A 57,671-nucleotide genomic window follows, 5' to 3' on the forward strand; every position below is an offset into this window, starting at 1 on the left:
CGTATATTACGCTTTCCTCTTTCAGAGTCAACCCCGTTTTTCAGGATTTTTCTCTTCAACCGAACCGGCTGCTTGTGTGAAGTGATTCACATCCGCCGTGTCGATGGAGGCGCATTATAGGGGGTCGACTCAGGAAGACAAGCGGAAATATGCATTTTTCTTCCAACCGCTCACCTTTTGAACATAACGCCTGCTTTTAGCGCTTTTTGATCGCAGCTGGCAGCTCTGCAAGGCTGTTAATCACCCAATCTGCGGCTTTTTCGGCCTCTTCGGTGACTGGCTTACCCGTGCGGACCAACACTTTTGTTCCTACATCTGCTGCCGTTGCCGCCTGCATGTCTTCCAGTTTATCGCCAACCATATAAGAAGCGGCCATATCAATGTGCAGATAATCACGCGCGGAGATCAGCATTCCCGGATGAGGCTTACGGCAGTCGCATACCTGACGGAACTCTTCTACGCTCCCCTGTGGATGATGAGGGCAATAATAGATGCCATCAAGATCGACACCTCTGTCCGCCAGCGACCAGTCCATCCATTCGGTCAGTGTCTCAAACTGTTCTTCGGTAAACTTACCGCGTGCGATGCCAGACTGATTAGTCACCAGTACCAGCAGGTATCCCATTTCTTTAAGTTCACGCATGGCGTCTATGGCGCCATCAATAAACTCAAACGCATCAATTTCATGGACGTAACCGTGATCGACATTAAGCGTGCCGTCGCGATCGAGAAAAATAGCCGGTACGGATTTTGCCACCGCTTTGCTCCTGAATAAGTTAAGTGCCGCTAGTATCGCATGTTTCGCCGGGCATTAAAGTGCTGAAAGCAGAAAGCCCGATTGATTTAGACGTCTGGATGCCTTAACATCCAACAAATTGACGGCATATGTCCGTCTATGGCAGAAGAAAATGCCACGGCTAACCCCAGAGCGATTACCACTACTCAATGATAAAACTTTCAAGTATCTCCAAAGTCTTCCAGCAGGGAAACCGCACAATCCAGGCGTTGAATAACGTCAGCCTGCATATCCCTGCCGGACAAATTTATGGCGTCATTGGCGCATCCGGTGCAGGTAAAAGTACGCTCATCCGCTGCGTAAACTTACTTGAGCGGCCGACCGCAGGCAGCGTGCAGGTTGATGGTCAGGAATTAACGGCCCTGTCAGACGCCGCACTGACCAAAGCGCGCCGTCAGATTGGCATGATTTTCCAGCATTTTAATCTGCTGGCCTCCCGTACCGTATTTGGCAACGTGGCGCTGCCGCTGGAGCTGGACTCAACGCCGCGTGAAGAAATTAACCGCCGCGTTAAAGAGCTGCTCGATTTAGTCGGCCTGAGCGACAAACATGACAGCTATCCGGCTAACCTTTCCGGCGGACAAAAACAGCGCGTGGCCATTGCGCGGGCGCTGGCAAGTAATCCGAAGGTGCTGCTGTGTGATGAAGCCACCAGCGCCCTTGACCCGGCGACCACGCGATCCATTCTGGAATTGCTGAAAGATATCAACCGTCGTCTGGGGCTCACCATTCTGCTGATCACCCATGAGATGGATGTCGTCAAACGCATCTGTGACTGCGTGGCGGTCATCAGCAACGGCGAACTCATTGAGCAGGATAAAGTCAGCGAAGTGTTCTCGCACCCGAAAACGCCGCTGGCCCAGCAGTTTATTCAGTCCACGCTACATCTGGATATCCCGGAAGATTATCTGGTGCGTCTCAAAACGGAACCGACCGCCGACAGCGTGCCGATGCTGCGCATGGAATTTACCGGTCAGTCCGTTGATGCCCCGCTGCTTTCCGAAACCGCGCGCCGCTTTAACGTCAACAACAACATTATCAGCGCGCAGATGGATTATGCCGGTGGCGTCAAGTTCGGCATTATGCTGACGGAAATGCACGGCGCGCAGCAAGATACGCAAGCCGCCATAACCTGGTTGCAGGAACATCATGTAAAAGTAGAGGTACTGGGTTATGTCTGAGCCAATGATGTGGTTACTGTTACGCGGCGTCTGGGAGACGCTGGCGATGACATTTGTTTCCGGTTTCTTCGGTTTTGTGATTGGTCTGCCGGTCGGCGTGCTTTTATACGTTACGCGCCCTGGACAGATTATTGAGAACGCAAAGCTTTACCGCACGCTATCCGCGCTGGTAAACATCTTCCGCTCCATTCCATTCATTATTTTACTGGTGTGGATGATCCCTTTCACCCGTGTCATCGTTGGCACTTCCATCGGTTTGCAGGCGGCGATTGTCCCGCTAACCGTGGGCGCAGCACCTTTTATTGCGCGGATGGTGGAAAACGCGTTGCTGGAAATTCCGGCCGGGCTGATTGAGGCGTCACGCGCGATGGGTGCCACGCCAATGCAAATCGTGCGTAAAGTGCTGCTGCCGGAAGCACGACCGGGGCTGGTCAACGCGGCGACCATTACGCTTATTACGCTGGTCGGTTATTCTGCCATGGGCGGCGCGGTGGGCGCTGGCGGTCTTGGGCAGATTGGCTACCAGTATGGCTATATCGGGTATAACGCCACGGTAATGAATACCGTACTGGTATTACTCGTTGTTCTGGTTTATTTAATTCAGTTCGCAGGCGATCATATCGTTCGGACCGTCACTCATAAATAGCATCACACAACACTAATACGCTAAGTTAAGGAAAAAGTATGACGTTCAAGTTTAAAACCTTTGCGGCAGTCGGTGCGTTAATCGGTTCTCTGGCGCTGGTCGGTTGCGGCCAGGATGAAAAAGATCCGAACCATATTAAAGTCGGCGTGATTGTTGGCGCTGAACAGCAGGTTGCTGAAGTCGCGCAGAAAGTGGCGAAAGAGAAATACGGTCTGGACGTCGAACTGGTTACGTTTAATGACTATGTTCTGCCCAACGAAGCGCTGAGCAAAGGCGATATCGACGCCAATGCCTTCCAGCACAAACCGTACCTGGATCAGCAGATTAAAGATCGCGGCTACAAACTGGCGGCGGCGGGTAACACGTTTGTTTACCCTATCGCGGGCTACTCGAAAAAAATCAAATCGCTGGATGAGCTGCAGAATGGTTCGCAGGTCGCCATTCCTAACGATCCCACCAACCTCGGCCGTTCCCTGCTGCTGCTGCAAAAACAGGGTCTGATCAAACTGAAAGACGGCGTTGGCCTGCTGCCGACCGTACTTGACGTTACGGAAAATCCGAAAAACCTGAAGCTGGTTGAGCTGGAAGCACCGCAGTTGCCTCGATCGCTGGACGATGCGCAAATCACCCTGGCCGTCATCAATACCACCTACGCCAGCCAGATTGGTCTGACCCCGGCAAAAGACGGCATCTTTGTTGAAGACAAAGATTCCCCCTACGTAAACCTGATCGTCACCCGTGAAGATAATAAAGACGCGGAGAACGTGAAGAAATTTGTCCAGGCGTATCAGTCCGATGAAGTTTATCAGGAAGCCAATAAAGTCTTTAACGGCGGCGCGGTTAAAGGCTGGTAATCTTTTCTCTCTGTAATATCATTCAGGACGGGCTCATGCCCGTCTTGTCATTTTTACAAGCACCTGATTCAATAGCTCACCACCTGATTATTCATTGAGGAAATATTATGCGTGCTTTACCGATCTGTTTAGTCGCACTCACGTTAAGCGGCTGCTCCATTTTAAGCAGATCTCCCGTTGAACCCACTCAAAGCACCGCAGTCCCGCCAAAAGCGGAACCCGCAAAACCGAAAGCCGCTTATACTGCGCCGGTAAAAATCTATACTGATGCGGAAGCGCTGGTAGGAAAACCTTTCCGCGATTTGGGTGAAGTTTCAGGCGAATCCTGCCAGGCATCCAATCAGGATTCTCCGCCAAATATCCCGACCGCCCGCAAGCGTATGCAAATCAATGCATCCAAAATGCGTGCCAATGCCGTACTGCTGCATAGCTGTGAAGTCACCAGCGGCACACCGGGTTGCTACCGTCAGGCCGTTTGCGTCGGCTCGGCGCTTAACGTTTCGGCAAAATGAGTGCTTTTCAGTTTGAGCAGATAGGCGTTATCCGCTCACCTTATAAAGAAAAGTTTGCCGTTCCGCGCCAGCCTGGTCTGGTGAAAAGCGCCACCGGCGAGCTTCACCTGCTGGCACCTTACAACCAGGCCGACGCGGTGCGCGGCCTGGAAGCATTTAGCCATCTGTGGGTTATTTTTGTTTTCCACCAGACGATGGAAGGCGGCTGGCGGCCAACCGTGCGTCCTCCCCGGCTTGGCGGCAACGCCAGAATGGGCGTTTTTGCGACCCGCTCCACCTTTCGCCCGAATCCCGTGGGTATGTCGCTGGTCGAACTGAAAGAGATTGTCTGCCAGAAAGAAAACGTCATCCTGAAACTGGGCAGTCTGGATCTGGTTGACGGAACGCCGGTCATTGATATCAAACCCTATCTGCCGTTTGCAGAATCGCTTGCGGACGCGACCGCCAGCTACGCGCAACACGCGCCCGATGCAGAAATGAACGTCAGTTTTAGTGAAGAGGTGGCAAAGCAACTTGCGACGCTGGAAGGGCGTTATCCGCAGTTAAGCACCTTCATCCGCGAAGTTTTAGCTCAGGATCCGCGCCCGGCCTACCGCAAAGGTGAAGAGGCAGGAAAAACGTATGCCGTCTGGCTGCACGATTTTAACGTGCGCTGGCGCGTGACGAACGCCGGTTTTGAAGTCTTTGCGCTTGAACCCCGCTAATTTCGCACCCTTCTCTTTTGACATCCCCTTCTCGCTGGTAAACTAAATCACTTTTTTTGTCTCAGGCTCGCGTTGAGCCTGTTCGATCGTCCAACTGGAACCGTAACAACATGCGTACTAGCCAATATCTGCTCTCCACACTGAAGGAGACACCTGCCGATGCCGAGGTCATCAGCCACCAGCTGATGCTGCGCGCCGGGATGATCCGCAAGCTGGCCTCCGGGTTATATACCTGGCTGCCGACCGGTCTGCGCGTCCTGAAAAAAGTCGAAAATATCGTGCGTGAAGAAATGAACAACGCCGGTGCAATCGAGGTGTCGATGCCAGTCGTTCAGCCAGCCGATCTGTGGCTGGAGAGCGGTCGTTGGGAGCAGTACGGCCCGGAACTGCTGCGTTTCGTTGACCGTGGCGAGCGTCCGTTCGTTCTCGGCCCGACTCACGAAGAAGTGATCACCGATCTGATCCGCAATGAGCTGAACTCTTACAAGCAGCTGCCGCTGAACTTCTTCCAGATCCAGACAAAGTTTCGTGACGAAGTGCGCCCGCGTTTTGGCGTTATGCGCTCGCGTGAATTCCTGATGAAAGACGCTTACTCTTTCCATACCTCGCAGGAATCATTGCAGGAAACTTACGACGCGATGTATGCCGCCTACAGTAAAATCTTCAGCCGTATGGGGCTGGATTTCCGCGCGGTACAGGCTGACACCGGCTCCATCGGCGGTAACGCTTCTCATGAATTCCAGGTGCTGGCGCAGAGCGGTGAAGATGATGTGATCTTCTCTGACTCTTCAGACTTTGCGGCTAACATTGAATTCGCCGAAGCCGTTGCGCCGAAAACGCCGCGCGCTGCCGCGACGCTGGAGATGACGCTGGTTGATACGCCTGACGCCAAAACCATCGCCGAGCTGGTTGAGCAATTCAATCTGCCGATTGAAAAAACCGTCAAAACCCTGCTGGTGAAAGCGGTTGAAGGAAACAGCCACCCGCTGATTGCCCTGCTGGTTCGTGGCGATCACGAGCTGAACGAAGTGAAAGCGGAAAAACTGCCGCAGGTTGCCAGCCCACTGACTTTCGCAACCGAAGAAGAAATCCGCGCGCTGGTGCAGGCAGGTCCTGGCTCTCTTGGCCCGGTCAATATGCCGATTCCGGTGATCGTTGACCGTACCGTGGCAGTAATGAGCGATTTTGCCGCTGGCGCTAACATCGACGGTAAACACTATTTCGGTATTAACTGGGATCGCGATGTTGCAACGCCGGAAGTCGCCGATATCCGTAACGTGGTGGCGGGCGATCCCAGCCCGGACGGTCAGGGGACGCTGCTCATCAAGCGCGGTATCGAAGTTGGCCACATCTTCCAGCTCGGCACCAAATACTCTGAAGCGCTGAAAGCGTCTGTTCAGGGCGAAGATGGTCGTAATCAGATCCTGACTATGGGCTGCTACGGTATCGGGGTAACGCGCGTGGTCGCGGCCGCTATTGAGCAGAACAACGACGATCGCGGTATCGTGTGGCCTGACGCCATCGCGCCGTTCCAGGTGGCGATCCTGCCGATGAACATGCACAAATCCTTCCGCGTGCAGGAACTGGCGGAAAAACTGTACGCTGAACTGCGCGCGCAGGGTATTGAAGTGCTGATGGACGACCGTAAAGAGCGTCCTGGCGTTATGTTCGCGGATATGGAGCTGATCGGTATCCCGCACACCATCGTGCTGGGCGACCGTAACCTCGACAACGACGATATCGAATACAAATACCGTCGTAACGGTGAGAAAGAGCTGATTAAAACCGGTGACATCGTGAACTATCTGGTGAAAGCCATTAAAGGCTAACGCAAAAGCCTGCGCCATCCGCGTTTATCGCTGATGGCGCAGTACCTTTCAATCCTGCACGATTTAATCGTCACACCCTTTTCCCGGTACAAATTTCGCTTTACTATCCGCCATCAGGATTTTTTCCTTCACCCCGGTCGCCGGATCGGTTTTAAGCGAGAAATGCCCTTCCACCATCAGCAGTAACGGCCTGCCCTCTGTGCCTCCGGCCAGGGCATAATCCTGCTCAAGCTGACTATTGCGGCTGACCGCCACCTTTTTCCCGGTCGCACAATCGGTAAATGTCGCAGTCCCTGGCTTATTGCTAAACATCCCGCGCATCGCCATCGGCGTTACGGGCAGGCTGGCGGAGACAGGCTCCAGCGTGTAGTTAAACTGCGAGGTAATGGGATTACCGTCGCGGTCGAGCATTTCCAGCGCTTCACCTTTGGCATGGAAGTAAGATTTTTCGCCCTGATTATCAGTCAGCACCAGCTTATCGGCGGTACGCGCCCACGTCCCGTAAGAAGCAAAAGATGCGTTTTTCTGCGACGTGCCCAGATAGTGCGAATTCATCACCCAGGTGCCGTCTTTTTCCAGAAATAAAGAGGTTTCAATCCCTTCACAATCGGCGCAGGGCAGTACGCCGCGCCAGCTTTGCTGCATTGGTTTCAGCTCTGCGACCTGAGTGGGCTGCAACGCTTCCGCGTCGGTGCGGTGATTACAGCCGATGAGCGCGACGAGCGCCCACGCCGCCACGGCGGCTACTATCGCTTTTTTCACTGCGGGTTCCTTATCATTTTTGTCATCCTCATGATTAATCCGCTGAGCGCCCTGGTTTTCCACGTAGCGCCTTCACCGTAGATTTTTGCGCTTTCGCGGCCAGACGACGCTCTTTAGAGGCGCGAGTAGGCCGCGTCGGTCGGCGGCTTTTTTGCACCACCGTCAGCTCCTGGATCACCGAAACCAGTCGGGCAATGGCTGCCTCCCGGTTCATCTCCTGCGTGCGGTGCTCCTGCGATTTGATAATAATCGTACCGTCATCGGTGATCAGATGATGGCTGGCTGCCAGCAGACGCTCTTTGTAATAATCTGGCAGCCCTGAAGCCCGAATGTCAAAACGCAAATGGATCGCCGTTGAGGTTTTATTCACGTTTTGCCCGCCTGCGCCCTGGGCGCGGATCGCCGTAATAGTGAATTCGTCTTCGCTGATAGCAACGCTGCCGGAGATCCTAATCATGCAGGCTGCTGCCAGGCAGTGAGATTGATTTCCAGATTATTCTCATCATCAGAAAGCCAGATTGCCCCTTCCTGAATCGTGGCCTGTAGCGTCATCGTGCGAGCGGCAAACGCGCTTAGCTGCGCCAGCTGTGCATCGTCAAGATACCAGATGCTGAGATTTTTGAACGAAGCCAGCTTACTCTGGTTCTGCTGCCACCAGATTTCAGCCGCCCGGCTGTTGTAGGTAAACAGCGCCACTTCAGCGGACTGCGAGCAGGCTTTTTTCACCCGCCGCTCGTCCGGCAGGCCCAGCTCGATCCATAAATCAATGCCCAGATGATCGTTGCGCAGCCAGGCTTCCGGCTCATCTTCAGCGCTCAGCCCTCGGGTAAACTGCAATCGCTCATTGGCATATTTGATCCACGCCAGCAGCCGCAGCATCATGCGCTCCTGCGTTTCAGAGGGATGGCGGGCCAGGGTCAGGGTCGCATCAAGATACTGATGACGGTCCATGTCGGCCACATTAACCACCGCTTTATAAATTGTCGCTTTCAGCGCCATGAAACTACTCCTTCACAAATTAGGTCTCATTGTAGCGAAATTGCGATCAAAACGCTGCGGTCAGTTACGTCTGCGAGCGCTCATCCTGCTGATATTGCTTAGGTGACTATGGTATAGTCACCTTGCTAAACAGGGGTTATCTTCGTAGGCTTAAACTTGCATCCACGATGAAGTCAGAGCATTGACAGGAGGGAATGTGGAACAATATTGTGAGTTAATACGCAAGCGGTATGCTGAAATCGCCAGCGGAGATTTAGGGTATATCCCGGACGCGCTGGGTTGCGTGCTTAAAGTGCTCAATGAAATGGCTGCGGATGATGCCCTTTCAGAGTCGGTCAGAGAAAAGGCGGCGTATGCTGCCGCAAACTTACTGGTGAGCGATTATGTCAATGAATGAAACGTATCAACCCATCAATTGCGATGACTATGACAATCTCGAGCTCGCCTGCCAGCATCATCTTTTACTGACGCTGGAACTTAAAGACGGTGAAGTCCTGAAGGCGAAAGCCGCTGATTTAGTCTCGCGCAAAAACGTCGAGTATCTGGTTGTTGAGGCGTCCGGTGCCAACCGTGAACTGCGTCTCGACAAAATTACCAGCTTCAGCCACCCGGATATCGGAACGGTGGTCGTCAGCGAATCCTGATCCCTCCTCTTCGTCGGGTAAGCCTTGCGCTACCCGACGCTTTCCTTGCTAAGTACCAGCGTTACGCCATTATCACCATCGGTCCAGCCTTCGCGGGTAATAAAATAGCCCGCCGCTGCCACCAGCGTTTCGCCATAAAAAAGCAGCGGTGTGGTGTCGCGCAGCCACGGAGCCACGCCCAGTTCCTGCCAGATTTTTTTCAGCTTGCGCCCGCCATTGCGCCCAATGATATGCACCAGCCCGCTGGCCGTAAAGCGCACCGAAACGGCTTCGCCTGGCTGTGGCAAGCGCAGCGTGCCTCCGGCCACCAGCGATAAACGGCCCAGCCCATCCGGCAACGGCAGCGGCTGCCGAAGATCCTGCCAGGCGAAAACGTTGTCCCCCTGCCCCGGTCGTCGCGCGATCCAGTGTAATCTCTGCTGATAACGGCGAATTTCAAATGCGCCCATTCGCAGGCAGGGCGTTGCATCTTCACGCGCCAGGGCGACTTCATCCCACAGCCGCGTCAGCATCTCGCGCGACGGCATCGGCGCACCACAGTGGGCCAGCCAGCGTCGCAGAAGCGCCGCACGATACACCGGGCTTTTATCGACCAGCGGTAAAATCGCCAGCGCGCCCCGATCGTCCATCCGCGTCCGCAGCTCATCGCCAAGTAATTCATCCAGCAACTGTTCCTGTTCAGCGCACAGTTCCGCGCTGCGCGCCGTCGCCTGCGCAAAATGCGCCCAGCGGGCGTTCAGCAGCGGCAAAACTTGCAGGCGCAGGAAATTGCGATCGTAGGCCGCATCCTGATTACTTTCGTCTTCAATCCAGCGCAATGCATGGCGTTCTGCCCAGCGGGTGAGCGTTTCACGCGACTCGGACAGCAGCGGGCGGATCAAGTGCGTTCCGGCGAATGCCGACACGCGCGGCATCGCGGACAGCCCCGCCGGACCGCTACCGCGCTTGAGCGCCAGCAGAAACGTTTCGCTTTGATCGTCAAGATGCTGCGCCGTCAGCAGCACTTCTCCCGGCAGCAGCGCCTCGCGGAATGCCTGATAGCGCGCCTGTCTGGCGTGTGCTTCCGTTCCCAGACCTTCATCAGGGAGCGTCACCCGCACCACGGCCAGCGGCACCTGCCACTGCTGGCAGATCTGCTGACAGTGCGCCACCCAGTCATCGGCGAAAGGGCTGATGCCGTGATGAATATGAATGGCACGCAGAGAAATTTCCGGCGAGTGCGCGCGCCAGCACACCATCTGATGCAGCAAAACCGTGGAATCAAGACCGCCGCTAAAGGCAATCAGAAACTGGCGGTGCGGATGAAGGGAATGAGCAATAGCAGGCGCGTTCATGATCGGTTTGACTCTGAAAATGTTGCCCGGAAAGTTACCGGGCAACAGGGGAATAGGCAAGCGTTACTGCTGATAAAGCTCCAGCGGCAGGCCGTCAGGATCGTTGAAAAAAGTAAAACGCCTGTCGGTGAAAGGATCGATACGGATCGCTTCACAGGCTACACCGTGGGCTTCAAGATGCGCCACCGCCTGGTCGATATCTTCCACGCTGAACGCCAGATGGCGCAGGCCGCAGGCTTCCGGGCGGCTGGGACGGGCGGGCGGAAAGGGAAACGAAAAAAGTTCGATCACATAGTGGCCGTTGAGCGCCAGATCGCCCTTCCACGAATCGCGCTCTGCCCGATAGAACTCTCCCTGGAGCGTAAAACCGAGAATATCGCAGTAAAATGCCTTACTTTTGGCATAGTCGGTGGCGATAATGGCAATATGATGAACTTGTTTTAAACCCAGCATAATTTTCTCCTTAATCTATGCCAGCACGTTACTGCCGCGACATTACCTGTGCAAGCGCTCACACGCTTTTTAAGACTCTCACCCGGTAAACCCCATCTTCATCACGCTTCGCGCCGTGAATATCGGTTTCGAAGCCGGGATAATGGCGGCCTACAGAACAGAGCATCAGCAAAAAGTCGAGTACGGCGCGGCTTTCTTCGGTGATCATTTCACCCGGCATCAGCAGCGGCACGCCCGGCGGATAGGGCAGGATCATATTGGCGGAAACGCGGCCGACCAGTTTCTCCAGTTCGATAGTTTCCACATCGCCTTTAATTTGCTGTTGCCACGCCTGGTGCAGCGTCATCACCATCTCCGGCAGCACGTCAAACGCACGCAGCATCAGGCGGGAAAGATCGTGCTGGCGGATCAGTCGGTGAATGCCCTGCGCCAGATCCTGAATGCGCATATTGCGGTAGAAATCGGGATCTTCAGCATACAGATCGGGGAGCATATTTTTCACCCGCAAATTCAGATCGTAGGCGCGCTTAAACTCGGTCAGGCCGCGCAATAATCCCATCGCCCGGGTTTTATCAATGCCGATACTGAACAGAAACAGCAGGTTATAGGGTCCGGTTTTCTCCACCACCACACCGCGTTCGTCGAGGAATTTCGCCACCAGCGCGGCGGGGATCCCCTCCTCGCTCATATGGCCCTGCTCATCCATCCCCGGCGTCAGAATGGTCACTTTTACCGGATCGAGAAACATATGATCGGCATCGGCGTCGTTAAAGCCGTGCCAGTCCTCATCGGGCGCCACCGGCCAACATTCGGCTTCATCCACCACTTCCGGCTGCCAGATATCAAAGAACCAGCCGTCGGATTCCTCCCGCAGCCGCTGAACCTCTTTACGAAAATGCAGCGCCCGCTCGACGGATCGGTTTATCAGTCTTTTGCCCGGATTGCCGCGCAGCATTGCCGCCGCCGTCTCAATTGACGCGACAATCGGATAGCTCGGCGAGGTGGACGTATGCATCATAAAAGCTTCGTTAAACGTGTCTTCGTCGTAATCACCTTTAATGTGGATCAGCGACGCCTGCGAAAGCGCGGCCAGCATTTTATGCGTCGATTGCGTTTCAAAAATCACTTTCCCCGGCACCCGCTCGCCGCTCATCCCGCTTTTGCCCTGATAAATCGGGTGAAAATGGGTGTAGGGCACCCAGGCAGAGTCAAAGTGGATCGACGGCACATCCAGCGTCTGCTTGATCCAGTTGGTGTTATACAGCAGGCCATCATAGGTGGAGTTTGTGATCACCGCATGTACCGGCCACTGCGCCTGCGGCGTGGCGGCGACCTTCGCGGCCAGGCTGTCACGGGTAAACTCGCGCCGTGGGATACCGCCAAGAATGCCCAGCGCGTTGCGCGTCGGCTTGAGCCACAGCGGCACAACGTCGCTCATCATCAGCAAATGCGCCAGCGATTTATGGCAGTTACGGTCGATCAGCAGCGTGCTGCCGGTCGGCGCGGCGTACATCCCGACAATCTTATTGGAGGTCGAGGTGCCGTTAGTCACCATATAGCTTTGCTCCGCACCAAAAGTGCGGGCGATATATTCTTCAGCCTCAAGATGCGGACCGGTATGATCGAGCAGCGATCCCAGCTCGGTAACGGAGATCGATACATCTGCCTTCAGCGTATTACCGCCGAAAAAATCATAAAACAGGCAGCCGATGGGACTTTTTTGATAGGCCGTTCCCGCCATGTGCCCGGGCGTACAGAAGGTGTATTTGCCCTCTTTGACATAGTTGAACAGCGCTTTGGTAAATGGCGGCGTGATATTATCCAGATACTCACCGGTGTATTGCCGGATGCGGGTAGCGATGTCTTCAGCGACCCCAAGCGAATACTCAAAGAACCACAGCGCCATGCGCATATCGTGGACGCTGACATCCATCGTGGAGTGAGTATTGATGAAGGCATACAGCGGGAGGTATTCATTGAGTTGGTTAATTTCGCTACATAAATCAACGGAATACTCATCCCAGTCGAAAATGACGCCGCAAATGCGCGGGTTGTGCTCAATGAACTTCAGCAGATCGGAACTGTTTTGCGGCCAGATTAATTTAAACCCCTGCGCTTCAAGCGCACTCTCAAGTTCTTTAATCGGCTCATCTTTGTAATAGACCCCGTGCGGCCCCATGATAGCTATGATATTCACGCGTTCCTCCTGAAAAAATCATAGCTAATCATAGTAACAATCCCGCCAGTGCGTCGCACCGGCGGGATTTATTTCTGTTACAGCGCGTTCCACGCATCCTGCCAGGCAATGCCAGCGCCAGGCTCATAGTACGCGGAGGCAACATTACACCATGCGCCCGCAGGCAGCGGTTTGCACTGGTACAGTACACCATTGTTATTGACGATATCACCGGCATTCCACGTCTGGGTGGCGTTCCAGGAAGGATAGGTCACCGCGCCATCCGTATCAGCTTTCGCTTTCGCTTTCACGTTCAGGGTGTAGCTGGCTGTGCTGCTCAGAGTACCGTCGCTCACTTTCAGGTTAACCACGTACTGCGCAGCTTCCGCTTTTTCCGGGGCATTGAAGGTGATAACGGATTTATCCGCACCGGAAACGGTCTGACCATCCTGTGCCATCCAGGTGTAAGACAGTTTGTCGCCGTTGGCATCGGTAGAGCCTGCTGCACTCAGAGAAACCGTGCTACCAGCATCTACCGCCCCCACCGGGCCAGCAATACGGGCGACGGGCGCAACATTAGCTGCCGGAGCCGGGACGTCATCGGGAGTCGGCTGCGGTTGCGGCTGTGCGTTGCCGCTGTCGTCCACGACGTTAACCTTGAAGTAGTGCTGGACGCATTTCGCATAGTCACCCTGTTTGAAGGCGGTATACGGCGTCTGATAACCCACTAACTGGCAGGAGTAGGATTTACCGTCTGCGGTATCCGCGCTCCATGACCAGTCTTCTTCCCAGTAAATCGGCAGTGCGCCCGCGCCGCCCTCGTCGAACTGCTTCATGTTCTTACAGCCCAGCACTTCGTCAGCCGGAACAGGCACTTTCAGATAGTTAGCAAACTCTTTGTAATAGCTGATACGGTTGAGGGACTGCGCCATTTCATCCGCGCCGCCGCATTCCACGCCGCCGTTGATGATCTGGATGGTCACGCCAAAGCCCGGCACCAGGCCATTTGCTTTATCGCGATCGTTCGGCTGCCAGGTTCCGTCAATGACGTGCAGCATGGACGGTTTCGGCGGCTGCGGATAAACAAAGAAGAAGACCGCGCTCGCCAGGTTCATCCAGGTATCGGCCACGATTTCCGGTTTATCCAGCAGCGGACGAACGTCGCCGTACATCGCGTCAGAGAACGGCCCGTAGTTGTAGTTATAGGAAAGCTGCTTCGCACCGCGACCAAAATAGCTGACGAAATCGCCGTCTTTATCTTTACCGCACGGCCAGGTCTGTCCCTGCCATACGTCCGGGTTACATTCCCCGTTATAGCCGCCTTTCTGACCTTCCACCCAGCCGACTTCGCGCAGGTAGACCAGCGCCTGGCGCCATTCAGGAATGTCACGCCAGCTTTCGTGGCCACCGGTTTCCTGGGCGAAGTGGGCGAACATAGTTGCCAGCGTTTTACGGCAGATCGCATCGCTGTCGCGACCGTCGGTGTAGGTGCCGCAGACAGCCGGGAATTTACCAATCGCTTTCAGGAAGTTCAGGTAGGTGTATTCCGGGGCGCGCATCGGGAAGAGGAAATCCCAGTCTTTCTCAGTCAGCATTTTCTCAACGCGCTTCACGTTGTCCGGGTTCGCCGCACGTCCAACAGCAATTTTTTCAACTTCAGCGTTATCCAGGGTCGCAATAGAGGATTTTACCGCTGACATCAGCGGAAAGCTGGTTAACTCTTTTTCTTTCGCCGCCATGTCGCTGGCTTTAATAGTGACCGGCGCGCTGTCACCGAGTAAAGGTGCCGCGTGTGCGGTTGATAAACCCAGCAGGATCCCTGCTGCTACAGCGCTTAAGGCCATAGATTTTCGCAATGCCATTTTCTTCTCCTTGATATATTCACAGCCTGCCCTGGCCGTATGCCTGGCAGAGCTACAGTTTCGGGGAAGAAGGGGCTGACGGGTTAATCATATGCTCTCAACGCGATATCACTTTTTTCCAGGGGAAAAATCACATAAAAAAAGGCCGGAATATCCGGCCTTTAGTGATAAAAATGAGGGAAGTAATCAGGCGTAACCGTAGCTCATCAGACGGTGATAACGACGATTGAGCAAATCTTCTTTACCCAGCACGTCGAGATCCGCTAAATCTTCCAGCAGCTGCGCCTTCAGGGAAGCGGCGATAGCTTCCGGGTTGCGGTGCGCGCCGCCCAGCGGTTCCGGGATGATAGAGTCAATCAGCTTCAGCTCTTTCAGGCGCGGAGCAATGATGCCCATTGCGTCGGCAGCCAGCGGCGCTTTATCGGCGCTTTTCCACAGAATGGAGGCACAGCCTTCCGGGGAGATAACGGAATAGGTGCTGTACTGCAACATATTCACTTTATCGCCCACGCCAATCGCCAGCGCGCCGCCAGAGCCGCCTTCACCGATAACGGTGCAGATAACCGGCACGCTCAGGCGCGACATTTCACGCAGGTTGCGGGCAATGGCTTCTGACTGGCCACGCTCTTCCGCGCCCACGCCAGGGTATGCCCCAGGGGTGTCGATGAAGGTGATGATCGGCATGTTGAAACGCTCGGCCATTTCCATCAGACGCAGCGCTTTGCGATAGCCTTCCGGTGCGGGCATCCCAAAGTTACGGCGGATTTTTTCTTTGGTTTCACGGCCTTTTTGATGACCAATGATCATCACCGGACGTCCATCCAGGCGTGCGATGCCGCCGACGATAGCTTTATCATCAGCGTAAGCGCGATCCCCTGCCAGCTCATCGAATTCATCAAATGCCAGGCGGACATAATCCAGGGTGTAGGGGCGCAGTGGATGTCGCGCCAGTTGGGCTACCTGCCATGCGCCGAGATCGGCAAAGATTTTCCGCGTCAGCTCTACGCTCTTTTCGCGCAGACGATGCACTTCTTCGTCGATATTTATATCCAGTTTCTCATCCTGACGGCTAACCGCAGTCAGAGAATCGATTTTCGCTTCCAGCTCTGCAATCGGCTGTTCAAAATCTAGGAAATTCAGACTCATAGTATTCCTGTATTAGTCAAACTCCAGTTCCACCTGCTCCGAACCAATGAGGCCACGGAGATCGTTAAGTAAACGATCGCTCGGAGAGACGCGCCACGTTGCGCCAAAGCGCAGCCGCGCACGCGCATCCGTCCTCTGATAGTAGAGATGTACTGGAATGGTTCCCGAACGATGGGGTTCCAGAGACTGACGGAGTCGGTTTAAAAGCTGGTCATCAATTTGCCTGTCCGTCAGCGAGATAGCAAGCCCGCGAGCATATTTTTCACGAGCTTCGTCAATATCCATCACTTCGCGGGCCATCATTTTAAGCCCACCGCTGAAGTCATCAAAGCTGACCTGTCCGCTGACGATAAGTATGCGGTCGTTTTCCAGCAACTGCTGGTACTTTTCCAGCGCCTCGGTGAATAACATCACCTCCAGCCGCCCGGAACGGTCATCCAGCGTACAGATGCCGATACGATTACCGCGCTTGGTGACCATAACCCGCGCGGCAATGACGAGCCCCGCCGCCGTGGTGACTTTACCACGTTCGGTCGGATGCATGTCTTTCAGCCTTACGCCTCCGACATAGCGCTCAATTTCTTTCAGATACTGATTAATAGGGTGGCCCGTCAGATACAGACCTAACGTTTCGCGCTCCCCTTCCAGTACCGTATGTTCCGGCCAGGGCTGGCAGCTGGCGTAGGATTGCTCGATCTGCTCCGGCTCTTCCGCCAGCACGCCGAACATGTCTGCCTGCCCAATAGCTTCCGCTTTGGCGTGCTGATCCGCCGCTTTTAACGCATCGCCAAGCGAGTTCATCAGCGCGGCGCGGTGCGGCCCGAGGCGGTCAAATGCCCCGGACATAATCAGTTTTTCCAGCACCCGACGGTTTAACTTTTTCGTGTCGGTACGCGCACAGAGATCGAACAGCTCGCGGAAATAGCCGCCGTTATTACGCGCTTCGAGAATGGCCTCAATTGGCCCTTCGCCTACGCCTTTAATCGCGCCGATACCATACACGATTTCCCCGTCATCGTTGACGTGAAAATGATATTGCCCGGAGTTTATGTCCGGCGGCAGGATTTTCAGCCCCATGCGCCAGCACTCATCCACCAGCCCTACCACTTTCTCGGTGTTATCCATATCCGCCGTCATTACCGCCGCCATAAATTCAGCCGGGTAATGCGCTTTCAGCCACAGGGTCTGATAGGACACCAGGGCATAGGCTGCCGAGTGCGATTTGTTAAATCCGTAACCGGCGAATTTTTCCACCAGGTCGAAGATTTTCATCGCCAGCTCGCCGTCGATGCCGTTTTTCTTCGCCCCGTCTTCAAACGCGCCGCGCTGCTTGGCCATCTCTTCCGGCTTTTTCTTACCCATTGCACGACGCAGCATATCCGCGCCGCCAAGGGTATAACCGGAAAGCACCTGGGCAATCTGCATGACCTGTTCCTGATACAGGATGATGCCGTAGGTGGGTTCCAGTACCGGTTTCAGGCTCTCATGCTGCCACTGCACGTCCGGGTAAGAGATCTCTTCGCGCCCGTGTTTACGGTCAATAAAGTTATCTACCATCCCCGACTGAAGCGGACCGGGACGGAACAGCGCCACCAGCGCGATCATATCTTCAAAGCAGTCCGGTTGCAGACGCTTGATGAGATCTTTCATGCCGCGCGATTCAAGCTGGAACACCGCCGTGGTTTCCGAGCGTTGCAGCATGTCGAAACTTTTTTTATCTTCCAGCGGGATGGCGGCGATATCCAGCGGCGGCTCGCCCTGCTTCTCACGCCGTTTGTTGATCATCTCCAGCGCCCAGTTGATGATGGTGAGCGTGCGCAGGCCAAGGAAGTCAAACTTCACCAGCCCGGCGTATTCCACATCATTTTTATCAAACTGGGTGACGGGATGCTGACCCGCTTCATCGCAGTACAACGGTGCGAAGTCGGTAATTTTGGTCGGCGCGATCACCACGCCGCCCGCATGTTTACCAGCGTTACGCGTGACGCCTTCGAGCTTACGCGCCATGTCGATCAGCGCTTTGACCTCTTCATCAGCCTCGTAGATTTCCGGCAGCTGCGGCTCGGCTTCGAAGGCTTTTGCCAGCGTCATCCCCGGATCGGGCGGCACCAGCTTGGAAATACGATCGACAAAACCATACGGGTGTCCCAGCACGCGGCCCACGTCGCGGATCACCGCTTTCGCCGCCATCGTACCAAAGGTAATGATCTGTGATACCGCGTCGCGCCCGTACATATCCGCGACGTGTTCGATAACCTGATCGCGTTTCTCCATGCAGAAGTCAACGTCGAAGTCGGGCATTGAAACACGTTCCGGGTTGAGGAAACGTTCAAACAGCAGGTCGAGCGCCAGCGGATCGAGATCGGTAATTTTTAGCGCATACGCCACCAGCGAGCCTGCACCGGAGCCTCGCCCCGGACCGACCGGCACGCCGTTATCTTTCGACCACTGGATAAACTCCATCACGATCAGGAAGTAGCCAGGGAATCCCATCTGGTTGATCACCTGAAGCTCGACGTCCAGACGCTCGTCATATTCCGGGCGGCGCTTTTTGCGCTCTTCTTCATCCGGGAACAGGAATTCAAGCCGCTCTTCCAGCCCCTCTTTGGATTTGACGACGAGGAAATCCTCCGTAGTCATATCCCCGGTCGGGAACTGCGGCAGGAAATATTCGCCAAGACGCACGGTCACATTACAGCGACGGGCAATTTCAACGCTGTTCTCCAGCGCTTCCGGGATATCGGCAAACAGCTCGCACATTTCATCTTCGGTGCGCATGTATTGCTGCGTCGAGTAATTACGCGGACGTTTTGGATCGTCGAGCGTAAAGCCGTCGTGGATAGCAACGCGAATTTCATGGGCGTCGAAATCATCCGGGCTGATAAACCGCACATCGTTTGTTGCCACCACCGGCAGCCCACGCGCTTCTGCCAGCTCAATCGCCGCATGAAGATAGCTTTCCTCGTCCTGCCTGCCGGTACGGATCAGTTCCAGATAAAAGCGGTCGGGAAAATGCTCTTCATAGAATGAGACGCACTGATCCACCAGCACGTTATTGCCGCGCATCAGGCTGCGGCCAACGTCGCCAAGACGTCCGCCGGAAATCAGGATCAGTCCTTCGCCAAGCTCCGCCAGCCAGTCACGATCGATCCACGGCCCGAGCGCCCCATAGCCGCGCTGATAGGCGCGTGAGATCAGCAGCGTCAGGTTTTGATAGCCGACGTTATTGGCCGCCAGAACGGTCAGCTGGGTCAGCTCATCGGGGAGCAGTTCGTTCTGGACGTGAAAATCCGCGCCGACAATGGGCTTGATCCCCGCACCGTGTGCCGTTCCGTAGAACTTCACCAGACCACACAGGTTCATAAAATCGGTGATCGCCAGCGCAGGCATACCCAGTGAGGCCGCCTTTTTCACCAGCGGCCCGGTTTTTGCCAGCCCATCGATCATGGAGTAGTCGCTGTGCACCCGCAGGTGTACGAAACGTGGTTCAGCCATTTTCAGATCCCGCGTGACTTAATTACTTGCGTGTTGATTCAGGACACCAGTCCCAGCGCGCGTTTAACAGGCGCAAAGCTACGCCGGTGATGCTCCGTCGCGCCGTGCTCCGCCAGTTTTTCAAGGTGAAAAGCGGTCGGATAGCCTTTGTGCTGCGCAAAGCCATATTGAGGAAACGTCAGATCCAGTGCCGCCATTTCCGCATCGCGAGCAACTTTGGCAATAATTGAGGCGGCGCTGATTTCTGCCACCCGACTGTCACCTTTAACGACGGCAAGTGAAGGCATCGCGAGGACGGGACAGCGGTTGCCGTCGATCAGCACATATTCAGGCATAACGCGCAGCCCGGCGACGGCGCGCTGCATCGCCAGCATCGTGGCATGCAAAATATTCAGCTCGTCGATTTCATACGGTTCGGCACGGCCCAGACTCCAGCTTAGCGCCTTTTCTTTGATCTCTTCACTCAGCGCCAGGCGACGCTTCTCTGAAAGCTTTTTAGAATCGTTAAGACCGGCAATCGGACGCGCCGGATCGAGGATCACCGCGGCCGTAACGACCGCGCCAACCAGCGGGCCGCGACCGACTTCATCCACACCGGCTACCAGGTGGGTATGCGGATAAACAAATTCTGTCATGGTGCTAACTCCAGTACCGCGTCTGCCGCCTGCTCATCGGCGTTACAGCGGATCTGCTGGTGCAGATCGCGGAAAGTCTCATGCATCGCGTGGCTGGTTTTACCATTCGCCAACAGGGGCAGCAGCGCGGCGGCTAACGCCTGCGGCTCACACTCCTCCTGTAGCAGCTCTTTCACCAGCTCACGCCCGGCCAGTAAATTAGGCAGCGAAACATAGTCGGTCTTCACCAGCCTTTTCGCCAGCCAGAAGGTAAAAGGCTTCATGCGATAACCGACGACCATCGGGCATTTTGCCAGCATACACTCCAGCGCCGCCGTGCCGGACGCCAGCAGCGCAGCGTCGCTGGCGATCATCGCCTCACGCGCCATGCCATCCAGCAGATGCACATTCAGATCTGCCGCCACTTCCGCTTTAATGCGCTCGAACTGTTCCCGGCGCTTCACGTTGACCAGCGGGACTACAACGTGCAGATCGGGATAATGCTGACGCAAAATTTGGGCGGTTTTAAGGAAGTCTGCACTGAGCATTTCCACTTCCGCGCCCCGGCTTCCCGGCAACAGCGCCAGACAGTGCACGTCATGCGGGATGCCAAGCACGTCGCGCGCCGCGTTTTTATCCGGGTCCAGCGGCATAGCATCGGCCATCGTATGACCAATGAAGCGGCACGGTACGTTAAATTTATCATAAAACGCTTTTTCGAAAGGCAGGAAAGCCAGCACCATATGGGTGGATCTGCCGATTTTGAAAACGCGTTTCTGCCGCCATGCCCAGACGGACGGGCTGACGTAGTGGATCGTTTTGATCCCCTGATTTTTCAGGTTGCCTTCGAGAGTGATATTAAAGTCAGGCGCATCGATGCCGACGAAAACGTCAGGCTTAAGATCGGTAAGCCGACGGGTAAGATCCGCACGGATATGCAGCAACCGACGCAGGCGACCCAGCACCTCGACGATCCCCATTACCGCCAGCTCTTCCATTTCATACCAGGCTTCACAGCCTTCAGCCTGCATACGCGGGCCTGCGACGCCGACGAAGCGGGCATCAGGTACGCGAGCTTTTAGCGCGCGGATAAGACCGGCACCAAGAATATCGCCGGAGGTTTCTCCGGCGACCAGGGCAATCGTTAACGGGCGCTGTTCAGCCATTAACGAATCAGACCACGCGTTGAACGCGCAAAGAAGTCCGTAAAGGCTTTCACTTCCGGATACTGCCCGGCCAGCTCGGCGATTTCGGGTTTGGCTTCTTCCAGCGTTTTCCCGCTGCGGTACAGGAGTTTGTAGGCGTTACGGATCGCGGTAATCGCTTCCCGGCTAAACCCACGACGCTTCAGCCCTTCGATATTGACACCGAATGGCGTGGCGTGGTTGCCCTGCGCGATGACAAACGGCGGGACGTCCTGCGCAACACCGGAGCAGCCGCCGACCATCACGTGTGCACCAATGATGCAGAACTGATGAACGGCCGTCATGCCACCGATAATCACGAAGTCGTCCAGCGATACGTGTCCTGCCAGCGTTGCGTTGTTGGCAAGGATACAGCGGTCGCCGACTGTACAATCATGCGCCACGTGAGCGTTGATCATCAGCAGGTTATCGCTGCCCACCTTCGTCAGTCCACCGCCCTGTACTGTGCCACGATGAATGGTGACGCTTTCGCGGATGCGGTTGCGATCGCCAATTTCTACGCGCGTCGGCTCACCAGCATATTTAAGATCCTGATTAACCTCCCCGATAGAAGCGAACTGATAAATCTCGTTATCGCGACCAATTTTAGTGTGGCCGTTTACGACAACATGGGATTTCAGTACGGTACCCTCGCCAATTTCGACGTTGGGTCCCACAATACAAAACGGGCCAATATGGGCGTTGGCACCAATAATGGCACCCTCTTCCACAATGGCAGTCGGATGGATAAAGGCGGTATTATCAATCACGTATCAGGCCTCCCGGCTACGCGCACACATCATCGTAGCTTCACAAACAACTTTACCGTCAACCAGCGCCACGCCTTTAAAGCGGGTCAGTCCACGGCGGGTTTTTTCGAAAGTGACTTCCATGATCATTTGATCGCCAGGCACGACCGGACGCTTAAAGCGCGCTTCGTCAATACCTGCGAAATAGTACAGCTCGCCCGGCTCCAGTTTACCCACGCTTTTAAACGCCAGAATACCCGTAGCCTGTGCCATTGCTTCCAGAATCAGCACGCCGGGGAAAATCGGCTTGCCTGGAAAATGGCCCTGAAAAAATGGCTCATTTACGGAGACATTTTTTACTGCGCGCAGAAAACGACCTTCTTCAAAGTCCAGCACGCGATCTACCAGCAAGAACGGAAAGCGATGCGGCAGAAGCTCAAGAATCTCTTCAATATGCAGAGTATGAGTGTCAGTAGTCAAAATACTCTTCCTGTCTAAATATAATGAACAGCAATAATAACACGGCCTGTGGCAATCTGATGAATGCCGACAGGCCGGAATGTTCAGACATCTTCTGATGAAGCGTTAGTCTTGTTGATTGACCTTGCGCTCAATAGCCTTGAGGCGCTTGCTCATATCATCAATATTCATCACCAGAGCGGCGGTTTTACGCCATGTCTTATTGGGCTGCAGCGGGATACCTGAGGAGTAAACGCCCGGTTCAGTAATAGGACGCATGACCATACCCATTCCCGTCACCGTTACCTTATCGCAGATTTCCATGTGCCCGTTGATTACGCTAGCGCCGCCAATCATGCAGTAACGGCCAATTTTCAGGCTGCCTGCCATAATGACGCCGCCCGCAACTGCGGTATTGTCGCCAATCACAACGTTATGTGCAATCTGGCACTGGTTATCAATAATCACGCCATTGCCGATAATAGTGTCATCCAGCGCACCACGATCGATAGTGGTACATGCGCCGATCTCTACGCGATCGCCAATAATAACCCGGCCAAGCTGCGGGATCTTCACCCAGTTACCGCGATCGTTGGCGTAACCAAAGCCGTCGGAACCGATCACCGTACTGGACTGGATCAGGCAATTTTCGCCGATCTCAACTTCATGGTAAATGCTAACGTTAGCCCATAGTCTTGAACCCGCACCGATCTTCGTCTTTTTACCGACGAAGCAACCCGCGCCAATAACCACGTTATCGCCAAGCGTTACGTCGGATTCGATCACCGCATTTGCGCCAATGGAGACGTTGTTACCCAGCGTCGCCGTGGCATCAATGACCGCACTCGGCGCAATATCCTGCGCTGGCTGTGGCGTGGTATCGAGTATTTGCGCCATCCGGGCGTAAATCAGGTAGGGATTTTTCACTACCAGCGCCGCGCTTTTCGCAAACGGAAGATCGTCGGGGGTCATAACGACAGCGGATGCCTGGCAAGCTGCCAGGTGTTCACGGTATTTAGGATTTACCATGAAGGTGATGTGACCTGCCTGGGCAGATTGCATGGACGCAACGGCGGTGATGACGATATCGCCATCACCGTGTAATTCTGCATCCAACTGCTGTGCTAAGTCAGCCAGTCGAATTGAAGGCATTACTTATTTAACCTGTTTCAGCACATCAGCGGTGATGTCTTTAACATCGCTGCTGTTGTAAGCAACGGTATTTGCGTCGACAACCAGATCGATGCTCTGGCTGCTGGCAACGGATTTCACTGCAGTCTGGATGCGAGTGACCAGTTTGCCGCGTTCTTCGTTAGAACGACGCGCGCGATCTTTCTCAAAAGCCTGTGCTTTTTGAGCGAAGGTCTGACGCTGTGACATGACGTCTTTTTCCAGCTTGTTGCGGTCAGCACCAGCTTTCATAGACTGTAAGCGCTGCATTTTGCTCTGCAGGTCGCCTTCCATTTTCTGCAGCTCAGATGCGCGGCCTTTAAACTCATTTTCCAGAGTGTTGGAGACGCCCGTTTTCTGTGCTACCTGTTGGAACAGGCTTCCCATGTTAACAATCGCGATTTTGTCCGCTGCCTGAGCAGAAGTAACCATTGCTAAACCGAGACCTGCCGCTAATAACCACTTTTTCACAATAAACTCCTTACCATCCCATTGATACCCGCAGGTATCGTTCTTTGCGTGACCAGACGACCCCGGAAGGGATCGGCTGAAATCAACGCTACACTGCAATTGCATTCCTTTGCGAGAAGCAATTACCAGGTTTTACCGATGTTAAACTGGAATTGCTCAGATTTGTCTCCATCGTACTTTTTGAATGGTTGGGCGTAGGAGAAGACCAACGGCCCCAATGGGGACATCCATTGTAATGCGATACCGGCGGACATACGGATATTACTCGGATCGCCGTAGTCCGGTATATCTGACGACACAGAAGACGTATCCCAGTTAGTATCCCAGACGGTACCCATATCCCAGAAGAATGAGGTACGGACCGAATTGGCATATTTTTCACTGATGAACGGCGTCGGCGTGATGAACTCAAGGCTGGCAACGGCCATGGCGTTACCGCCCACAGCATCGTTAGACTTACAGATATCACTCGCACCGTTTTCTACTGCGCAATCGTAATCATCGTCATCGTCGTAATCACGGACCGAATGCGGATAGTAAACCGCTTTAGGACCGATAGTATTCGACTGGAAGCCACGCACCGTGCTTGAACCACCCGCGTAGAAGTTCTCATAGAACGGCAGTTCTTTATCACCTAATCCGTCGCCATAACCCACTTTAGTACGGCCCAGAACAACCCATTTGTGGTCGTCATCGATCGGCACGTAGGTCGCGGTATCCAGCGTTGCTTTGTAGTATTCGTTGTCAGAACCCGGAATGGTCACTTTGCCATTCAGGTTGACACGCGTACCTTCCGTCGGGAAGAAGCCACGGTCAAGCTTGTTATAGGTCCAGCCGTAGTTAAAGGTGAAATCATCTGATTTAAAGCTATTGTCCTGGTCAGACGTACTTGGGTTTTCACCCATTGAATTCAGATAACGCCACATTGCCACCTGCGGCTCCATGTTAGACAGGGAGTTATGCACGTAGCCCACGCCGGTACGCAGGGTGTTGTATTCGTTAATCGGGAAGCCGAGCGTTAAATCCGTACCGTAACTTTTGTTGGTATAGCCGGAGAGATCCGCATCGTCCGCTTCGAAGTCGTTATAGAACACACGACCACCGAGGCTAACGCCGTCAACGGTAAAGTACGGGTTGGTAAGCGACAGCTCGGTATAGGTCTGGTAATCGTTTTTGGTACCGTTGATACCCACGGAGTAACCCGTACCTAACCAGTTATCCTGTTGCACGCCTGCCTGGAAGCTAACGCCGCTTTCAGTACCGTAGCCAACGCCGAAGTTAAAGCTACCGGTGTTACGCTCTTTGACTTTATAGACCACATCAACCTGATCCGGACGACCCGGAACACGCTGGGTATCGGTGTCCACCGTTTCGAAATAGCCGAGACGGTTCAGACGCTCTTTACCCTGATCGACGAGATCGCTACCCAGCCACGCCCCTTCCATCTGGCGCATTTCGCGACGCAGAACGGCATCTTTCGAGGTGTCGTTGCCTTCAAAGCGGATCTTACGCACGTAGTAACGATTACCGGCATCAACGTTGACGCGCAGTTTAACCGTCTTGTCTGCATCGTTGATTTCCGGCTGCGACTGCACGCGCGGGTAGGCGTAACCATAGCGACCAAGAAGCTTTTTAATGTCGTCTTCCATTTTGGTCACTTTGGTGCCGTTATAAAGCTCGCCCGGCTCAATTTTTGTCAGGCTTTCAATCTCTGCGGAATGTCCGGCCAGATTGCCGCTGACTTCAACACCCGACAGCTTGTACTGATCGCCTTCGGTGATGTTCACCGTCACGTAGATGCCTTTTTTGTCCGGCGTCAGGCTGACCTGGGTGGAGTCGATATTAAAGCGCGCATAGCCGCGATCGAGATAGTAACTGCGCAGGGTTTCAAGGTCGCCCGCCAGTTTTTGCTTCTGATATTTACGATCGCCAACCACGTTCCACCACGGAACTTCATCACGCAACTGGAAATGCGAGATCAGTTCTTCCGTACTGAAGGCCTGGTTGCCGACAATATTGATTTGCTGAATCTGAGCCGAGACGCCTTCCTGGAATACCAGCTTCAGGTCAACACGGTTGCGTGGCAGCGGGGTAACAACCGCTTTCACGCTGGCACTGTATTTACCCACGCTGTAGTAGAAGTCTTCAAGACCCTTTTCTATGTCGGAGAGGGTGGTGCGATCGAGGGATTCACCCACGCGCACGCCAGAGGCTTCAAGGTTTTGCTTGAGCATGTCATCTTTCACCGATTTGTTACCGGAGAAAGTGATGCTGGCAATCGTTGGACGCTCCTTCACCTGGATTAGCAGCGTGTCCCCATCGCGCAGGACGCGAACGTCCTCAAAGTTGCCGGTGGAAAATAAGCTGCGGATGATCTCACTGATGTCATCGTCATTGACCGTGTCACCAGTATGTACAGGTATACTCAGGAGGGCCGCACCAACAGCGACTCGCTGCAGGCCTTCGAAATGAATGTCCTTCACTACGAACCCTTCAGCACCGTATACGGTGGCGCTGCTGAACAGCAGCGACGCTATAAGCAACTTTTTCATCGCCATCGTTATTATGCGTTCTTCCTAACACTCTCTCTTACAACCGAGAGAAATCATTGAAAAGTGCAAGCCCCATTAACAACACCAGCAAAATCGAGCCAATGCGATAACTAAAGTCTTGAACTCGCTCGGATACCGGGCCGCCTTTTAGCTTTTCAATCGCTAAAAACAGCAGATGACCCCCGTCAAGAACGGGTAGCGGGAACAGGTTGATAATACCCAGATTTACGCTGATGAGCGCGAGGAACATCAGATAGTAAATCAACCCAAACTCCGCCGACATTCCAGCCCCCTGAGCGATTGAGATCGGCCCACTAAGGTTGTTCAGTTTTACGTCACCGGTTATCAATTTTCCCAGCATCCTGACCGTAAGCGACATCAACTGCCACGTTTTATCCGTGGCCTGGGCGATGGCGCTAAACGGCCCATACTGGCGTACTGTTTTGTACTCATCGGGGAGTGGGATAATCTTCGGTACCACTCCCGCAAACCCTTCATCCTTATCACCGGGTTTTGTATCTGGTATTAACGTCAAAGACAAGGGGCTACCCTGCCTTTCTATCTCCAGTGCCAACCCTTTGCCGGGGTTATCGCGCACCAGTGTAACAAAAGTCATCCACTGTGTGAGCGGTTGACCATCGACTTTAACGATCCTGTCGCCTGCTTGCAAACCCGCTTTTTGCGCGGCAGAGCCATTCTGAACTTCTGCCAGCACTGATTCTATCTGCGCTCCGCGCGGACGTATACCCAGAGAAGCAACCGGATCTTCTTTATCGGGTTCAAAATGCCAGTTACGCAAGTCGAGAACTTTTTGCTGCCGACTGTCGCTGCCAAAAGGCGCAACGGTCACGGTAGTTTGTTCTTCGCCGATTTTAGCCACCAGTTCCAGACGCACAGCATCCCAGTCAGGCGTTTCGATGCCGTCAACGGCTTTAAGTTCCGTACCAGGTGCAATTTGTGCTTCTGCGGCGACCGAATTGGGTGTTATCTCACCAATTACCGGGCGAACGCCGGGTACGCCGATAATAAATACCAGCCAGTAAGCAAAGATAGCAAAGATGAAATTGGCGATGGGACCAGCAGCAATCACGGCGGCGCGTTGCCCTGGCGTTTTATTATTGAAAGCGTAATGGCGCATTTCCGGCGCAACCGGTTCAACGCGCTCATCCAACATTTTGACATAGCCGCCCAGCGGGATCAGGGCGATAACAAATTCGGTGCCCTGGCGATCGGTACGCCGCCAGAGCGCCTTGCCAAAACCGATAGAAAAACGTTCAACGCGGACGCCACAACGACGAGCTACCCAGAAATGGCCAAATTCATGCACGGTGATCAGTACACCCAGCGCTACGATGAACGCGGCCAGATTCCAGAGAATGCTCAGCATAAAACCTTCCGTTAAATCGTCCTGAAGACTAATAGCAACAGGCAGGCAAAGACCGGTACCGCTGCCGTCAGGCTATCGATACGATCCAGAATACCCCCGTGCCCTGGGATCAAATGACCGCTGTCCTTAATACCTGCTTCACGCTTAAACATACTTTCCGTCAGATCGCCCAGCACCGACGCCAGCGCGGCGACAACGGAGCAAATCAGCAACGTTGCGGGCGCAACCTCCAGGTTAGCCCACTGCCCGTAGGCCCAGGAGATAATTGCCGCCGTCACCAGACCGCCAAAAAAGCCCTGCCAGGTTTTTCCCGGTGAGACTTTCGGTGCCAGCTTATGTTTGCCAAACAGTTTGCCAAACATATACGCGCCAGAATCCGCGCCCCAGACCAGGATCATAACATAGAGTAGCCACAGCGCGCCGCTATAGGGATTGACCGTGTAGTGCCAGGCGCGCAGCACCACCATTCCCCAGAAAAAAGGAATAATGGTCAACACACCGAAAATCAGGCGCAGCGTTTTTGAATTGCGCCACACTGCGGCGGAACCCGGATAGAATAACACCAGCACCAGCGCGACAATCCACCAGGCCAGCGACGCCCAAAGGGAAAGCTCAATGACCGGTTGATGAATATTATGATGATACTCCGGTAGCATGAACAGCATCAGCGCCAGCAAAAGTCCGCATAAGACCGCCAGCCAGACACGCTGCGTTCTGGAGGTAAAACCACTCAGCTGCCCCCATTCCCACGCGGCCAGCATACACACAACCAGCGTTACGATACCAAAGCCCATCGGGGGCAATAAAAACAGCGCCGCAATGACAACGGGAATCAGTACAAAAGCAGAAATCAGGCGATACTTCAGCAAAAGCTACCCCCATCAGGCATTGTCAACACCGGAGTCTGTGCCGCCGAAGCGACGCTCTCGATTGGCAAAAGCATGCAGCGCACCTTCAAAGTCTTGTTCATCGAAATCAGGCCAAAGAACATCCGTAAAGTAAAGTTCGGCATAGGCAATTTGCCACAGCAAAAAGTTACTGATGCGATGCTCTCCCCCTGTCCTAATTACCAAATCTACAGGAGCCAGCTCATGCATGCAGATTTGCTGACTTAGCATCTCTTCATCAATTTGTTCGGCACGCAGGCGACCTTCCTGAACCTGCACAGCGAGCTGCTGAACTCCCTGAATAATATCCCAGCGTCCGCCATAGTTAGCGGCAATGTTTAACGTTAGTCCGGTATTATTTCCGGTTAACGCTTCGGCTTTGTGGATACGCTCCTGAAGGCGCGCGTTAAACCGGCTGATATCGCCGATGATACGCAAACGGACATTATGACGGTGCAGACTTTTGACTTCGCTGTCCAGCGCCCATACAAATAACTCCATTAACGCGCTCACTTCCTGTGCGGGACGATTCCAGTTTTCACTACTAAAAGCGTACAGCGTTAACGCATCTATGCCGTTATTAGCCGCAAAAGAAACTGCACGCCGGACAGATTTCGCTCCGGCTTTGTGCCCGAAAGCGCGGATCTTTCCCTGTCTCTTCGCCCAGCGACCATTGCCATCCATGATTATCGCAACATGACGACAGCCATGCGCAGGCAAACTTTCGCCGATTGGTTGATTAGCAGACAACATAACGCGTTTTAGTCCATAAAAGGGATTAGCGATGCCCCGGAATTGCGACGCTTTTTCGTAAAAAAGCCGTGTGAAACCACGGCTCACGAGATTGCAAATTAATAATAATCCGCAATCAGGTGGCGCAGACTATATCACTGAAGCACAGCGCTAACAAATACCACAACCGTACGTACGTGGATAATCATCAGCGGGTGTGACGTATCACCTGCTGTTGTGCAATCTCACGCGCCGTTGCATCTACAGCCAGCACATCCTCAATACTCTGCGGTTCGCGTGCGCTAATCTGTTCCAGAACGGCCAGATTGAGGGCGGCAATATCCGTAAAGCGGATCTGCGAGGCTAAAAACGCGGCGACGACGATCTCATTGGCTGCATTCAACGCCGTCGTTAATGCCTGTCCCTGTTCAAACGCTTGCATCGCCAGTTTCAGGCAGGGGTAGCGGTCATAATCAGGCGCGGCAAAACTCAGCTGGCTCAGCTTGCAAAAATCCAGCGGCTTCACGCCTGAAGCAACGCGCGCGGGCCAGCCCATGGTATGGGCGATAGGCGTGCGCATATCCGGCTCACCTAACTGGGCCAGTACGCTGCCGTCGCGATAGCGCACCATCGAGTGGATCACCGACTGCGGATGGATTAAGACTTCCATCTGCTGCGCTGAAGCGTTGAACAGCCAGCGGGCTTCAATGTATTCCAGACCTTTGTTCATCATGGTGGCCGAATCGACAGAGATTTTACGCCCCATCGACCAGTTCGGATGACGGCAAGCCTGATCCGGCGTCATCGCCGCCAGTTCAGAAATTGCCGTTTCGCGAAACGGGCCACCTGACCCGGTGAGCAAAATCGATGAAACGCCATTTTGCTCAAGATCAGCGTACCCCAGGTTGTGTTGAATTGTTTCCGGCAAACTCTGAAAAATGGCGTTATGTTCACTATCAACTGGCAGCAACTGCGCTTCACTGCTCCTGACCGCCTCCATAAACAGGCGTCCGCAGGTCACCAGCGACTCTTTATTTGCCAGCAGCACCGTTTTACCGGCGCGGATGGCCGCAAGCGTAGGCACCAGTCCGGCTGCACCGACGATGGCCGCCATAACCTGATCGACATCGCTTAAGGAAGCCATATCGCTGGCGGCCTGCTGACCGCTTAACACCTCGGTCCGACAGCCGTTTTCGCGCAGCGTCTGTTGCAACATCCGCGCGCTGGACGCGTCGTCCATCACCGCATAACGAGGGGAAAACTCCAGGCACTGCTCAACCATACGCGCCACATTTTTGCCCGCGACCAGGGCGGTAACAGAAAAGGCGTCGGGATTGTGGCGAACCACATCGAGCGTGCTACAGCCAATAGAGCCGGTTGAACCCAGAACGGTTAGTTGCTTCATGAGGCGTCCAGGAGAGATAAGACAGTATCAATACCCCAGCGTTGAGGTACACAGAAAGCAAAACGCCGCCAGCGAAACCGGAGGCTTCCTGTACGGCGTTAACGTTATTACGGCAAATCAGAACTGCATCAGCTCTGCTTCTTTCTCTGCCAGCGCCGCATCGACTTTTTTGATTGCGGCGTCAGTCATTTTCTGCACGTCATCCTGAGAACGACGATCGTCGTCTTCGCTGATTTCTTTCTCTTTCAGCAGCGCTTTAACTTTGTCATTTGCATCGCGACGCACGTTACGTACGGAGACACGCGCCTGTTCAGCTTCGCCACGCACGATTTTGGTGAGATCGCGACGACGTTCTTCGGTCAGCGGCGGCAGCGGAACGCGGATGTCGCTGCCCGCAGAGCTTGGGTTCAGGCCGAGGTCAGAAGCCATAATGGCTTTTTCAACTGCCGCGCTCAGAGTACGGTCAAATACGTTGATTTTCAGCGTACGGGAATCTTCAACGGTCACGCTTGCCAGCTGACGCAGCGGCGTTGGCGCACCGTAATATTCCACAACGATGCCGTCCAGCAGGCTTGGAGAAGCGCGGCCAGTGCGGATTTTACTGATTTGGTTTTTGAACGCTTCTACGCATTTTTCCATGCGCACTTCAGCATCTTTTCTGATATCGCTAATCACGTTACGAATCCTTGAAAACTTGTCTCAGACAGACCAGACGGTAGCACGGTTGTGCTAAGTATAGTCCTGTTTAAAATATGCCACCGGGTAAGTGACCTGCGTAATTAAAGCGGAATCTTACCCGGAATTGGCCTCGACGGAAATTATTCCGTAATCAGAGTGCCTTCTTTTTCGCCCATGACGACGCGACGCAGTGCGCCAGGCTTGTTCATGTTGAAGACACGAATCGGTAATTTATGGTCACGTGCCAGCGTAAACGCGGCCAGATCCATCACTTTCAGTTCTTTATCCAGCACTTCATTATACGACAGCTGATCGTACATGGTTGCCGACGGATCTTTTGCCGGATCGGCAGTAAACACGCCATCAACTTTGGTTGCTTTCAGCACCACGTCCGCTTCTATTTCAATGCCACGCAGGCAGGCAGCGGAGTCGGTGGTAAAGAACGGATTACCGGTACCGGCGGAGAGGATCACCACGCGGTTATTACGCAGCAGGCTAATCGCTTCGGCCCAGCTGTAGTTATCACATACGCCATTAAGCGGAATGGCGGACATCAGGCGAGCGTTCACATAGGCGCGATGGAGCGCATCACGCATAGCGAGACCGTTCATAACCGTAGCCAACATGCCCATGTGGTCGCCCACAACGCGGTTCATACCCGCTTTCGCCAGGCCAGCCCCACGGAACAGATTACCGCCACCAATCACCACACCAACCTGAATACCCAGTTCAACCAGTTCTTTGATTTCCTGAGCCATGCGATCGAGTATGCTTGCGTCAATACCGAAGCCTTCCGAACCCTGCAGAGCTTCGCCACTTAACTTAAGCAGAATGCGTTTATAGACGGGTTTTGCATTGGTAGCCATGTTTCTTTCCTGAGACTGTCAACGAGTGAGATAAGTGAATTCCGGCGACATTGTACGTCGCTTCCAGCACCGCCACTATAAGAGTCTGTCCCATTAGGCTATTTTACCTGCCAATGACGCCTGGTGGGATCAGCTCCCGGTGGTTAGCTGATTTTACAAGATGGGCACAAAAAGAAGCCGCCCTCAGGCGGCTCCTTAAAAAATTAAGACTGCTTGGACATCGCAGCAACTTCTGCTGCAAAGTCAGTCTCAACTTTCTCAATGCCTTCACCCACTTCAAAGCGGATGAAGCCAGTTACGTCGGCATTGTGCTCTTTCAGCAGCTGGCCAACAGATTTGCTCGGGTCCATAACGAAAGGCTGACCGGTCAGAGAAACTTCGCCGGTGAATTTCTTCATGCGGCCTTCAACCATTTTCTCTGCGATTTCTTTCGGCTTGCCGGACTGCATCGCGATGTCGAGCTGAACCTGGTATTCTTTTTCTACAACTTCAGCAGAAACGTCTTCCGGTTTTACGAATTCAGGCTTGCTTGCAGCAACGTGCATGGCGAGGTGCTTAACCAGCTCTTCGTCAGCGCCAGTGGCGGCAACCAGAACACCGATACGCGCGCCGTGCTGGTAAGAACCCAGTACATCACCTTCCAGTGCAGCAACGCGACGGATGTTGATGTTTTCACCGATTTTAGCAACCAGTGCAACGCGCTCTTCTTCGAACTGCGCTTTCAGCACATCAACGTCAGTGATTTTGCCAGCAACAGCGGCGTCCAGCACTTTGTCAGCAAATGCCTGGAAACCACCATCTTTAGCAACGAAGTCAGTCTGGCAGTTAACTTCCAGAATGATGGCATATTTGCCGTCGATGCGGGTTTTGATCACGCCGTCAGCAGCCACGTTGCCTGCTTTTTTCGCAGCTTTGATCGCGCCAGATTTGCGCATGTTTTCGATTGCCAGCTCGATGTCGCCCTGCGCTTCGGTCAGTGCTTTTTTGCAATCCATCATGCCTGCGCCGGTACGCTCACGCAGCTCTTTTACCAGGGATGCGGTAATTTCAGCCATTCTAAAATCCTCGGGAGATTTGATCTGCCCGGCATTAAACCGTACAGATTTAAAAGTGAAAAAGGGGCCATGAAAAGGCCCCTAACCAAACGTGATACTACCTGGTCTATAAGGGGGCTCTGTCGAGCGTGCCTTATTATTCAGCTTCTACGAAGCTTTCTTCCGCCTGGGAAGCCAGATCCTGTGAACGGCCTTCACGAACGGTAGTTGCAACAGCACTCAGGTACAGGGTAACAGCACGGATTGCGTCGTCGTTACCAGGGATAACGAAGTCAACGCCGTCTGGATCAGAGTTGGTATCAACGATAGCAAATACCGGAATACCCAGGTTGTTTGCTTCTTTGATAGCAATGTGCTCGTGGTCAGCATCGATAACAAACAGAGCGTCCGGCAGACCGCCCATGTCTTTGATACCGCCCAGGCTGTTTTCCAGTTTGTCCAGCTCACGGGTGCGCATCAGCGCTTCTTTCTTGGTCAGCTTCTCGAAAGTGCCGTCCTGAGACTGAGTTTCCAGGTCTTTCAGACGTTTGATGGACTGACGAACGGTTTTCCAGTTAGTCAGCATACCGCCCAGCCAGCGATGGTTCACGAAGAACTGGTCGCAGCTATTAGCAGCATCTTTCACCGCTTCGCTTGCAGCGCGTTTAGTACCAACGAAAAGGATTTTGCCTTTGCGAGATGCAATCTTGTTCAGTTCAGCCAGAGCGTCGTTGAACATCGGTACAGTCTGCTCAAGGTTAATGATGTGAACTTTGTTACGCGCACCGAAGATGAACGGCTTCATTTTCGGGTTCCAGTAACGGGTCTGGTGACCGAAGTGAACACCAGCCTTGAGCATGTCGCGCATGGAAACAGTTGCCATGATTTAAAACCTCTATAGTAAAATTGGGGTTAAGCCTCCACGCATCCCATATTACCGACCCCAAAGGGCACCCCGGAATATGTGCCGATACGTGTGTGTTGTTACACAAAGTGAGATTTGTCGCTTCAGTCCATCTTGTGCATACGAAATGGAACGGAAGTCCGGCGCGCTTTATACCATAAATCCGCCACGGACACCAACAGTTGTTGACGTTGGGTGCGGTTAATCATTCTCAATTTGGCAGGCCGCGCCTCACGCTGTTAACATTGGCATCACTAATACACAATGATTGTCGAATCTTTCGGCACTGATGGACAAAATCCATGGCAATTTCTCTTAAATCACCTGAAGACATTGAAAAAATGCGCGTCGCGGGCCGTCTGGCTGCTGAAGTGCTGGAAATGATCGCCCCGCATGTCAAACCGGGCATCAGCACTGGCGAACTCGATCGCCTGTGCAACGACTATATCGTAAACGAACAGAAAGCGGTTTCTGCCTGCCTTGGCTATCACGGCTTTCCAAAATCTGTCTGTATCTCTATTAATGAAGTGGTGTGCCACGGCATTCCTGACGACGCCAAGCTGTTAAAAGACGGCGATATCGTCAACATCGACGTGACGGTCATTAAAGATGGCTTCCACGGCGATACCTCGAAAATGTTTATCGTCGGGAAACCGACGATTCTCGGCGAGCGTCTGTGCCGCATCACCCAGGAAAGCCTGTATCTGGCGCTGAAAATGGTTAAGCCGGGCGTTAATCTGCGTGAAATTGGCGCAGCCATCCAGAAATTCGTTGAGGCGGAAGGATTCTCGGTGGTACGCGAATACTGCGGTCACGGGATCGGTCGCGGCTTCCATGAAGAGCCGCAGGTGCTGCACTACGATTCCCGTGAAACCGATGTCGAGCTAAAAGCGGGTATGACCTTCACTATTGAACCGATGGTCAACGCGGGCAAGAAAGAAATCCGCAGCATGAAAGATGGCTGGACGGTGAAAACCAAAGACCGGAGCTTGTCTGCACAATACGAGCATACTATTGTGGTGACAGAGAACGGCTGCGAAATTCTGACGTTACGCAAGGATGACACCATCCCGGCGATAATCTCGCACAACAGCTAATACGAAGCCGGCGACCGCCGGCTTTTTTAATGGTCATCGTTTTTTCTTATGGGTGGCGCGATGAGTTATACCTTACCTGAGCAGCACGCAAACACGGCCCTCCCCACGCTGCCCGGCCAGCCTGAAAACCCCTGCGCCTGGCCAGAAACGGCTCTCACGTGTACCGACATCAAAGCGCATATCGATCGCTTCCAGCACTGGCTGGGCGAAGCGTTTGATAACGGCATCTCCGCCGAGCAGTTAATTGACGCGCGAACCGAGTTTATCGACCAGCTCCTGCAACGATTGTGGCTGCATTATGGCTTCGGGCAACTGGGCGATCTGGCGCTGGTGGCGGTCGGCGGCTACGGGCGCGGCGAACTGCATCCGCTTTCTGACATCGATCTGCTGATTTTAAGCCGTAAAAAGCTGCCGGATGAGCAGGCGCAAAAAGTCGGCGAACTGCTGACTCTGCTGTGGGACGTTAAGCTGGAAGTCGGTCACAGCGTGCGCACGCTGGAAGAGTGTTTGCTGGAAGGGTTATCTGATTTAACCGTCGCCACCAACCTGATTGAAACCCGCCTGCTGATCGGCGACGTAGCGCTATTTCTTGAGCTGCAAAAACACATTTTCAGTGAAGGATTCTGGCCTTCCGGGACGTTTTTTGCCGCGAAAGTGGAAGAACAGAATGTTCGCCACCAGCGCTATCACGGCACCAGCTACAATCTGGAGCCGGACATCAAAAGCAGCCCCGGCGGGCTGCGCGACATTCACACCCTGCAATGGGTGGCGCGTCGCCATTTTGGTGCCACCTCGCTCGACGAAATGGTCGGCTTCGGGTTTTTAACCCAGGCCGAGCGCGCCGAACTCAACGAATGCCTGCACATCCTGTGGCGCATTCGTTTTGCGCTGCATCTGGTGGTCAGCCGCTACGATAATCGCCTGCTGTTTGATCGTCAGCTCAGCGTCGCCCAGCGTCTCAACTACAGCGGCGAAGGCAACGCGCCGGTTGAGCAAATGATGAAAGATTTCTTCCGCGTCACCCGTCGGGTCAGCGAACTGAATCAGATGCTCCTTCAGCTTTTTGATGAGGCGATTCTCGCCCTGCCCGCCGACGAAAAGCCCCGCCCGATTGATGATGAATTCCAGTTGCGCGGAACGCTGATCGACCTGCGTGATGACACGCTGTTTATCCGCGAGCCGGAAGCGATCCTGCGCATGTTTTACATTATGGTACGCAACAGCGCCATTACTGGCATCTACTCCACCACCCTGCGCCACCTGCGCCACGCCCGCCGCCATCTGAAACAGCCGCTGTGCTATATCCCGGAGGCGCGCGCGCTGTTCCTGAGTATGCTGCGCCATCCAGGTGCGGTCAGCCGTGGCCTGCTGCCAATGCATCGGCATAGCGTTCTATGGGCCTATATGCCGCAGTGGTCGCACATTGTCGGGCAGATGCAGTTTGACCTGTTCCACGCCTATACCGTCGATGAGCACACCATCCGCGTGATGCTGAAGCTGGAAAGCTTTGCTAAAGAAGAAACGCGCCAGCGTCACCCGCTGTGCGTCGATCTGTGGCCACGTCTGACGCACCCGGAACTGATCCTCATTGCCGCCCTGTTCCACGATATCGCCAAAGGACGCGGTGGCGATCACTCGGTGCTCGGCGCGCAGGACGTGCTGACCTTTGCCGAACTCCACGGTCTGAACTCACGTGAAACGCAGCTGGTTGCGTGGCTGGTGCGCCAGCACCTGCTGATGTCGGTCACCGCCCAGCGCCGCGATATTCAGGACCCGGAAGTCATTAAACAGTTTGCTGAAGAGGTGCAGACCGAAAACCGCCTGCGCTTTTTAGTCTGCCTGACCGTCGCCGATATCTGCGCCACCAATGAAACCCTGTGGAATAGCTGGAAGCAGAGTCTGTTGCGCGAACTCTATTTTGCGACCGAAAAACAGCTGCGGCGGGGAATGCAAAACACGCCGGATATGCGCGAGCGCGTGCGCCATCACCAGCTTCAGGCGCTGGCGCTGCTGCGGATGGATAACATTGATGAAGAGGCGCTGCATCAAATATGGGCGCGTTGCCGCGCCAACTACTTTGTGCGCCACACGCCAAACCAGCTCGCCTGGCACGCGCGTCACCTGATGCAGCACGATCTCAGCAAGCCCATGATCCTGCTAAGCCCGCAGGCCACGCGCGGCGGTACGGAAATCTTCATCTGGAGCCCGGACCGCCCTTACCTTTTCGCCGCCGTCTGCGCCGAGCTGGACAGGCGTAATCTGAGCGTTCACGACGCACAAATTTTCACCACCCGCGACGGCATGGCGATGGACACCTTTATCGTACTGGAGCCGGACGGCAGCCCGCTATCGGGCGACCGCCATGAAGCGATCCGCTTCGGGCTGGAGCAGGCGATCACCCAGCACAGTTGGCAACCGCCGCAGCCGCGTCGTCAGCCCGCCAAACTGCGTCATTTTACCGTTGATACGGAGGTCAATTTTCTGCCCACCCACACCGACAGAAAATCGTTCCTGGAGCTGATCGCCCTCGACCAGCCCGGACTGCTGGCGCGCGTCGGCCAGGTTTTTGCCGATCTGGGAATTTCGCTGCACGGGGCCAGAATTACAACCATTGGCGAGCGAGTAGAAGATTTATTCATAATCGCCACAGCGGACCGGCGTGGCCTTAATAATGCGCTGCAACTTGAGGTGCAACAACGGTTGACAGCGGCCCTCAATCCAAACGATAAAGGATAGTGTGTTTATTTTTATGGAAAGAGTTTAACAATGCAGCAGTTACAGAACGTTATTGAGACCGCTTTTGAACGCCGTGCCGACATCACTCCGGCGAATGTGGACACCGTCACTCGCGAAGCGGTAAACCAGGTTATCGCTCTGCTTGATTCCGGCGCGCTGCGCGTCGCAGAGAAGATCGACGGCCAGTGGGTCACGCATCAGTGGCTAAAGAAAGCGGTACTGCTCTCTTTCCGTATTAACGATAACCAGGTTATCGACGGTGCGGAAAGCCGCTACTTCGATAAAGTGCCGATGAAATTCGCCGATTACGATCAGGCGCGCTTCCAGAAAGAAGGTTTCCGCGTGGTGCCACCTGCCGCCGTGCGTCAGGGCGCGTTTATCGCCCGTAACACCGTGCTGATGCCGTCCTACGTCAACATCGGCGCTTACGTGGATGAAGGCTCAATGGTGGATACCTGGGCTACCGTCGGCTCCTGCGCGCAGATCGGTAAAAACGTTCATCTCTCCGGCGGCGTCGGCATTGGCGGCGTACTGGAGCCGTTGCAGGCAAACCCGACCATCATCGAAGATAACTGCTTTATCGGCGCGCGCTCTGAAGTCGTGGAAGGCGTAATCGTTGAAGAAGGCTCCGTCATCTCGATGGGCGTTTACATCGGTCAGAGCACCCGTATTTATGACCGTGAAACTGGCGAAGTACATTACGGTCGCGTACCGGCAGGCTCCGTCGTTGTTTCCGGCAACCTGCCGTCAAAAGATGGCACCTACAGCCTGTACTGCGCGGTGATTGTGAAAAAAGTCGATGCCAAAACCCGTGGCAAAGTCGGCATCAACGAACTGCTGCGTACCATCGATTAGTCATTCAGCCGGGTTACATGACGTAACCCGGCGTTTTACCTCATGGACAATGATCCCACGAAAGAATCTTACACCGGGCGCTACTGCCGGTCTGCTACGGCAATCACGATAGCCTCCGCCCCCCCCTAATACAGCCTTATCAGCGAGACATTAACCGCAGCGGGCATCAACATTCTGTTCAATGCCGAAACGCAAATCGCCACCCCGCAGCGGCGTCGGCAGTTTGTACTGCTATGCGGCTGAACTGTCGACCAGAAGAACTTATTTAGCCGGAAAACGCGGCGCGCGTTTGCCCTCTGCTGGTGGGCAGCCCGACATTCCTCCAGCCTGTGATGGCGATACAGTATTGCTGATATAAAACAGGTAATTTTTTAAAAATTAAGCCATTATAAAACCAGAGGACGAGGCTTTCCCGCGATCCGAATAGCTGTGCAAAATCCGATGTGCTGAAAGATTAGATAGTAAAATTCACTGATTCTCTTTGAGGTACCGCTATGTACGACAATCTGAAAAGTCTGGGCATTACCAATCCTGATGAAATTGATCGTTACAGCCTCCGGCAGGAAGCCAACAACGATATTCTGAAAATCTATTTTCATAAGGACAAGGGCGAATTCTTCGCCAAAAGCGTGAAGTTTAAGTATCCGCGCCAGCGGAAAACCGTGGTCGCTGACGGTGTAGGACAGGGTTACAAAGAAGTGCAGGAGATCAGCCCGAACCTGCGTTATGTCATCGATGAACTCGATCAGATTTGCCAGCGGGATCGCAGCGATGTCGATCTGAAACGCAAGATCCTTGACGATCTACGTCATCTGGAAAGCGTGGTTGCCAATAAAATCACCGAGATTGAGGCCGATCTGGAAAAACTGACGCGCAATAAATAACGTTTCCCAACCCCGGTGAGTATCACCGGGGTGTCATCACTGCGGCTGCTCATCGAGCTGCAACGCAACGTACAGCAGCAGCCGGTCGTCAAAATTTCCCAAATCCAGCCCGGTCAGTTCAGAAATCCGGTTCAGCCGGTATTCCAGCGTATTACGGTGAATAAACAGCGCCTTGGACGTCGCCAGCGGCTGCACGTTATGACGAAACCACGCCTGCAATGTCCGGCGCAGCAGGCCGTTGTTGTCCATCGCCTTCAGCCGGGCCAGCGGACGCGCCAGTTCGTTGGCCTGCCAGCCACCGCGCAGGCTGTCGAGCAGCACCGGCAGCATTAAATCCTGATAAAAATAGCTCCGGTTTTCCGGCATCCGCTGCTTGCCCACCATCATAGTGGTGCGGGCGGTGCGGTACGAGCGCGCAATGCTGCCAGGCCCGGTGAAGTAATTCCCCAGCGCCACACGAAAACGCAGTTGCCCGTTCTCTTTCATGCGTGAAATCAACTGTTCAACGCGCTTGCGGTGATCTTCTGCATCCCAGCGCCCGAACTGATTGAGCGCTGGTTTCAGCACCACCATTTCGGTCAGCGAGACAATGGCGATCAGATTATTACGCTCCGGGGTAGTCAGCGCGCTTTGCAACTGCTGTAGCTCCGCCATCGCGCTGTCCACGCCGAGCTGGCCGCTGTCCACTTCCAGCACCGCCACCACGCGCGGCTGATTGAGGTCGATGCCCAGACGCTGCGCCCACTCGGTCAGCGCGGGAGTATGTTCTTCGGCCTGGATCAGGTTCATCACTAGCTCTTCTCGCAGGCGGCTGTCCTGAGCCAGCAGGTGCATCAGGCGGGATTGCTCCAGCATCATTTCGGCCGTCATGCACACCAGTTCGCCGTACTTGCGCAGCGTTTCCGGCTCGCCCGTCAGACCGATAACCCCGACAATTTCCCCTTCCAGGCGCAGCGGCAGGTTGATCCCCTGACGCACCCCGTGCAGGTGTCTTGCCACCGCATCGTCGATATCCACCACCCTTCCCTGAGACAGCACCAGTAGCGCGCCTTCGTGCAATTCCCCAACGCGCTCGCGATCGCCGCTGCCAATAATGCGCCCACGGGCATCCATTACGTTGATATTGGTATCAATGATGCGCATCGTGCGCGCCACGATATCCTGTGCCATTTTGGTATCAAGATGCCAGCCAGCCATGTAACCCTCCCGTAAACAGTGCTCCAGAATAAGGAAGATAGCACGGCGCTGCATTGTGCAAATGCACAAAGGCAAGGAGAGAAGTATGGAGTTGTGGCGAGCCTCACAAATTGTGAGTTGAAGCCCCTCCCCTGACGAGAGGAGGGGCTGAAGGATTACTGTCGGAGCAGATAAATAGTGGAGTCGCCGCGCTGAATATTCAGCGCCAGCACGCTCGGTTTGCCTTCGAAAATTTTCCGCAGGTCAGCGATATTTTTAACCGCTTTCTGGTTGGCGCCGATAATCACGTCACCTTTCTTCAGGCCAATTTGAGCTGCCGGAGAGTTGGCTTTGACGGTATTGACCACCACGCCTTTATCCTGGCCTTTATTACTCATTTCCGCGCCTTCGATATCGTTAAAGATGGTGCTGGAATCGACCTGATTCTGGCTGCTCTGCTGAAGCTCCAGGCTTACCTCAAGCGGTTTGCCGTCGCGCAGCAGGCCGAGGGTGATTTTGGTGCCGATCGGCATCGTGCCAACCTGGGCACGCATCGCGGCAAAGCTGCTGATAGGCTTACCGTTAAGGGAGGTAATCACGTCCCCGGCTTTAATCCCGGCTTTATGCGCCGCAGAGTTTGGCATCACCTCACTGACAAACGCCCCGCGCTGGGCATCAACGCCCATCGCTTTCGCCAGTTCGGAGTTCAGTTCGGTGCCGAGAATCCCCAGCTCGCCGCGTTTCACCTGACCAAATTCAACCATCTGGGAGGTCAGGCTTTTCACCATGTTGCTCGGAATAGCAAAACCGATGCCGATGTTGCCGCCGTCCGGTGCCAGAATCGCGGTGTTGATGCCGATCAGTTCACCGTTCAGGTTAACCAGCGCGCCACCGGAGTTACCCCGGTTGATCGCCGCATCGGTCTGGATAAAGTTTTCATAGTTTTGCGCGTTCAGGCCGCTACGGCCCAGCGCGGAGACGATCCCGGAGGTGACCGTTTCACCGAGACCAAACGGGTTCCCGATAGCAACCGTATAGTCGCCAACGCGCAGCGCGTCGGAATCCGCCAGTTTAATCGCCGTCAGGTTTTTCGGCTCCTGAATCTGGATCAGGGCGATATCAGAACGCGGATCTTTGCCCACCATTTTCGCGTCGAGCTTACGACCATCGCTTAACTGAACTTTGATCGTCGTGGCGTTTTCCACGACGTGGTTGTTGGTGACCACATAACCTTTAGCTGCATCAATAATAACCCCGGAGCCGAGCGCCATAAATTTCTGTTGCTGCTGGCCCCCGCCGTTGCCTCCCGGCGCGCCACCCTGACAGAACGGCGAGTTCTGGAACGGCGAGCCGTCCTCACAGAAAGGGGAATTATCGCCGAAGAACTGCTGGAAGTTACGCGGCAGACGTGGCGTATTCACGCTGGTGCTGCCTTCAACGTTAATACTCACTACAGAAGGCATGATTTTTTCAAGCATCGGAGCCAGACTCGGCATCTGCTGCGCGGTCGCCGTCGCCGTCGGCGCAGTGGCCTCTGCGCTCGCCAGCGGGGATAACGCCAAACTTAAACTGAATGCCAGTGCGCTCATTGCTAATGTGGTCTTTTTCATCTTTTCCGTCTCAATTTCAGTTAATGCAAGCCGCTATGTGTGATGTTCAGATTCACTTTATAGCGCGAAGTTCCGCAATTAAGTGACTGGAAAAAGTAAAAATTTATTGTCCGTCTTTACAAATCTTAGCGCTTATTCCACCGCCATCAGGCGGCGATATTCATCCCAGGCATACAGATCGGTCATTCCACTGATGTAATCCTGGATCAGACGGCAACGGTAGTAATATTCCAGCACCGGAAACTCCGCGCTCTCACGCTCAAGTTTATTCACCGCTTCCACATATGCCAGCCGATGGCGCGTGGAAAGTTTATGAAACAGGCGTGATTCAATCGGCAAACGCCGCAGCCGTTCTTTTTCCACCAGCTCGCTGAAATCCGCCAGCGATAACTGTAATAACGGCTGATAGATCTCCAGCAGGCCACGGATCACGCGGTAGCCCTGTAATTCAAGCTGTTCGACATCGGGATGGCTAAATACATGCTGCACCGCGACGCTTTTATATAACTCAAGCAGCTGGCTGAACGCGCTGTCGTCCTCAAGTAACGCATGATTAAATTCGCCGTCAAAAATTTCAGGCAGATGATCAATAAAGCGCGCCGCCGCATACGGCACCAGTTTATTCAGGGTATTGACCCGCAAATACATAAAGAACTGGTCTTCCGTACTGCGGCTTAAGGAATTAGAGCGGGATTTCTCCCATGCATTTTCAACGACCTGCGCAAACAGCGAGCCTTTTTCATGCGTGCCCCAGGCGTCGTGTAAATGCTGATAAAGTTGCTCAACGCTGAAAATACGTTTTTCTACGGCATCTTCGAGGTCAGCGACGCAATATGAAATATCGTCCGCCGCCTCCATAATCCATGTCAGAGGAAAACGGCTGAAGGGAGCCAATTCAAGCTCGTGGCGCAGCCGCTCAATATAAGCTTCCTCTGACAAATAATAGCCCGGCTTTTTCATCAGATAATTATGCGACGGCGGAATTTCCTCCGCCCACCACGCCGGACGGGTATATTTCAGAATACAGCCGACCTGCGCCCACGTCAGATTCATCCGCATCAGGGTCTGCACCAGGCGAATGCCCTGGGCATTGCCCTCAAAATGACACAAATCCTGGCGCACTTTGCGGCGCAGATCGTTCAGACTTTCCTCGCCTTCGCGCACGCGCAGCGCCGCAACCTGGCAGAGGTCTTCATCCGGCGGCCTGGCGGCATCAGCGGGAGTCAGACGCTGGCTGAACCAGTCGTTAATTGCCGCCTCGCCAAAATGCCCAAACGGCGGATTGCCGATGTCATGCATCAGGCAGGCCATCTCCACGATGCTCTCAAAAGGCCCGGTCAGTTCATCAAGACCACAGGCGGCAAGCTGACGCTGTTCTTTAAGACGACTGAGCACCTCTTTGGCGATATAGCGCCCTACCTGCTGCACTTCCATTGAGTGCGTCAGGCGAGTACGCACCGCCGCGTTACGCTCCAGCGGGAAAACCTGGGTTTTTTGTTGCAGACGGCGGATTGCCGGAGAGTTAATGATCCGCCCGCGATCGCTTTCAAAAATGCGCAGGATCTCGTGCTCCGTCTTCACTCCGGTGGGCGAACGGTAGCGGCGATGCCAGTTAATTTTTCTACGGAAATCGATGTGTGCCATATTCTCTCCCGCGCGAGAAATGCGCTTCTGCTTACCCGCATGATAGACTATGCCTTTAAACCTGACACATCGCGAGTAAATCAATGAAAATTGGCATTATTGGTGCTATGGAAGAAGAAGTTACGCTGCTGCGTGACAAAATCGTCAACCGTCAGACCCTAAGCGTAGGCGGATGCGAAATTTATACCGGCCAGCTGCACGGCACCGATGTTGCGCTGCTGCGTTCAGGGATCGGTAAGGTTTCGGCGGCGATGGGCGCAACGCTGCTGCTGGAGCACGCAAAACCGGATGTCATCATCAATACCGGTTCGGCGGGCGGTCTGGCTCCGACGCTGAAAGTGGGCGATATCGTCGTTTCCGATGAAGCGCGCTATCACGATGCCGACGTCACCGCGTTTGGCTACGAATACGGTCAAATGGCAGGCTGCCCGGCAGCGTTTAAAGCCGACGAAGCGCTGGTTGCCGCCGCCGAAGAGTGTATCCGCGAACTTAACCTTAACGCGGTGCGCGGGCTGATTGTCAGCGGCGATGCCTTTATCAACGGCTCGGTCGCGCTGGCGAAAATCCGTCATAACTTCCCGCAGGCGATTGCCGTTGAAATGGAAGCCACTGCCATTGCCCACGTCTGCCATAATTTCAGCACCCCGTTTGTGGTGGTCCGCGCCATTTCCGACGTGGCTGATCAGCAGTCGCACCTGAGCTTTGACGAGTTCCTGGTGGTGGCCGCGAAGCAGTCCACGCTGATGGTCGAAACGCTGGTGCAGAAACTGGCGCGTGGCTAACGTCCTGTTAAGAGCAGCTGCTCTGCTGCTGCTCTTGCCCGCGTGGCTGTTCGCCGCGCCGCGCGTCATTTCGCTTTCTCCCGCCAATACCGAGCTGGCGTTCGCCGCCGGGATCGTGCCGGTGGCGGTCAGCAGCTACTCCGATTATCCCCCGCAGGCCGCCACGATTGAACAGGTGGCGACCTGGCAGGGGATGAATCTGGAGCGCATCGTGGCGCTAAAACCGGATGTGGTGCTCGCCTGGCGCGGCGGTAACGCCGAGCGCCAGGTGAATCAACTGAGCGCTCTCGGCATTCGCGTGGTGTGGGTGGAGAGCAACTCGATTGAGCAAATTGCCGCGGCCCTGCGCCAGCTTGCCGCGTTCAGCCCGGCGCCCCGGCAGGCGGAGCAGGCGGCGCAAACGCTGCTGAACGATTATCACGCCCTCAAAATGCGCTATGCCCGACAGCCGAAAAAACGCGTCTTCCTGCAATTTGGCCTGACGCCGCTGTTTACCAGCAGCAAGGGCTCCATTCAGAACCAGGTGCTGGAAGTCTGCGGTGGCGACAATATCTTTGCCGACAGCCGCGTCCCCTGGCCGCAGGTCAGTCGCGAACAGGTGCTGGCGCGTCAGCCGCAGGCGATTATCACCACGGCCAGCGCGGGCGAAATTCCGAAAATCCAGCAGTTCTGGCGCAACCAGCTAAAAATCCCGCTGATTTCCCTTAACGGCGACTGGTTTGAGCGCGCAAGCCCGCGTATTATCCTCGCCGCAAAACAACTCTGCGCTGCGCTCTCACAGGTAAATTAACCATGCTCGTCTACTGGCTTGATATCATTGGTACTGCCGTATTCGCTATTTCCGGCGTACTGCTGGCAGGAAAATTACGGATGGATCCGTTCGGCGTGCTGGTGCTGGGCGTAGTGACTGCGGTCGGCGGTGGGACCATTCGCGATATGGCGCTGGCACACGGCCCGGTATTCTGGGTGAGAGATCCGACCGATCTGGTGGTGGCGATGGTGACCAGTATGCTGACCATTCTGCTGGTACGCCAGCCGCGCCGCCTGCCGAAATGGATCCTGCCGGTACTGGATGCCGTCGGCCTGGCGGTGTTTGTCGGGATTGGCGTCAACAAAGCTTTTCTCGCTGAAACCGGCCCGCTGGTAGCAGTGTGCATGGGCGTAGTGACCGGCGTGGGCGGCGGCATCATCCGCGACGTGCTGGCGCGTGAAATCCCGATGATCCTGCGTACTGAAATTTACGCCACCGCCTGTATTATTGGCGGCATTGTTCACGCCACCGCGTTCTACACGTTTGCGGTGCCGCTGGAGAGTGCAAGTATGATGGGGATGGTGGTTACGCTGACGATCCGCCTGGCGGCGATCCGCTGGCATCTGAAGCTGCCAACCTTTGCGCTGGATTAACCCGACCTGAACAGGCCGGGTCAGAGAATTATACGCTGAACGACGACCCGCAGCCGCAGGTGCTTTTCGCGTTCGGGTTGGTCACGATAAAGCGCGAGCCTTCCAGCCCTTCGGTGTAATCTACCGAGCCGCCAACCAGATATTGCAGGCTCATCGGGTCAACCACCAGGCCAACGCCCTGCTTCTCAATGGTCATATCGCCATCGTTGATTTGATCGTCAAAGGTAAAACCATACTGGAAGCCGCTGCAACCACCACCGGTGATATAGACGCGCAGTTTCAGATTCGGGTTATCTTCATCGGCAATCAGGTTTTTTACTTTGCTGGCGGCTGCGTCTGTAAATTGCAGCGGCAGCGCTACGTCATCACTCATTTTTTGCTCCCAACGACATCGGTAATTGGGCAAATATTAACCCAACCATGATGGGCATTATCTAATACCCTGGTAATTCGTTCAAGTATTCTCGTCCGCCTGCTTTGCCAGCGTGCGGGCAAGCAGGGTGGAGTATAGCGGTTTTCCACCGACAAACTGGGCTAACAGTGTCGCGCCGAGGCAGGTAATAATCATTGGCAAAATGAGCTGGTAATTGTCGGTCATTTCCAGCACCAGCACGATCCCGGTCAGCGGCGCACGCACTGAGGCCGCCAGCAGCGCCCCCATCCCGGCGATGGCGAAGGTTCCGGCATCCAGATGATACGCCGGGAAAATGCCCGCCGCCGCCATGCCAAAGGTCGTCCCCAGCAGCGTGCCCAGCGCCAGCATCGGAGCGAAAATCCCGCCGGGCGCGCCGGAACAAAAACAAAGCAGCGTCGTGGCGACGCGGGTCAGAAAGATCACCAGCAGCAGGCCAATGCCGTAATGCCCCGCCACCGCCAGCGGGATCAGATTAAATCCGCCGCCGGTCGCTTCAGGATCGATAAGCCCAATCACCCCGCACATGCCGCCAAGCAGCCCGCCCAGCAGTACCCACTTAAGGATATTACCGCCGTGGACGCGCTGAAACATATCCTGAGTCCGCAGTACCAGCGCGTTAAACAGCGGACCAACGCCGCCAAAAATGATGCCGAGGATCAGATACAGCCACAGCGTGTTAACCGGGGCATTGCTCAGCTTGCCGACGTCAATGACCGCCGCTTCGCCGTTAAACAGGCGAAAGACAATGCTTGACATGATCACGCCGGTAAACACGGCCTTAATGGAAATCAGACTGTAGCGAAACTGCGGGCGCATCTCTTCAATGATAAACAAAATGCCCGCCAGCGGCGCGTTAAACGCGGCCGACAGCCCCGCCGCCGCGCCGGTTGCCAGCAGCGTATGGCGGGCCTCTGCGCTCTTCAGGCGAAAGATATCCAGCACCATTCGCCCGATATTACCGCCGAGTTGTACGGTCGGTCCCTCACGACCCAGTACCATCCCCGCGCCCAGCGTGCCCATCCCGCCGATAAACTTGACTGGCAGCACGCGCCACCAGCGTACCGGACGCAGCTCTTCCAGCGCGCCCTCGATTTCAGGAATGCCGGAGCCGCCCGCTTCCGGGGCATATTTGCGCACCAGAAAATAGCCCACCATCGCCAGCAGCGCGGAAAGGATAAATGCCAGCGGCCAGATGCCGATGCCGTTCACGCTGGCCAGCGTTTCGCTACGCAGGTGCTGAACGCCGTTCACCGCCTTTTCAAAGGCCACGCCCACCAGCCCGGCGAGAATGCCGACCAGCGCCGCCAGCAGTAAAATAGCCAGCGGCGTTTTATCCCGCTGGAGGAGCTGGCGGATCTGTTTACCACGACGCAGACGCACCCTTTGCTGCGTTTCAAAAGAAGAGGTTTCAGCTTTCATCGCTAATCATTTATGGGTAAGACCGTGCAGGAGCCGCATTCTACCCGCCGCCTGTGTAAAAATCCCCTGAAAATTGTAATGCTTCAATTGGGCAAAACTTTCATAACCTTGCCGGAATACTTTAGAATGACAGTGATTAATTTTTCGTTAACCAGGAATGAAGCCATGAGCAAGTCTGAAAACCTCTACAGCGCCGCACGCCAGGTGATCCCCGGTGGAGTCAACTCCCCGGTTCGTGCCTTTACCGGTGTCGGCGGCACGCCGCTGTTCATTGAACGTGCGGACGGCGCGTATCTGTATGACGTCGATGGCAAAGCCTATATCGACTACGTTGGTTCCTGGGGTCCGATGGTGCTGGGGCATAATCATCCGGCGATCCGCAATGCGGTGATTGAAGCCACCCAGCGCGGTTTAAGCTTCGGTGCGCCGACTGAAATGGAAGTCAAAATGGCGGAGCTGGTGACTGAACTGGTGCCGACGATGGATATGGTGCGGATGGTCAACTCCGGCACCGAAGCGACCATGAGCGCGATCCGCCTTGCGCGCGGCTTTACCGGGCGCGACAAAATCATCAAATTTGAAGGCTGCTATCACGGTCACGCCGACTGCCTGCTGGTGAAAGCCGGTTCCGGCGCGCTGACTCTCGGCCAGCCAAACTCTCCGGGCGTACCAGCGGATTTTGCGAAGCATACCCTGACCTGCACCTATAACGATTTAGCGTCGGTGCGCGAGGCGTTCGAACAGTTCCCGCAGGATATCGCCTGCATCATCGTCGAGCCGGTGGCGGGCAATATGAACTGTATCCCGCCGCAGCCGGATTTCCTGCCCGGCCTGCGCACGCTGTGCGACGAGTTCGGCGCGCTGCTGATTATTGACGAAGTCATGACCGGCTTCCGCGTGGCGCTGGCGGGCGCGCAGGCGCACTACGGCGTGGAGCCGGACCTGACCTGCCTCGGTAAAATCATTGGCGGCGGAATGCCGGTTGGCGCATTTGGTGGACGCCGTGAAGTGATGGACGCGCTGGCACCGACCGGCCCGGTTTACCAGGCGGGAACGCTTTCCGGCAACCCGATCGCGATGGCCGCAGGCTTCGCTTGCCTGACCGAAGTCGCCCAGCCGGGTATCCATGCTACTCTCGACGCGCTCACCACACAGCTGGCAAGCGGTCTGCGCAGCGCGGCTGAGGAAGCGGGCATTCCGCTGGTGGTTAATCACGTAGGCGGCATGTTCGGCATTTTCTTTACTGATGCGCAGACGGTGACCTGCTATCAGGACGTGGTGGCCTGCGACGTTGAGCGCTTTAAGCGCTTCTTCCATCTGATGCTGGAAGAAGGCGTTTACCTGGCACCGTCCGCCTTTGAAGCGGGCTTCATGTCGGTGGCGCATAGCGAAGTGGATATTGATAACACCATCGACGCCGCGCGTCGGGTATTCGCCCAGCTATAATTGTGGGAGGGTGCTAATTAGCGCCCTCCTCTGCCGCCCTTTCTTAACGTCCTACCGACTCTGCTTACGCAACAAATAAACGAAATACGGCGCACCGATAAACGTCGACAGCAGCCCGGCCGGGATCTGGAACGGGAACATGATCATTCTGCCGCACCAGTCGGCGAAGACCAGAATCAGCCCGCCGATTAACGCCGAGATGACGATGTGCGGAAGCGTCCGGCGGAAGCCCAGCATTCGGGCAATATGCGGCGCCATCAGACCGATAAAACTAAGCGGTCCAATGGTCAGCGTGGCGGTCGCGGTCAGCGCCGATGCCAGTAGCAGCAGCCCAATACGCGATGGCGTCAGCGCCACGCCCACCGCGCGGGCGGTGTCGCCTCCGAGCGGCAGGATGGTCAGCCAGCGACTGCACAGCGGAACGATAGCCAGCAGCACGACCATAATCACCGCCGTCTGCATGACCTGCTGTTCCGTTGCGTTATAGGTCGAGCCGGAAATCCACGTCAGGATCTGCGCCATGCGCGGGTCGCCGCTCGCCTGCAACATCATCAGCAGCATGGTGAACGCGGTACTCAGCGCCATCCCTGCCAGCAGCATTCGGTGGGGTGAAAAACCGCCGCGCCCGGCAGCAATCATAATGATCATCAGGGTGCCCGCCGCACCGAGGCTTCCCGCTGGCAGCAGCCAGCCGAACGCATTACCCGGCACCAGGAACAGCATCAGCACAATACCAAAGGCCGCGCCGGAACTGATCCCCAGCACTTCCGGGCTGGCCATCGGGTTGCCGGTCAGCCGCTGGATAATACATCCCGCCACCGCCAGCAGTACTCCGGCGAACAGCGCGGCGAGAATACGCGGCCAGCGCCACTGCATCAGCGCATTCAGCGTATCACCGCTGGCCCACTGCCAGCCCTGCGCGTCGCGACCCAACGACAGCGCGGCAAAGACGGCAAGCAAAAGGAGCACCAGGCCGATGAGCGCAAAACGCAGGACGTGCTGACGCTCGGCGCTCACGCTGTCGCTGGCGTTCATCGCGGGCGCGGTCATGCTGCGCAGGCGCGGCAACAGCCACAGCAGCAGCGGTGCGCCAATCAGCGCCGTGACCGAGCCAGTAGAAACTTCCATCCAGACGCGGGTCAGCCAGACGATAATTTGATCGGACAGCCAGAGGATCAGCGCACCAATCAGCGGAGCCAGCAGCAGGCGGGAAATCAGCCGCCGCGCGCCGAGCATTTTGGCCAGCAGCGGCGAAAACAGGCCGATAAAGCCAATAATCCCCACCGCGTTGACCAGCAGGGCGCTTAACACGATAGCCAGCGTTAACGCCCCCAGCCGGGCGAGGGACAGCGCCAGACCGAGATTGCGGGCGACGCCGTCGTCCAGCCCCATCAAGGTTAGCGGACGCAGCAGTAACAGCGTGAGCATCACGCCGCCCAGCAGCTGCGGGCACAGGCGCTGCACAATGCTCCAGTCGGTCTGGGTCAGGGTGCCGGTACTCCACAGGAACATACTTTGTAGCTGGTCATGATGGAAAATCACCAGCAGCTGGTTGATCGCGCCGCAGTACAGGCTCACCACCAGCCCGGCGAGAATTAACGTCACCGGCGAAAGCCGTTTCCCCCACGCCACGCCAAAGACCAGCGCGCCGACGATACAGGCCCCCGCCAGCGCTGCAAACTGTGAAACCAGCACGCCGGGGATCGCCCACAGCGAGGTGATCGTCATGCCGAGCTGTGCCCCGGTCGCCACGCCAAGCGTGGTCGGTTCAGCCAGCGGGTTACGCAGCACCTGCTGAAACAGCACGCCAACCAGCCCCAGCCCCGCGCCGACCAGCAGCGCAATAACCAGGCGCGGTAGCAGGCTGTAGTGGAACAGCATCTGCTCCACCACGTCGATATTTGGCTGCCAGAGCGCCTCATGCCACTGCGCGCGCGGCAGCGCCTGGGTGAAGTTAAACCCGGTCAGCGCCAGCGCGGCGATAAACAGCACCACCAGCAGTGCGGCAGGAAATGGCGCGATGCGTTGTCTCATGCGTTTCCTCCCAGCGCGCGATCCAGCACGCGGGCGAAATGCATGGCGGAGAGCGTCGCCCCGTAAAACCATACCGCTGGCACGCGCTGAAAACGTCCGCTGCGCACAAACGGCATCGACTGCCACAGCGGGGTGGCCGCGAGCTGGCGCATTTCGGCATCATTACCGTGATCGAAACACAACACGTCCACATCCTTAAACGCCGCCAGCCGATCCACGCCGATGGGCGTACTGCCCCAGAAAGTTGATTCCCCGTGCCAGGCGTTTTTAATGCCGTACCGATCCAGCACTTCCTGGAACAGGCAGTTCTGCCCAAACACCAGCACGTGGCGCACATCCATCACGGTGATCATCAGCAGTGGACGGTCGCCGCGTTGGGCAAAGCGTGGGATCAGTGAATCAATAAACCGATCGAATTCATTAAGATGCGTCTGTGCCTGCGCTTCCCGGCCAATCATCTGCGCCATTTCCTGGAGCGACTGTCGCGCTTTCGCCAGCGGCTTTTTGCCATCGCTGAAGGAAAACCCGCGCCCCGGCGCGATTTTGGCCAGTTGTTTATCCGACGGACCGTAACCCGCAGACCACACCAGACAGGAAGGTTTCATCTGCGCCAGCAGTTCGAGGTTCGGTTCGGTGCGCAGGCCGACGTCGATAACCGAGGAAGGCAATGAAGGCTCGTTGACCCACAAATTATAATTTTGCACGTCCGCCACGCCGTACGGCATAACGCCCAGCGCCAGCAGCAGTTCAACCGGTAGCCACTCCAGCGCCACGATGCGATGGGGATCGTAGGTTGCCGCTTCCGCCCTTCCCATCTGCCACATCAGCGGTGAGAGCGCCATCGCGGTCAGCAAACGCCGACGAGTGAGTGAAGTTCCGCCAGCCATCAGTAAACGAAACTCACCGGGGCCGCGCCTGCCGGGTGCGGCAGAATACCCATTGGAATACCGTAAATCTGCTCCAGCGTTTCGGCGCGCATCAGCGCTTCCGGCGTACCCTGAGCGATCATTTCGCCGCCGCGCAGGGCGATCAGATAATCGCAGTAGCGGGCGGCCATATTAATATCGTGCAGCACGGCGATCACCGTCAGCCCGCGCTGCTGGCTTAAGCGATGCACCAGCGCCAGCACGTCTACCTGATGGGCGATATCCAGCGCCGAGGTAGGCTCGTCGAGCAGCAGGCAGCGGCTGTCCTGCGCCACCAGCATGGCGATCCACGCCCGCTGGCGTTCGCCGCCGGAAAGGCTGTCCACCAGCCGGTGCGCCAGCGGTTTTAATCCCACCAGCGTAATCGCTTCTTCCACTTTTTCTCTGTCCGCGAGGCCAAAACGCCCCAGCGCACCGTGCCACGGATAGCGCCCGATGGCCACCAGTTCGCGCACCGTCATCCCCTCGGCCTGCGGCAACTGCTGCGGCAGATAGGCCACCTTGCGGGCGAACGCCTTGCTGTTCCAGCTTGCCAGCGGCTGATCGTCAAGCAGGATATCGCCTTCCGACGGCGGCTGGTGGCGTCCCAGCATCTTCAGGAGGGTGGATTTACCGGAACCATTATGCCCGATAAGCCCGGTCACTTTTCCCACCGGGAACGTCAGTGAGAGCGGATGCAGCAGCGTGCGCCCCGGTACCCGGAAGGTAACGCCGGAGAGCGCGAATGTGGTATCGGGTTGAGCTATCTTTTCGTGCATAGTGGCCAACTTAACAGATAAAAAAGGCACGCCGAAGCGTGCCCGTACAAGGCTTAGAAACGGAAAGTTGCGGTGGCGACAACCTGACGCTCTGCGCCCCAGAAGCAACCGTAAGTCTGGAAGCAGCTGGCGACGTATTCGCGATCCAGCACGTTATTCACGTTGACCGCAACACTAGAGCCCGCCATGCCGAAACGCGCCAGATCGTACTTGACGACCGCGTCCATCACCGCCGCGCTACCCACTTTGAAGCTGTTCGCCGCATCGCCGTAGCTGGAGCCGATAAAGCGTCCGCCGGTCCCCAGCGTCAGCCCGGACAGCGCGCCTTCGTTGAAGGTGTAATCTCCCCATAGCGAGGCCATATGTTCCGGCACCTGCTCCGGCGTATTGCCTTTCAGGGTGGTGTCTTTGGTGTATTCCGCATCGGTGTAGGTATACGACGCCGTCATATTGATATTGGCATTCAGCGCCGCTTTCGCTTCCAGCTCCACGCCGCGCGCGCGAATTTCGCCCGCTGGCACCTGGCCCAGCGGATTATTCGGATCGGCGGTCAGATTGTTGGTTTTGGTCAGCTGATAGAGCGCGCCAGTGACCACCACCGGCAGATCTTTCGGAACGTATTTCACGCCCGCTTCATACTGCTCGCCTTTCGACGGCTCGTAGGAAACGCGCGGCACGCTCCACAGATCGAATGCGCTGGGTTCAAACGACTGGCTGTAGCTGAAGTATGGCGTAATGCCGTTATCAAACAGATAGTTAATGCCGCCGCGCCAGGTGAACTGGTGGTCGTTACGCTCGATATAACCTTCGGTCGGGGTGTAAGAGTTCTGACGGACGGTAGTCGCCTGCTGCGACCAGTCATAGCGTCCGCCAAGCGTCAGCACCCAGCGATCCCACTCGGCCTGATCCTGAACGTAAATCCCGGTCTGCTCGCTTTCGTTCATCTGATACGGTTCTGCACCGCCGAACGCGAAGTCATCAGGTTGATAATCGCTGTAAAGATCGATAGACGGCGCGCTGCCAAAGGTGGCGTTGATATCGTTCCGCATCCGCATGTAGTCCACCCCGGTCAGGAGGGTGTGATCGACGGCTCCGGTGGCAAATTTGCTCTGCAGCTGGGTGTCGACGCTGAAGTTTTGCAGACGCTCATTATCTACCACGGTGCTGCGATTGAGCGTATGGCCATCCGCCGCAATCCCGGTGCCGTACACGCTTTTCTGCGAGGTTTTCATCTCGTTAAAGCGCAAATTCTGGCGCACGGTAAAGGTGTCGTCAAAGCCATGCTCAAAGCTATAGCCGACCATTTTTTGGTTGCGGGAATAGGTATTGTTCGACGCGCCTTCGTTGAAGTCCGTCGGCAGGCGTTTACCGTTTGGCAACGGCTCAACGGTGCCTTCTTTCGGCAGCCAGCCGTAATAGCCGGTTTCAGGTTCGTTCTGGAAATAAGACAGGAAGGTAAAATTCGTTTTATCGTCAGGACGCCAGGAGAACGACGGTGCAATCGCATAACGCTGTGATTCTGAACTGTTCTGCTGTTCATCAGCAGAATGAGCCACGCCGGTCAGACGGTACGAGTAAACGCCGTCATCATCCAGCGCATCGCTAAAATCAAAGCCGGTCTGGAATTCGTTATCCAGCCCCACCTGGAACTGAACTTCTTTCAGCGGTTCGGTGGTCGGGCGTTTGCTGACCATCGAAATGATCCCGCCGGGGTTACTCTTCCCATACAGGACGGAGGTTGGCCCGCGCATCAGCTCGACGCGCTCCAGCATATAGGGGTCGATTACCGCATCGTTATAGAAGTTTCCCTGTAACTTCAGGCCATCCAGATAGTTATTCTGGTTCAGGCCGACGGAGGAGAAACCACGGATAATCACAAAGTCGTAGGTATTCGATGCCCCACGGCTGTTGACCGTCACGCCTGGCGTATAGCCCAGCGCCTCTTTCACCGACTGGAACTGGTGCATTTCCATTTCTTCACTGGTGACAACGGAAACAGACTGCGGTGTTTTTTCAATCGGGGTATCGGTTTTAGTGGTCGTCGCGGAACGTTTTGCGGCAATCGTTGGAGCCGGACCCCAGGCACTTTCCTGCGCGGCAGGCGCTGCGGTGACGGTAATGGTTTCTTCTTTCGGTTGAACCGCTGCCTGTGCATAAACAGACATGCCGCTAACCGCTGTGGCTACTACGACTGCGATTTTACGCAGCGAGTAAGTTGGCTGAGCAGTTTTAAGACGCGCCATTGGTATATCTCTGATGGATAGTGAATGATAACGTAAACGAGAATTATTATTATGACGGCAGCATAATAGGCGAAACGCCGAAGGCATAGCAAGTGATATGCGCCCATGGAAAAATTAAGGGATTAAGAAATAACCAGATACGCAGTGTGGCTTAAATAAAGCATAAAAAAGCCCCCGGATGAAGGTCTCAACCGGGGGCTTTGCAGGGCAGCGGTTAATCGCCGCCAAACATATCTTTAATCCAGCCCGCGACGCCGTCGCTCTCTTTCTTCTGCGGCTGCTGCTGCTGTTGCGGCTGTTGCTGCTGTTGCTGCTGTGGCGGCGACTGCTCGAACGGATTGGCCTGCTGCTGCTGTTGCTGCTGCAACATTTCGCTCTGCTGGCAAAGCGCGTTCGGATCGGTCGTCCATACCGGCAGGGCGCGTGAGCCACCGCTGCACAGGAAGTTACCGCCGTCATCAACACCCATATCCACCACGTCTTCCGGCGGGGTTAACACCAGCGGGATCGGCGACTGGTTGGTCAGGTAGCGCTGATAAATAGACATCGCGCCGCTGGCACCGTACAGCTTCGTCGGCTGGTTGTTATCGCGTCCAACCCAGGTGATCACCACTTCACGCCCGTCGATCCCGGCAAACCAGGTGTCCACGTTATTGTTGGTGGTCCCGGTTTTACCCGCCAGATGCAGACCCGGATATTTTGCGCCAAGCTGACGACCCGTACCGCGCTGCACCACCTGCTGCATGGTCCACAGCGTCATATACGCCGCCTGCGCCGGAACCGCGCGCTCGGCCTGCGGGAAGCTCTGGTACAGCACGTTGCCGTCTTCAGCGATCACTGAACGCAGCGCCGAGAGCGGCGCACGGTTACCGCCGCTGGCGATCGTCTGGAACGCCTGCGCTACTTCGACCGGGGTCAGGTTGAGCGCCCCCAGTAGCATAGCCGGAACCGGATGCAGCTGATTTTCCGGCACGCCCAGTTTTTTCCAGGTATCGGTGACGGCAGGCAGGCCCAGCGTCATCCCCAGATTGACCGTCGGCACGTTCATGGAGCGGGTCAGCGCATCGACTAACATCACCTGGCCATTTTCGCTGTAGCGATGATCGTCGTTCTGCGGTGACCACACCTGGCCGTTCGGCTGGCGCAGAGCCAGCGGCGCATCGGCGATCCACGTATTCAGGCGGAAGCGGTTGGGCTGGCTGAGCGCGGTCAGATAGGTCGCCGGTTTCGCCAGCGAGCCGATCGAACGTCGCGCCTGCATTGCACGGTTATAGCCCGCAAACTGCGGTTCTGCCCCGCCGACCATCGCGCGGACTTCGCCGCTGAAGCGGTCAACGACCACCATCGCGGTTTCCAGATCGGCCAGCTTACGCTGTTTCTTCAGCGCCGGAACGCCCTCGGTCGCCGCTTTCTCTGCCGCATCCTGCGCCACGGAATCAAAAGTGGTGAAGATCTTCACGCCGGAGAGATCTTTAACTTTATCGCCCAGTTTCGCCTGTAATTCCTGACGCACCATCTGCATAAAGGCTGGCTGCGGAGAGATCACCCCGCCACGCGGCTGCACGCCCAGCGGACGCGCGCTCAGCATGTCGTACAGTTCCTGGTCGATCACCTGCTGCTGTTGCAGCAAACGCAGCACCAGATTGCGGCGCTCCAGCGCCAGTTTCGGGTTACGCCACGGGTTGTAAATCGATGCGCCTTTCACCATGCCGACCAGCAATGCCTGCTGATCGAGGCTCAGCTCTTCGACCGGACGC

52 protein-coding genes (1 of these 52 running past the window's edge) are annotated in these 57,671 nt (G+C 55.5%); 16 read left to right on the forward strand and 36 right to left on the reverse strand.

Translation table 11 applies throughout. The features are described from left to right. Positions 1-196: 196 nt before the first annotated feature. Positions 197-757 carry a D-glycero-beta-D-manno-heptose 1,7-bisphosphate 7-phosphatase gene (gene gmhB / locus RT197_RS20205; protein WP_312952976.1) on the reverse strand — a complete coding sequence of 187 codons (561 nt, stop codon included), beginning with the start codon at positions 755-757 and terminating at the stop codon, positions 197-199. A gap of 188 nt (positions 758-945) precedes the next feature. Here gmhB and metN point away from each other — a divergent pair, with 188 nt between their 5' ends. The 6 genes from metN (at position 946) to proS (ending at position 6,522) form a co-directional block, all read left to right on the forward strand. Beyond that, the gene (gene metN / locus RT197_RS20210) at positions 946-1,977 is read left to right on the forward strand and encodes a methionine ABC transporter ATP-binding protein MetN (protein WP_312952977.1); all 1,032 of its coding nucleotides are present in this window, start codon (positions 946-948) and stop codon (positions 1,975-1,977) included. Then, positions 1,970-2,623 carry a methionine ABC transporter permease MetI gene (locus tag RT197_RS20215; protein WP_312952978.1) on the forward strand — a complete coding sequence of 218 codons (654 nt, stop codon included), beginning with the start codon at positions 1,970-1,972 and terminating at the stop codon, positions 2,621-2,623. The genes metN and RT197_RS20215 overlap by 8 nt, the downstream gene beginning before the upstream one ends. A 38-nt stretch (positions 2,624-2,661) precedes the next feature. After that, positions 2,662-3,477, forward strand: coding sequence for a methionine ABC transporter substrate-binding lipoprotein MetQ (metQ, locus tag RT197_RS20220; RefSeq protein WP_312952980.1), 816 nt, complete (start codon positions 2,662-2,664; stop codon positions 3,475-3,477). Between the two features lie 107 nt (positions 3,478-3,584). Further along, positions 3,585-3,989 carry an Rcs stress response system protein RcsF gene (rcsF, locus tag RT197_RS20225; protein WP_312952981.1) on the forward strand — a complete coding sequence of 135 codons (405 nt, stop codon included), beginning with the start codon at positions 3,585-3,587 and terminating at the stop codon, positions 3,987-3,989. Continuing rightward, the gene (tsaA, locus tag RT197_RS20230; RefSeq protein WP_312952982.1) at positions 3,986-4,693 is read left to right on the forward strand and encodes a tRNA (N6-threonylcarbamoyladenosine(37)-N6)-methyltransferase TrmO; all 708 of its coding nucleotides are present in this window, start codon (positions 3,986-3,988) and stop codon (positions 4,691-4,693) included. Before rcsF ends, tsaA begins: the two co-directional genes overlap by 4 nt. Positions 4,694-4,803: 110 nt before the next feature. Then, positions 4,804-6,522: a proline--tRNA ligase gene (gene proS, locus RT197_RS20235; protein WP_312952983.1), complete on the forward strand. Its 1,719-nt coding sequence runs from the start codon at positions 4,804-4,806 to the stop codon at positions 6,520-6,522. Between the two features lie 63 nt (positions 6,523-6,585). On the opposite strand, the gene nlpE is transcribed toward proS, so the two are convergent. The 3 genes from nlpE to RT197_RS20250 are packed head-to-tail and all read right to left on the reverse strand — an operon-like array spanning position 6,586 to position 8,283. Next, entirely contained in the window at positions 6,586-7,284 is a 699-nt protein-coding gene (gene nlpE, locus RT197_RS20240; RefSeq protein ID WP_312952984.1) for an envelope stress response activation lipoprotein NlpE, read from the reverse strand. A gap of 34 nt (positions 7,285-7,318) precedes the next feature. Beyond that, on the reverse strand, positions 7,319-7,741 hold the full coding sequence (gene arfB, locus RT197_RS20245; protein ID WP_312952985.1) for an alternative ribosome rescue aminoacyl-tRNA hydrolase ArfB: 423 nt from the start codon (positions 7,739-7,741) through the stop codon (positions 7,319-7,321). Beyond that, positions 7,738-8,283, reverse strand: a complete 546-nt coding sequence (locus RT197_RS20250) for a YaeQ family protein (protein WP_312952986.1) — start codon at positions 8,281-8,283, stop codon at positions 7,738-7,740. The genes arfB and RT197_RS20250 overlap by 4 nt, the downstream gene beginning before the upstream one ends. Positions 8,284-8,479: 196 nt before the next feature. On the opposite strand from RT197_RS20250, the gene RT197_RS20255 reads away from it, so the two are divergent. Both RT197_RS20255 and rof read left to right on the forward strand, forming a co-directional pair. After that, positions 8,480-8,680, forward strand: a complete 201-nt coding sequence (locus tag RT197_RS20255; RefSeq protein WP_312952987.1) for a YaeP family protein — start codon at positions 8,480-8,482, stop codon at positions 8,678-8,680. Further along, positions 8,667-8,927: a Rho-binding antiterminator gene (gene rof / locus RT197_RS20260; RefSeq protein ID WP_312952988.1), complete on the forward strand. Its 261-nt coding sequence runs from the start codon at positions 8,667-8,669 to the stop codon at positions 8,925-8,927. Before RT197_RS20255 ends, rof begins: the two co-directional genes overlap by 14 nt. Positions 8,928-8,956: 29 nt before the next feature. Here the strand turns inward: rof and tilS are convergent, their stop codons facing one another. The 21 genes from tilS to rpsB all read right to left on the reverse strand — a co-directional run bounded on the left by tilS (position 8,957) and on the right by rpsB (position 34,464). Beyond that, on the reverse strand, positions 8,957-10,261 hold the full coding sequence (tilS, locus tag RT197_RS20265; protein ID WP_312953041.1) for a tRNA lysidine(34) synthetase TilS: 1,305 nt from the start codon (positions 10,259-10,261) through the stop codon (positions 8,957-8,959). A gap of 63 nt (positions 10,262-10,324) precedes the next feature. Further along, positions 10,325-10,714, reverse strand: coding sequence for a VOC family protein (locus RT197_RS20270; RefSeq protein ID WP_312952989.1), 390 nt, complete (start codon positions 10,712-10,714; stop codon positions 10,325-10,327). A 58-nt stretch (positions 10,715-10,772) separates the two neighbouring features. After that, the gene (gene ldcC / locus RT197_RS20275; protein WP_312952990.1) at positions 10,773-12,911 is read right to left on the reverse strand and encodes a lysine decarboxylase LdcC; all 2,139 of its coding nucleotides are present in this window, start codon (positions 12,909-12,911) and stop codon (positions 10,773-10,775) included. 77 nt (positions 12,912-12,988) lie between these two features. Further along, positions 12,989-14,752: a glycoside hydrolase family 19 protein gene (locus tag RT197_RS20280; RefSeq protein ID WP_312952991.1), complete on the reverse strand. Its 1,764-nt coding sequence runs from the start codon at positions 14,750-14,752 to the stop codon at positions 12,989-12,991. Positions 14,753-14,938: 186 nt separating this feature from the next. Beyond that, entirely contained in the window at positions 14,939-15,898 is a 960-nt protein-coding gene (gene accA, locus RT197_RS20285; RefSeq protein WP_312952992.1) for an acetyl-CoA carboxylase carboxyl transferase subunit alpha, read from the reverse strand. A gap of 12 nt (positions 15,899-15,910) precedes the next feature. Beyond that, positions 15,911-19,393, reverse strand: coding sequence for a DNA polymerase III subunit alpha (dnaE, locus tag RT197_RS20290; RefSeq protein WP_312952993.1), 3,483 nt, complete (start codon positions 19,391-19,393; stop codon positions 15,911-15,913). Positions 19,394-19,431: 38 nt separating this feature from the next. Further along, positions 19,432-20,028 carry a ribonuclease HII gene (gene rnhB / locus RT197_RS20295; protein WP_312952994.1) on the reverse strand — a complete coding sequence of 199 codons (597 nt, stop codon included), beginning with the start codon at positions 20,026-20,028 and terminating at the stop codon, positions 19,432-19,434. Next, positions 20,025-21,173, reverse strand: a complete 1,149-nt coding sequence (gene lpxB / locus RT197_RS20300) for a lipid-A-disaccharide synthase (RefSeq protein ID WP_312952995.1) — start codon at positions 21,171-21,173, stop codon at positions 20,025-20,027. Before lpxB ends, rnhB begins: the two co-directional genes overlap by 4 nt. Beyond that, positions 21,173-21,961 carry an acyl-ACP--UDP-N-acetylglucosamine O-acyltransferase gene (gene lpxA / locus RT197_RS20305; protein ID WP_312952996.1) on the reverse strand — a complete coding sequence of 263 codons (789 nt, stop codon included), beginning with the start codon at positions 21,959-21,961 and terminating at the stop codon, positions 21,173-21,175. The genes lpxB and lpxA overlap by 1 nt, the downstream gene beginning before the upstream one ends. A gap of 3 nt (positions 21,962-21,964) precedes the next feature. Continuing rightward, the gene (gene fabZ / locus RT197_RS20310) at positions 21,965-22,420 is read right to left on the reverse strand and encodes a 3-hydroxyacyl-ACP dehydratase FabZ (protein WP_006817227.1); all 456 of its coding nucleotides are present in this window, start codon (positions 22,418-22,420) and stop codon (positions 21,965-21,967) included. A gap of 105 nt (positions 22,421-22,525) precedes the next feature. Further along, complete coding sequence (lpxD, locus tag RT197_RS20315) at positions 22,526-23,551, reverse strand: UDP-3-O-(3-hydroxymyristoyl)glucosamine N-acyltransferase (protein ID WP_312952997.1); 1,026 nt, start codon at positions 23,549-23,551, stop codon at positions 22,526-22,528. A 3-nt stretch (positions 23,552-23,554) separates the two neighbouring features. Continuing rightward, on the reverse strand, positions 23,555-24,040 hold the full coding sequence (skp, locus tag RT197_RS20320) for a molecular chaperone Skp (protein ID WP_312952998.1): 486 nt from the start codon (positions 24,038-24,040) through the stop codon (positions 23,555-23,557). Positions 24,041-24,162: 122 nt separating this feature from the next. Next, positions 24,163-26,598, reverse strand: coding sequence for an outer membrane protein assembly factor BamA (gene bamA / locus RT197_RS20325; protein ID WP_312952999.1), 2,436 nt, complete (start codon positions 26,596-26,598; stop codon positions 24,163-24,165). Positions 26,599-26,629: 31 nt separating this feature from the next. Next, a complete protein-coding gene (rseP, locus tag RT197_RS20330) occupies positions 26,630-27,979 on the reverse strand; it encodes a sigma E protease regulator RseP (RefSeq protein ID WP_312953000.1) in 1,350 nt (449 codons plus the stop codon). An 11-nt stretch (positions 27,980-27,990) separates the two neighbouring features. Next, entirely contained in the window at positions 27,991-28,848 is an 858-nt protein-coding gene (cdsA, locus tag RT197_RS20335; RefSeq protein ID WP_312953001.1) for a phosphatidate cytidylyltransferase, read from the reverse strand. A gap of 12 nt (positions 28,849-28,860) precedes the next feature. After that, positions 28,861-29,619: a (2E,6E)-farnesyl-diphosphate-specific ditrans,polycis-undecaprenyl-diphosphate synthase gene (gene ispU, locus RT197_RS20340; RefSeq protein WP_312953002.1), complete on the reverse strand. Its 759-nt coding sequence runs from the start codon at positions 29,617-29,619 to the stop codon at positions 28,861-28,863. Positions 29,620-29,806: 187 nt separating this feature from the next. Further along, positions 29,807-31,003: a 1-deoxy-D-xylulose-5-phosphate reductoisomerase gene (gene ispC, locus RT197_RS20345; protein WP_312953003.1), complete on the reverse strand. Its 1,197-nt coding sequence runs from the start codon at positions 31,001-31,003 to the stop codon at positions 29,807-29,809. Between the two features lie 117 nt (positions 31,004-31,120). Then, positions 31,121-31,678, reverse strand: coding sequence for a ribosome recycling factor (gene frr, locus RT197_RS20350; RefSeq protein ID WP_312953004.1), 558 nt, complete (start codon positions 31,676-31,678; stop codon positions 31,121-31,123). A gap of 143 nt (positions 31,679-31,821) precedes the next feature. Further along, positions 31,822-32,547 (reverse strand): UMP kinase, encoded by a 726-nt coding sequence (gene pyrH, locus RT197_RS20355; protein ID WP_047346409.1) that lies wholly within the window; start codon positions 32,545-32,547, stop codon positions 31,822-31,824. 203 nt (positions 32,548-32,750) lie between these two features. Then, the gene (gene tsf / locus RT197_RS20360; protein WP_312953007.1) at positions 32,751-33,602 is read right to left on the reverse strand and encodes a translation elongation factor Ts; all 852 of its coding nucleotides are present in this window, start codon (positions 33,600-33,602) and stop codon (positions 32,751-32,753) included. Positions 33,603-33,738: 136 nt separating this feature from the next. Next, positions 33,739-34,464 carry a 30S ribosomal protein S2 gene (gene rpsB, locus RT197_RS20365; RefSeq protein WP_103678247.1) on the reverse strand — a complete coding sequence of 242 codons (726 nt, stop codon included), beginning with the start codon at positions 34,462-34,464 and terminating at the stop codon, positions 33,739-33,741. Between the two features lie 323 nt (positions 34,465-34,787). Between rpsB and map the strand changes: the two genes are divergently transcribed. The 4 genes from map (at position 34,788) to RT197_RS20385 (ending at position 40,057) form a co-directional block, all read left to right on the forward strand. Next, entirely contained in the window at positions 34,788-35,582 is a 795-nt protein-coding gene (gene map, locus RT197_RS20370; protein WP_312953008.1) for a type I methionyl aminopeptidase, read from the forward strand. Between the two features lie 60 nt (positions 35,583-35,642). Further along, positions 35,643-38,318: a bifunctional uridylyltransferase/uridylyl-removing protein GlnD gene (gene glnD, locus RT197_RS20375; protein WP_312953009.1), complete on the forward strand. Its 2,676-nt coding sequence runs from the start codon at positions 35,643-35,645 to the stop codon at positions 38,316-38,318. Between the two features lie 30 nt (positions 38,319-38,348). Further along, a complete protein-coding gene (gene dapD / locus RT197_RS20380; protein WP_312953010.1) occupies positions 38,349-39,173 on the forward strand; it encodes a 2,3,4,5-tetrahydropyridine-2,6-dicarboxylate N-succinyltransferase in 825 nt (274 codons plus the stop codon). Positions 39,174-39,667: 494 nt separating this feature from the next. Then, positions 39,668-40,057 carry a DUF3461 family protein gene (locus RT197_RS20385; protein WP_312953011.1) on the forward strand — a complete coding sequence of 130 codons (390 nt, stop codon included), beginning with the start codon at positions 39,668-39,670 and terminating at the stop codon, positions 40,055-40,057. 36 nt (positions 40,058-40,093) lie between these two features. On the opposite strand, the gene cdaR is transcribed toward RT197_RS20385, so the two are convergent. From cdaR to dgt, 3 genes are all read right to left on the reverse strand, one after another. Next, on the reverse strand, positions 40,094-41,254 hold the full coding sequence (cdaR, locus tag RT197_RS20390; RefSeq protein WP_312953012.1) for a DNA-binding transcriptional regulator CdaR: 1,161 nt from the start codon (positions 41,252-41,254) through the stop codon (positions 40,094-40,096). Between the two features lie 155 nt (positions 41,255-41,409). Beyond that, positions 41,410-42,843 carry a serine endoprotease DegP gene (gene degP, locus RT197_RS20395; RefSeq protein WP_312953013.1) on the reverse strand — a complete coding sequence of 478 codons (1,434 nt, stop codon included), beginning with the start codon at positions 42,841-42,843 and terminating at the stop codon, positions 41,410-41,412. A 132-nt stretch (positions 42,844-42,975) separates the two neighbouring features. Then, positions 42,976-44,487 (reverse strand): dGTPase, encoded by a 1,512-nt coding sequence (gene dgt / locus RT197_RS20400; RefSeq protein WP_312953014.1) that lies wholly within the window; start codon positions 44,485-44,487, stop codon positions 42,976-42,978. Between the two features lie 83 nt (positions 44,488-44,570). Between dgt and mtnN the strand changes: the two genes are divergently transcribed. Genes mtnN through RT197_RS20415 form a run of 3 tightly spaced genes read left to right on the forward strand, consistent with a single transcriptional unit; the run spans position 44,571 to position 46,673 of the window. Then, positions 44,571-45,269: a 5'-methylthioadenosine/S-adenosylhomocysteine nucleosidase gene (gene mtnN / locus RT197_RS20405; RefSeq protein WP_312953015.1), complete on the forward strand. Its 699-nt coding sequence runs from the start codon at positions 44,571-44,573 to the stop codon at positions 45,267-45,269. After that, positions 45,262-46,059, forward strand: coding sequence for a vitamin B12 ABC transporter substrate-binding protein BtuF (gene btuF, locus RT197_RS20410; protein WP_312953016.1), 798 nt, complete (start codon positions 45,262-45,264; stop codon positions 46,057-46,059). Before mtnN ends, btuF begins: the two co-directional genes overlap by 8 nt. A gap of 2 nt (positions 46,060-46,061) precedes the next feature. Further along, entirely contained in the window at positions 46,062-46,673 is a 612-nt protein-coding gene (locus RT197_RS20415; protein ID WP_312953017.1) for a TRIC cation channel family protein, read from the forward strand. A gap of 28 nt (positions 46,674-46,701) precedes the next feature. Here RT197_RS20415 and erpA read toward each other — a convergent pair whose 3' ends face one another. Genes erpA through clcA form a run of 3 tightly spaced genes read right to left on the reverse strand, consistent with a single transcriptional unit; the run spans position 46,702 to position 48,507 of the window. Next, the gene (gene erpA / locus RT197_RS20420; protein ID WP_097162931.1) at positions 46,702-47,046 is read right to left on the reverse strand and encodes an iron-sulfur cluster insertion protein ErpA; all 345 of its coding nucleotides are present in this window, start codon (positions 47,044-47,046) and stop codon (positions 46,702-46,704) included. Then, on the reverse strand, positions 47,039-47,104 hold the full coding sequence (gene yadW / locus RT197_RS22045) for a small protein YadW (protein ID WP_409529707.1): 66 nt from the start codon (positions 47,102-47,104) through the stop codon (positions 47,039-47,041). The genes erpA and yadW overlap by 8 nt, the downstream gene beginning before the upstream one ends. A gap of 23 nt (positions 47,105-47,127) precedes the next feature. After that, a complete protein-coding gene (clcA, locus tag RT197_RS20425; protein ID WP_312953019.1) occupies positions 47,128-48,507 on the reverse strand; it encodes a H(+)/Cl(-) exchange transporter ClcA in 1,380 nt (459 codons plus the stop codon). A 165-nt stretch (positions 48,508-48,672) separates the two neighbouring features. On the opposite strand from clcA, the gene hemL reads away from it, so the two are divergent. Next, the gene (gene hemL, locus RT197_RS20430; RefSeq protein WP_312953020.1) at positions 48,673-49,953 is read left to right on the forward strand and encodes a glutamate-1-semialdehyde 2,1-aminomutase; all 1,281 of its coding nucleotides are present in this window, start codon (positions 48,673-48,675) and stop codon (positions 49,951-49,953) included. A 51-nt stretch (positions 49,954-50,004) separates the two neighbouring features. On the opposite strand, the gene fhuB is transcribed toward hemL, so the two are convergent. The 5 genes from fhuB to mrcB all read right to left on the reverse strand — a co-directional run. After that, entirely contained in the window at positions 50,005-51,987 is a 1,983-nt protein-coding gene (gene fhuB / locus RT197_RS20435) for a Fe(3+)-hydroxamate ABC transporter permease FhuB (protein ID WP_312953021.1), read from the reverse strand. Then, on the reverse strand, positions 51,984-52,874 hold the full coding sequence (gene fhuD / locus RT197_RS20440) for a Fe(3+)-hydroxamate ABC transporter substrate-binding protein FhuD (protein ID WP_312953022.1): 891 nt from the start codon (positions 52,872-52,874) through the stop codon (positions 51,984-51,986). Before fhuD ends, fhuB begins: the two co-directional genes overlap by 4 nt. Beyond that, a complete protein-coding gene (fhuC, locus tag RT197_RS20445; protein ID WP_312953023.1) occupies positions 52,874-53,671 on the reverse strand; it encodes a Fe3+-hydroxamate ABC transporter ATP-binding protein FhuC in 798 nt (265 codons plus the stop codon). The genes fhuD and fhuC overlap by 1 nt, the downstream gene beginning before the upstream one ends. A gap of 53 nt (positions 53,672-53,724) precedes the next feature. After that, entirely contained in the window at positions 53,725-55,914 is a 2,190-nt protein-coding gene (fhuA, locus tag RT197_RS20450; protein WP_312953024.1) for a ferrichrome porin FhuA, read from the reverse strand. 214 nt (positions 55,915-56,128) lie between these two features. Then, positions 56,129-57,671, reverse strand: the 3' portion of a protein-coding gene (gene mrcB / locus RT197_RS20455; RefSeq protein WP_312953025.1) for a bifunctional glycosyl transferase/transpeptidase. The gene runs 1,004 nt beyond the window's last position; 1,543 of the gene's 2,547 nt are visible here — the last part of the coding sequence; the start codon falls outside the window, past its right edge; it ends in the stop codon at positions 56,129-56,131.

The sequence above is a fragment of the Superficieibacter sp. genome, assembly GCF_032071645.1.
In the GTDB taxonomy this organism is placed as follows: domain Bacteria; phylum Pseudomonadota; class Gammaproteobacteria; order Enterobacterales; family Enterobacteriaceae; genus Superficieibacter.

Excerpts from the sequence above, each read along its gene's own strand:
- erpA (WP_097162931.1), bottom strand. The coding sequence starts at position 47,046 with ATGAGTGATGACGTAGCGCTGCCGCTGCAATTTACAGACGCAGCCGCC.
- dgt (WP_312953014.1), bottom strand. The coding sequence starts at position 44,487 with ATGGCACACATCGATTTCCGTAGAAAAATTAACTGGCATCGCCGCTAC.
- accA (WP_312952992.1), bottom strand. The coding sequence starts at position 15,898 with ATGAGTCTGAATTTCCTAGATTTTGAACAGCCGATTGCAGAGCTGGAA.
- dnaE (WP_312952993.1), bottom strand. The coding sequence starts at position 19,393 with ATGGCTGAACCACGTTTCGTACACCTGCGGGTGCACAGCGACTACTCC.
- fhuC (WP_312953023.1), bottom strand. The coding sequence starts at position 53,671 with ATGCACGAAAAGATAGCTCAACCCGATACCACATTCGCGCTCTCCGGC.
- ispU (WP_312953002.1), bottom strand. The coding sequence starts at position 29,619 with ATGTTGTCTGCTAATCAACCAATCGGCGAAAGTTTGCCTGCGCATGGC.
- lpxD (WP_312952997.1), bottom strand. The coding sequence starts at position 23,551 with ATGCCTTCAATTCGACTGGCTGACTTAGCACAGCAGTTGGATGCAGAA.
- ispC (WP_312953003.1), bottom strand. The coding sequence starts at position 31,003 with ATGAAGCAACTAACCGTTCTGGGTTCAACCGGCTCTATTGGCTGTAGC.
- dapD (WP_312953010.1), top strand. The coding sequence starts at position 38,349 with ATGCAGCAGTTACAGAACGTTATTGAGACCGCTTTTGAACGCCGTGCC.
- map (WP_312953008.1), top strand. The coding sequence starts at position 34,788 with ATGGCAATTTCTCTTAAATCACCTGAAGACATTGAAAAAATGCGCGTC.
- rnhB (WP_312952994.1), bottom strand. The coding sequence starts at position 20,028 with ATGACAGAATTTGTTTATCCGCATACCCACCTGGTAGCCGGTGTGGAT.
- RT197_RS20270 (WP_312952989.1), bottom strand. The coding sequence starts at position 10,714 with ATGCTGGGTTTAAAACAAGTTCATCATATTGCCATTATCGCCACCGAC.
- hemL (WP_312953020.1), top strand. The coding sequence starts at position 48,673 with ATGAGCAAGTCTGAAAACCTCTACAGCGCCGCACGCCAGGTGATCCCC.
- pyrH (WP_047346409.1), bottom strand. The coding sequence starts at position 32,547 with ATGGCTACCAATGCAAAACCCGTCTATAAACGCATTCTGCTTAAGTTA.
- mtnN (WP_312953015.1), top strand. The coding sequence starts at position 44,571 with ATGAAAATTGGCATTATTGGTGCTATGGAAGAAGAAGTTACGCTGCTG.
- fhuB (WP_312953021.1), bottom strand. The coding sequence starts at position 51,987 with ATGAGACAACGCATCGCGCCATTTCCTGCCGCACTGCTGGTGGTGCTG.
- cdaR (WP_312953012.1), bottom strand. The coding sequence starts at position 41,254 with ATGGCTGGCTGGCATCTTGATACCAAAATGGCACAGGATATCGTGGCG.
- clcA (WP_312953019.1), bottom strand. The coding sequence starts at position 48,507 with ATGAAAGCTGAAACCTCTTCTTTTGAAACGCAGCAAAGGGTGCGTCTG.
- RT197_RS20385 (WP_312953011.1), top strand. The coding sequence starts at position 39,668 with ATGTACGACAATCTGAAAAGTCTGGGCATTACCAATCCTGATGAAATT.
- bamA (WP_312952999.1), bottom strand. The coding sequence starts at position 26,598 with ATGGCGATGAAAAAGTTGCTTATAGCGTCGCTGCTGTTCAGCAGCGCC.
- fhuD (WP_312953022.1), bottom strand. The coding sequence starts at position 52,874 with ATGGCTGGCGGAACTTCACTCACTCGTCGGCGTTTGCTGACCGCGATG.
- RT197_RS20415 (WP_312953017.1), top strand. The coding sequence starts at position 46,062 with ATGCTCGTCTACTGGCTTGATATCATTGGTACTGCCGTATTCGCTATT.
- arfB (WP_312952985.1), bottom strand. The coding sequence starts at position 7,741 with ATGATTAGGATCTCCGGCAGCGTTGCTATCAGCGAAGACGAATTCACT.
- rseP (WP_312953000.1), bottom strand. The coding sequence starts at position 27,979 with ATGCTGAGCATTCTCTGGAATCTGGCCGCGTTCATCGTAGCGCTGGGT.
- lpxB (WP_312952995.1), bottom strand. The coding sequence starts at position 21,173 with ATGGCTGAACAGCGCCCGTTAACGATTGCCCTGGTCGCCGGAGAAACC.
- rof (WP_312952988.1), top strand. The coding sequence starts at position 8,667 with ATGTCAATGAATGAAACGTATCAACCCATCAATTGCGATGACTATGAC.
- metQ (WP_312952980.1), top strand. The coding sequence starts at position 2,662 with ATGACGTTCAAGTTTAAAACCTTTGCGGCAGTCGGTGCGTTAATCGGT.
- fhuA (WP_312953024.1), bottom strand. The coding sequence starts at position 55,914 with ATGGCGCGTCTTAAAACTGCTCAGCCAACTTACTCGCTGCGTAAAATC.
- tilS (WP_312953041.1), bottom strand. The coding sequence starts at position 10,261 with ATGAACGCGCCTGCTATTGCTCATTCCCTTCATCCGCACCGCCAGTTT.
- rpsB (WP_103678247.1), bottom strand. The coding sequence starts at position 34,464 with ATGGCAACTGTTTCCATGCGCGACATGCTCAAGGCTGGTGTTCACTTC.
- metN (WP_312952977.1), top strand. The coding sequence starts at position 946 with ATGATAAAACTTTCAAGTATCTCCAAAGTCTTCCAGCAGGGAAACCGC.
- RT197_RS20280 (WP_312952991.1), bottom strand. The coding sequence starts at position 14,752 with ATGGCATTGCGAAAATCTATGGCCTTAAGCGCTGTAGCAGCAGGGATC.
- proS (WP_312952983.1), top strand. The coding sequence starts at position 4,804 with ATGCGTACTAGCCAATATCTGCTCTCCACACTGAAGGAGACACCTGCC.
- rcsF (WP_312952981.1), top strand. The coding sequence starts at position 3,585 with ATGCGTGCTTTACCGATCTGTTTAGTCGCACTCACGTTAAGCGGCTGC.
- RT197_RS20250 (WP_312952986.1), bottom strand. The coding sequence starts at position 8,283 with ATGGCGCTGAAAGCGACAATTTATAAAGCGGTGGTTAATGTGGCCGAC.
- tsaA (WP_312952982.1), top strand. The coding sequence starts at position 3,986 with ATGAGTGCTTTTCAGTTTGAGCAGATAGGCGTTATCCGCTCACCTTAT.
- glnD (WP_312953009.1), top strand. The coding sequence starts at position 35,643 with ATGAGTTATACCTTACCTGAGCAGCACGCAAACACGGCCCTCCCCACG.
- RT197_RS20215 (WP_312952978.1), top strand. The coding sequence starts at position 1,970 with ATGTCTGAGCCAATGATGTGGTTACTGTTACGCGGCGTCTGGGAGACG.
- degP (WP_312953013.1), bottom strand. The coding sequence starts at position 42,843 with ATGAAAAAGACCACATTAGCAATGAGCGCACTGGCATTCAGTTTAAGT.
- tsf (WP_312953007.1), bottom strand. The coding sequence starts at position 33,602 with ATGGCTGAAATTACCGCATCCCTGGTAAAAGAGCTGCGTGAGCGTACC.